General features: G+C 40.4%; 52 protein-coding genes, 2 tRNA genes and 4 rRNA genes (1 of these 58 cut by a window edge). 23 read left to right on the top strand and 35 right to left on the bottom strand.

Annotated features, from left to right (window positions below):
- Positions 1-185: 185 nt before the first annotated feature.
- From frdD to frdA, 4 genes are read right to left on the bottom strand one after another with little or no spacing between them, the layout of a single operon-like run.
- Positions 186-533: a fumarate reductase subunit FrdD gene (frdD, locus tag X781_RS11225; RefSeq protein ID WP_025236929.1), complete on the bottom strand. Its 348-nt coding sequence runs from the start codon at positions 531-533 to the stop codon at positions 186-188.
- Between the two features lie 13 nt (positions 534-546).
- The gene (gene frdC / locus X781_RS11230) at positions 547-939 is read right to left on the bottom strand and encodes a fumarate reductase subunit FrdC (RefSeq protein ID WP_025236930.1); all 393 of its coding nucleotides are present in this window, start codon (positions 937-939) and stop codon (positions 547-549) included.
- A gap of 9 nt (positions 940-948) precedes the next feature.
- Positions 949-1,680: a succinate dehydrogenase/fumarate reductase iron-sulfur subunit gene (locus X781_RS11235; RefSeq protein ID WP_025216380.1), complete on the bottom strand. Its 732-nt coding sequence runs from the start codon at positions 1,678-1,680 to the stop codon at positions 949-951.
- 15 nt (positions 1,681-1,695) lie between these two features.
- Positions 1,696-3,498 carry a fumarate reductase (quinol) flavoprotein subunit gene (gene frdA, locus X781_RS11240; RefSeq protein ID WP_025236931.1) on the bottom strand — a complete coding sequence of 601 codons (1,803 nt, stop codon included), beginning with the start codon at positions 3,496-3,498 and terminating at the stop codon, positions 1,696-1,698.
- Positions 3,499-3,830: 332 nt separating this feature from the next.
- Here frdA and epmA point away from each other — a divergent pair, with 332 nt between their 5' ends.
- Both epmA and rarD read left to right on the top strand, forming a co-directional pair.
- Positions 3,831-4,814: an elongation factor P--(R)-beta-lysine ligase gene (epmA, locus tag X781_RS11245; protein WP_025236932.1), complete on the top strand. Its 984-nt coding sequence runs from the start codon at positions 3,831-3,833 to the stop codon at positions 4,812-4,814.
- Positions 4,815-4,898: 84 nt separating this feature from the next.
- Positions 4,899-5,795, top strand: a complete 897-nt coding sequence (gene rarD, locus X781_RS11250) for an EamA family transporter RarD (protein ID WP_025236933.1) — start codon at positions 4,899-4,901, stop codon at positions 5,793-5,795.
- Positions 5,796-5,801: 6 nt separating this feature from the next.
- Here the strand turns inward: rarD and X781_RS11255 are convergent, their stop codons facing one another.
- Positions 5,802-6,977 carry an MFS transporter gene (locus X781_RS11255; RefSeq protein WP_025236934.1) on the bottom strand — a complete coding sequence of 392 codons (1,176 nt, stop codon included), beginning with the start codon at positions 6,975-6,977 and terminating at the stop codon, positions 5,802-5,804.
- Positions 6,978-7,157: 180 nt separating this feature from the next.
- On the opposite strand from X781_RS11255, the gene X781_RS11260 reads away from it, so the two are divergent.
- On the top strand, positions 7,158-9,173 hold the full coding sequence (locus X781_RS11260) for a BCCT family transporter (RefSeq protein ID WP_025236935.1): 2,016 nt from the start codon (positions 7,158-7,160) through the stop codon (positions 9,171-9,173).
- Positions 9,174-9,249: 76 nt separating this feature from the next.
- Here the strand turns inward: X781_RS11260 and X781_RS11265 are convergent, their stop codons facing one another.
- Positions 9,250-9,711 (bottom strand): methyltransferase family protein, encoded by a 462-nt coding sequence (locus tag X781_RS11265; protein WP_025236936.1) that lies wholly within the window; start codon positions 9,709-9,711, stop codon positions 9,250-9,252.
- Positions 9,712-11,289, bottom strand: coding sequence for a murein biosynthesis integral membrane protein MurJ (gene murJ / locus X781_RS11270; protein WP_025236937.1), 1,578 nt, complete (start codon positions 11,287-11,289; stop codon positions 9,712-9,714).
- A gap of 265 nt (positions 11,290-11,554) precedes the next feature.
- Here murJ and rpsT point away from each other — a divergent pair, with 265 nt between their 5' ends.
- Positions 11,555-11,818, top strand: a complete 264-nt coding sequence (gene rpsT, locus X781_RS11275; protein WP_025236938.1) for a 30S ribosomal protein S20 — start codon at positions 11,555-11,557, stop codon at positions 11,816-11,818.
- A gap of 112 nt (positions 11,819-11,930) precedes the next feature.
- On the opposite strand, the gene mscL is transcribed toward rpsT, so the two are convergent.
- From mscL to X781_RS11295, 4 genes are all read right to left on the bottom strand, one after another.
- Positions 11,931-12,326 carry a large-conductance mechanosensitive channel protein MscL gene (gene mscL, locus X781_RS11280; RefSeq protein WP_006251148.1) on the bottom strand — a complete coding sequence of 132 codons (396 nt, stop codon included), beginning with the start codon at positions 12,324-12,326 and terminating at the stop codon, positions 11,931-11,933.
- 131 nt (positions 12,327-12,457) lie between these two features.
- Positions 12,458-12,985 (bottom strand): menaquinone-dependent protoporphyrinogen IX dehydrogenase, encoded by a 528-nt coding sequence (gene hemG, locus X781_RS11285; RefSeq protein WP_025236939.1) that lies wholly within the window; start codon positions 12,983-12,985, stop codon positions 12,458-12,460.
- Positions 12,985-14,469 carry a TrkH family potassium uptake protein gene (locus X781_RS11290; protein WP_025236940.1) on the bottom strand — a complete coding sequence of 495 codons (1,485 nt, stop codon included), beginning with the start codon at positions 14,467-14,469 and terminating at the stop codon, positions 12,985-12,987. Before X781_RS11290 ends, hemG begins: the two co-directional genes overlap by 1 nt.
- Positions 14,470-14,472: 3 nt before the next feature.
- Positions 14,473-15,084: a YigZ family protein gene (locus tag X781_RS11295; protein ID WP_025236941.1), complete on the bottom strand. Its 612-nt coding sequence runs from the start codon at positions 15,082-15,084 to the stop codon at positions 14,473-14,475.
- A 111-nt stretch (positions 15,085-15,195) separates the two neighbouring features.
- Here X781_RS11295 and fmt point away from each other — a divergent pair, with 111 nt between their 5' ends.
- Together fmt and modF are read left to right on the top strand one after the other, a co-directional pair.
- On the top strand, positions 15,196-16,146 hold the full coding sequence (gene fmt / locus X781_RS11300; protein WP_025236942.1) for a methionyl-tRNA formyltransferase: 951 nt from the start codon (positions 15,196-15,198) through the stop codon (positions 16,144-16,146).
- 18 nt (positions 16,147-16,164) lie between these two features.
- Positions 16,165-17,634: a molybdate ABC transporter ATP-binding protein ModF gene (gene modF, locus X781_RS11305; protein WP_025236943.1), complete on the top strand. Its 1,470-nt coding sequence runs from the start codon at positions 16,165-16,167 to the stop codon at positions 17,632-17,634.
- Between the two features lie 60 nt (positions 17,635-17,694).
- Here modF and X781_RS11310 read toward each other — a convergent pair whose 3' ends face one another.
- The 13 genes from X781_RS11310 to X781_RS11370 all read right to left on the bottom strand — a co-directional run bounded on the left by X781_RS11310 (position 17,695) and on the right by X781_RS11370 (position 30,584).
- Positions 17,695-19,431 carry a P-loop NTPase fold protein gene (locus tag X781_RS11310; RefSeq protein WP_025236944.1) on the bottom strand — a complete coding sequence of 579 codons (1,737 nt, stop codon included), beginning with the start codon at positions 19,429-19,431 and terminating at the stop codon, positions 17,695-17,697.
- Positions 19,432-19,568: 137 nt separating this feature from the next.
- On the bottom strand, positions 19,569-20,564 hold the full coding sequence (gene lipA, locus X781_RS11315) for a lipoyl synthase (protein ID WP_025236945.1): 996 nt from the start codon (positions 20,562-20,564) through the stop codon (positions 19,569-19,571).
- A gap of 14 nt (positions 20,565-20,578) precedes the next feature.
- Positions 20,579-21,232 (bottom strand): lipoyl(octanoyl) transferase LipB, encoded by a 654-nt coding sequence (gene lipB / locus X781_RS11320; protein WP_025236946.1) that lies wholly within the window; start codon positions 21,230-21,232, stop codon positions 20,579-20,581.
- 59 nt (positions 21,233-21,291) lie between these two features.
- Positions 21,292-21,588 (bottom strand): DUF493 family protein YbeD, encoded by a 297-nt coding sequence (ybeD, locus tag X781_RS11325; RefSeq protein ID WP_025236947.1) that lies wholly within the window; start codon positions 21,586-21,588, stop codon positions 21,292-21,294.
- 114 nt (positions 21,589-21,702) lie between these two features.
- Complete coding sequence (locus tag X781_RS11330; RefSeq protein ID WP_025236948.1) at positions 21,703-22,881, bottom strand: serine hydrolase; 1,179 nt, start codon at positions 22,879-22,881, stop codon at positions 21,703-21,705.
- A 24-nt stretch (positions 22,882-22,905) separates the two neighbouring features.
- Positions 22,906-23,484: a septal ring lytic transglycosylase RlpA family protein gene (locus tag X781_RS11335; protein ID WP_025236949.1), complete on the bottom strand. Its 579-nt coding sequence runs from the start codon at positions 23,482-23,484 to the stop codon at positions 22,906-22,908.
- 106 nt (positions 23,485-23,590) lie between these two features.
- Positions 23,591-24,718, bottom strand: a complete 1,128-nt coding sequence (gene rodA, locus X781_RS11340; protein WP_025236950.1) for a rod shape-determining protein RodA — start codon at positions 24,716-24,718, stop codon at positions 23,591-23,593.
- On the bottom strand, positions 24,711-26,660 hold the full coding sequence (mrdA, locus tag X781_RS11345; protein ID WP_025236951.1) for a penicillin-binding protein 2: 1,950 nt from the start codon (positions 26,658-26,660) through the stop codon (positions 24,711-24,713). The genes rodA and mrdA overlap by 8 nt, the downstream gene beginning before the upstream one ends.
- An 11-nt stretch (positions 26,661-26,671) precedes the next feature.
- Complete coding sequence (gene rlmH / locus X781_RS11350; protein WP_025216358.1) at positions 26,672-27,139, bottom strand: 23S rRNA (pseudouridine(1915)-N(3))-methyltransferase RlmH; 468 nt, start codon at positions 27,137-27,139, stop codon at positions 26,672-26,674.
- 90 nt (positions 27,140-27,229) lie between these two features.
- Positions 27,230-27,544: a ribosome silencing factor gene (gene rsfS / locus X781_RS11355; RefSeq protein ID WP_025216357.1), complete on the bottom strand. Its 315-nt coding sequence runs from the start codon at positions 27,542-27,544 to the stop codon at positions 27,230-27,232.
- 131 nt (positions 27,545-27,675) lie between these two features.
- Entirely contained in the window at positions 27,676-28,560 is an 885-nt protein-coding gene (locus X781_RS11360; protein ID WP_025236952.1) for a DMT family transporter, read from the bottom strand.
- Positions 28,561-28,620: 60 nt separating this feature from the next.
- Positions 28,621-29,805: a mannonate dehydratase gene (uxuA, locus tag X781_RS11365; protein WP_025236953.1), complete on the bottom strand. Its 1,185-nt coding sequence runs from the start codon at positions 29,803-29,805 to the stop codon at positions 28,621-28,623.
- A gap of 29 nt (positions 29,806-29,834) precedes the next feature.
- Positions 29,835-30,584 carry an FCD domain-containing protein gene (locus tag X781_RS11370; RefSeq protein WP_025236954.1) on the bottom strand — a complete coding sequence of 250 codons (750 nt, stop codon included), beginning with the start codon at positions 30,582-30,584 and terminating at the stop codon, positions 29,835-29,837.
- 164 nt (positions 30,585-30,748) lie between these two features.
- On the opposite strand from X781_RS11370, the gene X781_RS11375 reads away from it, so the two are divergent.
- From X781_RS11375 to X781_RS11410, 9 genes are all read left to right on the top strand, one after another.
- A complete protein-coding gene (locus X781_RS11375; RefSeq protein ID WP_025236955.1) occupies positions 30,749-31,774 on the top strand; it encodes a zinc-binding dehydrogenase in 1,026 nt (341 codons plus the stop codon).
- A 29-nt stretch (positions 31,775-31,803) separates the two neighbouring features.
- A complete protein-coding gene (locus tag X781_RS11380) occupies positions 31,804-32,787 on the top strand; it encodes a TRAP transporter substrate-binding protein (RefSeq protein ID WP_025236956.1) in 984 nt (327 codons plus the stop codon).
- A 64-nt stretch (positions 32,788-32,851) separates the two neighbouring features.
- A complete protein-coding gene (locus tag X781_RS11385; protein WP_025236957.1) occupies positions 32,852-33,331 on the top strand; it encodes a TRAP transporter small permease in 480 nt (159 codons plus the stop codon).
- A 2-nt stretch (positions 33,332-33,333) separates the two neighbouring features.
- Entirely contained in the window at positions 33,334-34,605 is a 1,272-nt protein-coding gene (locus tag X781_RS11390) for a TRAP transporter large permease (RefSeq protein ID WP_025236958.1), read from the top strand.
- Between the two features lie 11 nt (positions 34,606-34,616).
- The gene (locus tag X781_RS11395; protein WP_025236959.1) at positions 34,617-35,462 is read left to right on the top strand and encodes an SDR family oxidoreductase; all 846 of its coding nucleotides are present in this window, start codon (positions 34,617-34,619) and stop codon (positions 35,460-35,462) included.
- Between the two features lie 26 nt (positions 35,463-35,488).
- Entirely contained in the window at positions 35,489-36,436 is a 948-nt protein-coding gene (locus tag X781_RS11400) for a sugar kinase (protein ID WP_025236960.1), read from the top strand.
- A 73-nt stretch (positions 36,437-36,509) separates the two neighbouring features.
- Positions 36,510-37,148: a bifunctional 4-hydroxy-2-oxoglutarate aldolase/2-dehydro-3-deoxy-phosphogluconate aldolase gene (locus X781_RS11405; RefSeq protein ID WP_025236961.1), complete on the top strand. Its 639-nt coding sequence runs from the start codon at positions 36,510-36,512 to the stop codon at positions 37,146-37,148.
- Between the two features lie 8 nt (positions 37,149-37,156).
- Positions 37,157-37,267 carry a transferrin-binding protein-like solute binding protein gene (locus X781_RS12275; RefSeq protein WP_144084214.1) on the top strand — a complete coding sequence of 37 codons (111 nt, stop codon included), beginning with the start codon at positions 37,157-37,159 and terminating at the stop codon, positions 37,265-37,267.
- Positions 37,268-37,336: 69 nt separating this feature from the next.
- Positions 37,337-38,788 (top strand): porin family protein, encoded by a 1,452-nt coding sequence (locus X781_RS11410; RefSeq protein WP_025236962.1) that lies wholly within the window; start codon positions 37,337-37,339, stop codon positions 38,786-38,788.
- A gap of 35 nt (positions 38,789-38,823) precedes the next feature.
- Here the strand turns inward: X781_RS11410 and mutS are convergent, their stop codons facing one another.
- Positions 38,824-41,433 (bottom strand): DNA mismatch repair protein MutS, encoded by a 2,610-nt coding sequence (gene mutS / locus X781_RS11415; protein ID WP_025236963.1) that lies wholly within the window; start codon positions 41,431-41,433, stop codon positions 38,824-38,826.
- Positions 41,434-41,581: 148 nt separating this feature from the next.
- On the opposite strand from mutS, the gene X781_RS11420 reads away from it, so the two are divergent.
- The 4 genes from X781_RS11420 to X781_RS11435 all read left to right on the top strand — a co-directional run bounded on the left by X781_RS11420 (position 41,582) and on the right by X781_RS11435 (position 44,286).
- Complete coding sequence (locus X781_RS11420) at positions 41,582-42,145, top strand: DUF5358 domain-containing protein (protein ID WP_025236964.1); 564 nt, start codon at positions 41,582-41,584, stop codon at positions 42,143-42,145.
- A gap of 173 nt (positions 42,146-42,318) precedes the next feature.
- Positions 42,319-42,918, top strand: coding sequence for a ComEA family DNA-binding protein (locus X781_RS11425; RefSeq protein WP_025236965.1), 600 nt, complete (start codon positions 42,319-42,321; stop codon positions 42,916-42,918).
- A gap of 145 nt (positions 42,919-43,063) precedes the next feature.
- Complete coding sequence (locus X781_RS11430) at positions 43,064-43,693, top strand: FKBP-type peptidyl-prolyl cis-trans isomerase (RefSeq protein WP_025236966.1); 630 nt, start codon at positions 43,064-43,066, stop codon at positions 43,691-43,693.
- 74 nt (positions 43,694-43,767) lie between these two features.
- Positions 43,768-44,286, top strand: a complete 519-nt coding sequence (locus tag X781_RS11435; protein WP_025236967.1) for a protein disulfide oxidoreductase — start codon at positions 43,768-43,770, stop codon at positions 44,284-44,286.
- A gap of 18 nt (positions 44,287-44,304) precedes the next feature.
- Here the strand turns inward: X781_RS11435 and X781_RS11440 are convergent, their stop codons facing one another.
- The gene (locus X781_RS11440; RefSeq protein WP_025236968.1) at positions 44,305-45,213 is read right to left on the bottom strand and encodes a LysR family transcriptional regulator; all 909 of its coding nucleotides are present in this window, start codon (positions 45,211-45,213) and stop codon (positions 44,305-44,307) included.
- Positions 45,214-45,319: 106 nt separating this feature from the next.
- Here X781_RS11440 and X781_RS11445 point away from each other — a divergent pair, with 106 nt between their 5' ends.
- Together X781_RS11445 and X781_RS11450 are read left to right on the top strand one after the other, a co-directional pair.
- Positions 45,320-45,550, top strand: a complete 231-nt coding sequence (locus X781_RS11445) for a tautomerase family protein (RefSeq protein WP_025236969.1) — start codon at positions 45,320-45,322, stop codon at positions 45,548-45,550.
- A 56-nt stretch (positions 45,551-45,606) separates the two neighbouring features.
- The gene (locus X781_RS11450; protein ID WP_025236970.1) at positions 45,607-46,500 is read left to right on the top strand and encodes an alpha/beta fold hydrolase; all 894 of its coding nucleotides are present in this window, start codon (positions 45,607-45,609) and stop codon (positions 46,498-46,500) included.
- A gap of 72 nt (positions 46,501-46,572) precedes the next feature.
- Here the strand turns inward: X781_RS11450 and X781_RS11455 are convergent, their stop codons facing one another.
- The gene (locus tag X781_RS11455; RefSeq protein WP_025236971.1) at positions 46,573-47,637 is read right to left on the bottom strand and encodes an MFS transporter; all 1,065 of its coding nucleotides are present in this window, start codon (positions 47,635-47,637) and stop codon (positions 46,573-46,575) included.
- A 191-nt stretch (positions 47,638-47,828) separates the two neighbouring features.
- On the opposite strand from X781_RS11455, the gene mnmE reads away from it, so the two are divergent.
- On the top strand, positions 47,829-49,187 hold the full coding sequence (mnmE, locus tag X781_RS11460) for a tRNA uridine-5-carboxymethylaminomethyl(34) synthesis GTPase MnmE (protein WP_025236972.1): 1,359 nt from the start codon (positions 47,829-47,831) through the stop codon (positions 49,185-49,187).
- 1 nt (position 49,188) lies between these two features.
- Positions 49,189-50,451: a tRNA lysidine(34) synthetase TilS gene (tilS, locus tag X781_RS11465; protein ID WP_025236973.1), complete on the top strand. Its 1,263-nt coding sequence runs from the start codon at positions 49,189-49,191 to the stop codon at positions 50,449-50,451.
- Here the strand turns inward: tilS and xerD are convergent.
- From xerD to murI, 8 genes are all read right to left on the bottom strand, one after another.
- Positions 50,448-51,341: a site-specific tyrosine recombinase XerD gene (xerD, locus tag X781_RS11470; RefSeq protein WP_025236974.1), complete on the bottom strand. Its 894-nt coding sequence runs from the start codon at positions 51,339-51,341 to the stop codon at positions 50,448-50,450. The genes tilS and xerD overlap by 4 nt on opposite strands.
- 105 nt (positions 51,342-51,446) lie before the next feature.
- A tRNA-Asp gene (locus tag X781_RS11475) sits at positions 51,447-51,523 on the bottom strand.
- A 12-nt stretch (positions 51,524-51,535) separates the two neighbouring features.
- A 5S ribosomal RNA gene (gene rrf / locus X781_RS11480) occupies positions 51,536-51,651 on the bottom strand.
- Between the two features lie 68 nt (positions 51,652-51,719).
- Positions 51,720-51,835: ribosomal RNA gene (gene rrf, locus X781_RS11485) — 5S ribosomal RNA — on the bottom strand.
- A 145-nt stretch (positions 51,836-51,980) separates the two neighbouring features.
- Positions 51,981-54,881, bottom strand: a 23S ribosomal RNA gene (locus X781_RS11490).
- 272 nt (positions 54,882-55,153) lie between these two features.
- Positions 55,154-55,229 (bottom strand) — tRNA-Glu (locus X781_RS11495).
- A gap of 201 nt (positions 55,230-55,430) precedes the next feature.
- Positions 55,431-56,970 (bottom strand): 16S ribosomal RNA (locus X781_RS11500).
- The 16S, 23S and 5S rRNA genes sit together here with 2 tRNA genes alongside, the layout of an rRNA operon.
- A 332-nt stretch (positions 56,971-57,302) precedes the next feature.
- Positions 57,303-57,671, bottom strand: the final stretch of a protein-coding gene (gene murI, locus X781_RS11505) for a glutamate racemase (protein WP_025236975.1). The gene runs 423 nt beyond the window's last position; the window shows 369 of its 792 coding nt (coding positions 424-792); its start codon lies beyond the right edge, outside the window — the gene reads right to left on this strand; it ends in the stop codon at positions 57,303-57,305.

Here is a 57,671-nt window from a genome sequence, read left to right on the forward strand (position 1 = left end):
GAGAAATCTAAAATGAACGCAAGTGTTTTTTGCAAAAAATTTTAAAAAAGATCTTTTTTGAAGATATTTAATACAAAGCGATCGTTTTATCAGCAGAATTCATAATGTTTGCAAATTTCTTTGTAAATTCGACCGCTTGTAAAAAGATAAAAAAGACCATCTTTATGTAAGATGGTCTTCCAAAATTAGATCTGCACTACAGCGATGATCACTAGGATTGTATATAAGATAGATAATCCATAGAAAATCACATTACCCGCCGGTGTGTGAACTTTCAGATCGTGCAAGCCGTGATGGATACGGTGCATACCCGCCCACATTGGGAAAATAGCTAATGCCATAATAGTCAGTTTTCCGATGCAAGTATGGGCAAAAGCAATAATATTATCAGGCGAAACTAATCCAAACGGTAACAATAAGCCGATAATAAAAATTACTACAGGAAAAAATAATGCACTAATCATACCGCCAGCACTAAAGAGTAACCAGACAGGTGGTTCATTTGAACGTTTTGGGTTTTGATCTAAACTCATTTTCTTCCCCTTCTTAAATATAAACTAAGATTAATGCAATTAAGCTAATTACACCTGTTGCAGCCCAAAGAATGTTTCTTCCGACAGAAACCGGTAGATGTTTACCTTTTACCATAACTGACATCACTTCAGGTGTCATTACATAAAGTGTTGCCGCGTGGTAAAACATTGCTGCAAGCGAGATGATATTTAGTACAACCACAAATGGATTTTGTAAGAAATCTACAAAGTCGGTTGCGAATGTGCCTTTACTTAATGCAACTGCACCATAAAATAGTACGATACAGAACCAAACCGTTGGAAGACAGGTCGCTTCACGCACCATATACATTTTGTAGAAATCAAGTTTTTTCCACCAGCTTGCTTTCATTCCTCGAACATAAGGTCTACGTTTTGTTGCTGACATTTCTTCCTCCTATCTCGGTTTGATCATTGAGATAACATAATCTTTTGCACTTTCTAGCTTGCCTTGGTTCACGGCTGAAGCAGGACCAACGTGTTTCGGACAAACTTCTGAGCAGTAGCCCACAAAAGTACAACTCCACACCCCATTTTTACTGCTGAGCAATTTCATTCGCTCTTCACGTCCGTTATCACGGTTATCCAGGTTATAGCGATGAGCTAATGTAATTGCCGCAGGACCGATGAACTCAGGGTTTAAACCAAATTGAGGGCAAGCTGCATAGCATAAACCACAGTTAATACACATTGAGAATTGACGATACTTCTCTAACTGTGCCGGTGTTTGTTTAGTACGCTGACCTTCCGGTGCTTTGTTATCAATCACATAAGGTTTAATTGCCTCAATGCTATCAATAAAGTGGCTTAAATCCACTACTAAATCACGCTCAATCGGGAAGTTAGCAAGCGGTTCAATTCGCATAAAGCCGCTGTAATCACGTAAGAATGTTTTACACGCCAGTTTTGGTTTACCGTTTACCATCATCCCACAAGATCCGCAGATCGCCATACGGCAAGACCAACGGTATGAAAGCTCAGGCTCAAGCTCGTCTTTAATGTAACCCAGTGCATCTAATAGTGAAGTTTGGCTATCATAAGGCACTTCATATCTATCTAAATGTGGCTCGCTATCTGATTCCGGATTGTAGCGTAGCACTTCGATGGTCATTTTATCTAAATTTGCCATTTTACTGCTCCTTCTCTATTGTTGTGCTTGAGCTTCTGCTGCTTTTTTCGCTTTTTCTTGTGCTTCCGCTTCTGCACCGTACACACGTTTAGCTGGTTGTGATTTAGTAATCTTCACATCGCTATATTTAATGGTTGGTGTACCATCTGCGTTATAGAAAGCCTGTGTATGTTTCAAGTAATTCACATCATCACGTTCAACATAATCTAAACGTTGATGTGCACCACGAGATTCTTTACGTTCCACCGCAGAGCAAGCAATAGACTGAGCAACATCTAAGATAAAACCTAACTCAATTTTATAGAGTAAATCGGTGTTAAACACGCTTGATTTATCTTTCACACTAATATTTTTATAACGCTCTTTTAACTCTTGGATTTTATTCACAGTAGCTTCCATACTTTCTTGTGTACGGTAGATACCACAACCTTCTTCCATTGCATCGCCCATTTGGTTACGAATATCAGACCAAGATTCATTACCTTCTTGATTTGCCAACGTATGTAAACGAGCCACAATATCTTTTGCTTGAGCATCAATTTGTGGTTGATTACGAGAAGTTACTTCCAACGCACGGCGAGCTGCATTTTCACCCGCAACTTTACCAAATACCACTAATTCTGCTAGGGAGTTAGAACCTAAACGGTTTGCCCCGTGTAAGCCTGATGATGCACATTCACCTACTGCAAATAAGCCTTTAATTGACGTTTCTGCATTCATATCCACTTCAATACCACCCATTGTATAGTGAACAACAGGACGAACTGGAATTGGAGCTTTCGCAGGATCAACGCCTTCATAAGCTTTCGCTAATTCGCAAATAAACGGTAAACGTTCAAGTAAATATTTCTCACCTAAATGACGTAAATCTAAGTGAACTACATCAACACCTTTTGCAGTTTTTAAGGTATTGCCTTTACGCCACTCTTGCCAGAACGCTTGAGAAACTTTATCACGCGGACCTAATTCCATATATTTGTTTTCCGGTTTGCCGATTGGCGTTTCAGGTCCTAAACCGTAATCTTGTAAGTAGCGATAGCCATCTTTATTCACTAAGATACCGCCTTCACCACGACAACCTTCCGTCATCAAAATACCGGTATTCGGTAAGCCGGTTGGGTGATATTGAACGAATTCCATATCACGCAAAGCCACACCGTGACGATACGCCATTGATAAACCGTCGCCGGTTACAATACCGCCGTTAGTGTTGAAACGATAAGTACGGCAACCACCACCAGTTGCAATCACAACTGCATTTGCGTTGATTTGCACTAAAGTGCCTTCCATCATATTCATCGCCACACAACCGCGAGCTTCGCCATTGTCGGTTAAAATATCTAGTACGAAATGTTCATCAAAGCGGACAATGTTCGGATATTTAATCGAAGTTTGGAATAAAGTGTGTAAGATGTGGAAGCCGGTTTTATCTGCAGCAAACCAAGTACGCTCAATTTTCATTCCACCGAAACGGCGAACGTTTACTTCACCGTCTTCACGGCGACTCCACGGGCAACCCCAACGCTCCAACTGTGTCATTTCAATCGGTGAATGCTCCACAAAATACTCCACAATATCTTGCTCACATAACCAGTCGCCACCGCCCACTGTATCATTAAAATGATTATCGTAAGAATCGGTATCTTTAATTACAGCTGCTGAGCCACCTTCTGCTGCCACTGTATGGCTACGCATCGGGTAAACTTTTGAAATTAAAGCAATTTTCAGATTTGGATTTGCTTCAGCCGCTGCAATGGCAGCACGCAAGCCACCACCGCCGGCACCGATAATCGCCACATCAAAATTAACACTTTGCATAATGCACTCCGAAAGTTAAATAAACTTATTCATTAAAAGTGGTTCTATTTTGCCACTATTTAATCAATCAGATAAGCCGTTTTTACAATTTATTAACATAAAAAATGCGATTTTGTGATCTACCTCAAAAAAGGTAACTAAGCATAACAAAGGTATTGAGAATGGCTCTTAATTGGAGAGTTATAAAGAGAAAATTTCTAATGTTTAAAATGAGAAAATATAATTTGTTGCAGAAAAGTTAAAAAACTTGCTTTATTTTTTCTTGCTCAGTAACTAGGGCGATACGTTTTTTTAGGCTAAAATAGTGATACATTTTCAAGCGGTCATTTTTTATGAATAATTTACAACTCGATAACATTGATTGGCAACCTACCGCCTCAATCCCTCATCTCATTCAACGTGCTAAAATTATTGCTGAATTGCGTAAGTTCTTTACCGATCGTGGCATTTTAGAAGTAGAAACCCCAATTTTAAGTGAATTTTCGGTTACTGATGTACATCTTTCTACATTCAGCACACAATTTTTATCGCCGTTTAGCAGCGAGGCGAAAACACTCCATTTGATGACAAGCCCTGAATACCATATGAAGCGTTTGCTTGCGGCAGGCAGCGGTCCGATTTTTCAAATTTGCAAAGTGTTCCGTAATGAAGAAGCGGGCAAACGCCATAATCCTGAATTTACAATGTTGGAATGGTATCGTCCGCATTTTGATATGTATCGTTTAATCAATGAAGTGGACGATTTACTACAACAGATTTTAGATTGCGAACCGGCGGAATCTTTTAGCTATCAATTTGTATTCCAAACCCACGTTGGGTTAGATCCGCTCTCTACCCCTAAAGCCCAATTAGTCGAAAAAGCAAGAAAACACGGTTTGCAATGTGAAGATGACGAAAATCGTGAAACCTTACTGCAATTTTTATTCAGTGAAGTAGTAGAGCCAAATATCGGACAAGATCGTCCAACAGCGGTTTACCACTTCCCTTCATCTCAAGCCGCGTTAGCACAGATAAGCTCGGAAGATCACCGTGTTGCCGAGCGTTTTGAGTTTTATTACAAGGGCTTAGAACTCTGTAATGGTTTTCACGAATTAGACGACGCAAACGAACAAATCCATCGCTTTGAGCAAGATAATTTACAACGAGAAAAAATGGGACTTGAACCACAACAGCTAGACGTGCGTTTCCTAGCGGCTCTCAAAGCAGGTTTTCCAAACTGTTCGGGGGTCGCACTGGGAGTAGATAGGCTCTTAATGCTTGCGATGAATGCAAAGAAAATTGAAGAGGTCATTTCTTTCGGTATCGAAAAAGCCTAGTTTTTTTATGGCATTTTGTTATTTGCAATTTGCAAAAAAATCAACAAATATGACCGCTTGTACACTCTGTTTTAGGAAAGCAAAATGAATATTTCAGGCACATTACAAGGTTGGCACTATGCTCTGCTGTGTTATTTGACGTGGGGAATGTTTCCGATCTATTGGTATCCGATTAATCAATCGGGAATGCCTGCCGAGCAAATTTTAGCTCAACGGGTGGTATGGTCTGCCGTGTTTGCCATTATTCTATTGCTGATTTTCCAACAGGGGCGAGCAGTAATCAATGCCTTCAAACAGCCTAAAGTGCTGGGAATCTTCTTCCTTTCTTCTTTTATGATTGGCTTGAACTGGCTGGCTTATTTGTGGGCGATTACTAACGAGCATATTTTAGATGCCAGTCTCGGCTATTTCATTAACCCTATCTTGAATGTATTTGTTGGCTATCTGGTACTAAAAGAACAATTAAATAAGGCTCAATTACTTTCTGTTGGTTTTGCGATTGCAGGCATTTTATGGCTGGCAATTCCTGCGGGACAAGTTCCTTGGGTAGCACTCATTTTAGCTGCCAGTTTCTGTATTTATGGGCTGATCCGTAAACTCGCCCCAATGGAGCCATTATCAGGCTTAGCCCTTGAAACCTTGCTGATGTCGCCTTTTGCAATAACCTACCTTTGCTTTTGTTATAACCAAAACATCTTAGTATTCGGCGAACTCAATAGTTTGCAAATGACGGTACTACTCTGCTCAGGGGCTGCCACCACCATTCCACTACTTTGGTTTGCAATGGGGGCAAGACGCATTTCAATGTCTTTACTCGGTATGTTGCAATATATCTCACCTTCATTACAATTTTTATGTGGCGTGCTGATCTTTAATGAAAAACTCTCTGCCGAACGTTCGGTTGGCTACATTTTGGTTTGGATTGGTGTCATTATTTTCTTACTCAGTATGAAAAAAACCAGAGCAAAAGCCCAACACTAAAAAGCATTAAATATTTCGTTTCGGCAAGCCTAATGCAGCAAAGCCTAGCAACGGCAAATAGGCACAGACTTTAAAAATAGTATCTAAGCCGTATTCGTCAGCAAAAAAGCCTAATACGGCAGCACTTAAGCCGCCAATACCAAACATTAAGCCAAACATTGTACCTGAAATCAGCCCAACTCTACCCGGCACCGCTTCTTGAGCATAAACCACCATTGCCGAAAACGCTGATGACATAATAAAGCCGGCGAAAATCGCACATACAATCGTCCAAAACAAATCGGCGTGAGGCAATAATAACGCAAAAGGTGCCATTCCTAAGAAAGAGAACCAAATTACCGCATTTCGTCCGATCTTATCGCCAATCGGTCCGCCGGCAAAAGTGCCTGCTGCAACAGCACCTAAAAATACAAAAAGATAGAGCTGTGCAGTTGCCATATTCAACTGAAATTTTTCCATTAAATAGAAGGTAAAATAGTTGCTGAGGCTGGCGATATAAATAAACTTCGCTAACATTAATAAGGCAATAATTAATAATGCTCTGGCTAATAACTTGCCGTGCAAACGTTGCTGAATATGGTTTGATGAAACAAATAATGGCTTGGCTTCATATTTCACCCAACGACTCACTTTATATAAAATCCACAATGCTAATAATGCAAATGCCACAATCCAAATCACTGCATTTTGCCCTTTAGGCACAATAAATAACGCAACCAAGAGCGGACCTAACGCCGAGCCACTATTTCCTCCTACTTGGAAAAGCGACTGAGCCGTGCCAAATTTACCGCCTGATGCCATTCTAGCAACCCGAGAGGCTTCAGGGTGAAAAGTGGCTGAGCCAATACCCATTAAAGCCGCCGCGATCAGCAATACTCCAAAGTTGGGAGCGAAGGCAAGTAAAAGCACAGAGAAAAGGGTGATTAACATACCTATCGGCAACAAATTCGGTTTTGGGTATTTATCGGTATAAAGCCCGATACCCGGCTGAATAATAGATGCGGTAATTTGGTAAATTAACGAAATCATACCGATTTGAGCAAAACTCAGTTGATAATTTTGTTTCAGCATCGGGTAAATTGAGACCATTACCGCCTGAATTAAATCATTCAGCAAATGAGAAAGGGAGATCAAAAGTAAAATGGGTAAAACCATTTTGGGAGCACTATGTTGTGTATGCATTGTCTTTTTGTTTTTATAAATAAAAAATATTCTACTCACAAATAATGAATGTGCAAGCGGTTGCTTTTTACGACTTTTTTACAAAAGTTATGCTTATTACAAATTCCACCTAATTTGTCATTTTTATAACTTTTTGCTATATTCGGACTCCTGAATAATAAATGATAGAGGTAAATACCATTGGATTTCATCAAAAAATTACAAACAGGAAGTACCTTTAAAGCACCTATCTTCCTTCCTAGTGTCTTTTTTGTCGGCTTTGTGGCGATATTCTGTATTGTCTTTCCTCAGACTGCACAAGCCTCCCTTGATGCAATTAAAAATATCCTTTTTAAAAATTTTAGTTGGTTCTACATTTTTGCCGGCTCAATCTTTTTTCTGTTTCTGATTTTTCTTTCTGTCAGCCGCTTAGGCGATATTAAATTAGGGGCAGATACTGATGAACCTGAGTTTAGTTTTGGCTCTTGGATTGCGATGCTATTCGCCGCCGGTATGGGTATCGGATTAATGTACTTTGGCGTTGCTGAGCCGATTTTGCATTATCTCAAGCCTGTACACGAAAATTTAACGCAAGCAGAACGAGTAAAAGAAGCGATGGTTACTACTTTCTACCATTGGGGAATTCACGCGTGGGCAATTTATGGCGTAATCGCCCTCGCTCTAGCTTACTTTGGTTTTAGATACAAATTACCACTTACGGTTCGTTCCGGCTTTTACCCACTACTAAAGCACCGTATTTCAGGCTTTTGGGGACATACGATTGATGTTATCGCCCTTTGTAGCACTATTTTTGGTTTAACTACCACGCTCGGCTTCGGGGTTATGCAAGTGAGTGCCGGCTTTAATAACTTAGGGTTAATTGAAAACACTGGTTTTGCGGTGCTTGCCGTAATGGTTATTGTGGCGATGTCATTAGCCGTATTCTCTGCTATTACAGGAGTTGGAAAAGGCGTTAAAATTTTAAGTGAAATCAATCTAACCCTTGCGAGCTTACTACTGATTTTTGTCATTATTACGGGTCCAACGCTATTCCTGTTCTCAAGTTTAACCGAGAATTTAGGCTACTACTTTAGCTCATTACTAGAACTCAGTTTCCGAACATTCGCTTATGAGCCTGAAAGTCAAGGCTGGTTAAGTGGCTGGACAGTTCTCTACTGGGCGTGGTGGGCTTCTTGGGCTCCGTTCGTCGGCTTATTTATCGCTAAAATTTCCAAAGGCAGAACCATTCGTGAATTTATTTTAGGCGTGTTATTCGTACCATCGCTGTTTAACATTTTATGGATGACCAGCTTTGGTAGCTCTGCTATCTGGTTTGATCAACAAACCGCCGGGGCATTAGCCACAGTAAGCGATAACACAGAGCAACTACTCTTTACACTCTTTGAGCAACTACCTTTCGGCACAATTGCTTCTTTCATTGCCGTTGTCGTAATCTCAATTTTCTTCATTACCTCCGCGGACTCAGGTATTTTTGTACTTAACAGTATTGCCTCACAAGGCGAAGAAAAAGCCCCGAAATGGCAGACTATTCTCTGGGGTGTGATATTAGCAGTATTGGCTCTATCATTGCTTTATTCAGGCGGTTTATCATCGCTACAAACAATGACCTTGATTATCGCTCTACCATTTACATTCATTATGCTTATTCTCTGCGTTGGCTTATGGAAAGGCTTAATGGTTGATAACCAATACTTCAATAAAAAACTTTCTCAAGGCAGCCAAAATTGGGCTGGAAAAGATTGGAAACAACGTTTGGAAAAAATTATTAATCCAAGCAAACAACAAGATGTTCGCCATTTCTTTATTAAAGTTGCAAGACCTGCTTTCCTTGAATTAATTGAGGAATTTGAAAGCTACGGCTTAACCGCAAAAATGAACTTTACTAACGAAACCAACCCTAAATTAGAGTTTGAGGTGGTAAAAGAGAATTTACGCAATTTCATCTACGGTATTGAAAGCGTACCACGCCAATTATCTGATTTAGTAGTAGGCGATGATAACTTACCGAATATTGAAGAAAATATGGTTTACGAGCCAATCACCTACTTCCTAGACGGACGAGAGGGCTATGATGTGCAGTATATGACCAAAGAAGAATTAATTGCCGACGTGCTACAACAGTATGAACGCTTTATCAATTTAGCGATGGATAACTCACACAACTTAATGACGGCTGATGTTAATAATTTAGACTAAGTCTTAAACGATTAAACAAGCGGTTAGATTTTCGGAAAATTTTGCAAATTTCCATTAAAATCTAACCGCCTGTATTTTAAAGCCAACGTCTCACCCGACTTGCATAATCTAAATAACGTTGTCCAAATTTTTGGGTGAGAATTTGTTCTTCCGGTTTAATTTGGAAATGGGTAATTAACCCAATGAATAGAGGCAAAACAAACCACGCAAAAATCGATCCAAGCCACAACGCCCACGCAATTAAGCCTAATAGTAATGAAAGATACATCGGATTTCGGCTTTTACGATAAATCCCCCAATCCACAATCTGAAAAGTATTTTGTGGCTGAAAAGGGCTAGATGTTGTTTCTGCTTTTCTCATCGTAACTACCGCCGATATGGCAATCACTAACCCAATTACCGCAATCAATGCTCCCAATATAAATATGATGGGGTGTTGATAATTGGGGAAATGGACCGGTAAAACTCGCCCAATCCACCACATTAACGCAGCACAAAATAGAAACCAAACCGGCGGCGGTACTTTCAATTTCAACATTTATTCCGCAGCTCTAAAGTCTTTTTTACGAATACCTAAACTAATAATGGCTACAAAATAGCTACCTGCGGCTAAAATCATCAGCCAAACCAACCAATAAATTTTCTGCCATAGCGTCATTAACGCCCAAGTTTCAATCGCCGGTGTGAAATAAGCCAATAACGCCCCCATCACACAAGCTGCAATCAGCAGTTTTAATACAAAAATAATGGTGGTACGACTTACTTTATAATAACCACTTTTTGACAAGTGGAAGTAAAGCAAACTCACATTCACTAATGCCGAACAAGCCGATGCCAATGCTAAGCCGATATAGCCCAAAAACGGTGCAAATACCAAGCCGAAAAAGATATTGCTGATGGCGGCAATAATCCCTACTTTCACCGGCATTTTCGTGTTTTGATGAGCATAGAAACCGTTCGCCAACACACTAATCAGCATATAGCTGTTTAGCCCTAAACACATAACATAGAGCGGATAAGAGGTCGCCAGCACATCTTCAAAGCCAAATTTGCCTCGCATAAACATTGTCATAATAATCGGCTGAGCAAGCACCGCCATTCCGATCATTGCCGGAATACCGAGCAATAATACCATTCTCACGCCCCAATCCATTGTGTTTTGAAAGTTTTCGCCACGCTGTAATTCGGTCAGATCTTTATTTTTGGCAATGCGGGAAAGGCTCGGCAGCACTACGGTGGAAATCGCAATGCCGAATAAACCGAGTGGAAACTCAATTAAGCGGTCGGCGTAATACATCCAGCTAATCGAACCTGTAATCAAAAATGACGCAATCACTTGATTGAGCAATAAGTTTAATTGGGTAACTGAAACGCCAAATAAAGCAGGAATCATTAATTTACGAACTTTCGTTACCCCTTCATCTTTCCACGCCCATTTTGGCTTAACCAATAATCCCTCTTTTTTCATAAACGGAATTTGGAACAGGAATTGCAACAATCCGCCTAAAAATACCCCCCACGCAAGAGCAACATCCGGCGAGTCGAAATAATCTCTACCCAGTAACGCCACACCAATAATTGCCACATTCAGCAATACCGGCGAAAACGCCATTACGCCAAACTTTCCGATGGTATTAAGCACTGCTCCGGACAATGCTACGAAGGTGATAAACCACAAATAAGGGAAAGTGATTTTCAGCAAAAAGGAAGCTTGGGTAAATTTCTCCGCATTTGGTCCATCATTCAACCAATCTAAAAACCAACCTGTACCAAACAAAGCGGCAACCACAGGCGAGGCAACCATTGCCACAAGGGTAACAACAGTTACTAAGCCTCCCAATGTACCCGATACTTTGGCAATGAATTCTCTGGTTTTGTTTAGGTCATTATCGGCATTATATTCCGCCAACACGGGAACAAAGGCTTTGGAAAATGCCCCTTCGGCGAACAAACGGCGGAGAAAATTAGGAATGCGGTTGGCGAATAAGAAAATATCGGCACTCACACCTGTACCTAACAGGGTTGCTACCACAATGTCGCGAATTAACCCCAAAATGCGTGAAATTAAGGTCATTCCGCTTACGATCATTCCTGATTTTAAAAGTTTTTTGCTCATAATAAAGAGTGTAATATTGGTAAAATTATTGAAAAATCAGACCGCTTGTAGTGCGATCCTAAAAATCGATCATAATTTTAGCAGTTTGTTATAGGAAAATCAGAAAAAAACTGTTAAAATCTCGCCCTATCGTTTTCTATCAGAAAAACGGTGTTATTTTCAAGCACGTGTCTCGTTGAAAATGAATTAAAAACTATCGATAGGCAATATAAACCGAAAATCGGTTTATATCTAATTTTTACACAGATATTTTAGGAGTTTGACCTTGGCTAATATCAAGTCAGCAAAAAAACGTGCGGTTCAATCTGAAAAACGCCGCCAACACAACGCAAGCCAACGCTCAATGATGCGTACATTCATCAAAAAAGTATACGCAGCAGTAGCAACCGGTGATAAAGCAGTAGCAACAGCCGCTTTCGTTGAAATGCAAAAAGTCGTAGACCGTATGGCGTCTAAAGGCTTAATCCACGCTAACAAAGCCGCTAACCACAAATCTAAATTGAGCGCGCAAATCAAAAAATTAGCGTAATATCGAATAGATATGAAAAACCGACTAGCGATAGTCGGTTTTTTCATTTTCTAAAGCTAAAGTAAAAAGGCTATTTTAGTAAGTTCTAAAATAGCCTTTTTAAATCAGATAATTATTTTTTCAATAAATCGCGGATTTCTGTTAATAATTTCTCTTCTGCTGTTGGCTCAGCCGGTGCTTCTTCTACAACAGGAGCTTTCTTCAGTGAGTTAATCACTTTCACCATACCGAATACGGCAAGTGCGATAATTAAGAAATCAAATACGTTTTGGATAAATGCACCGTATTTAAGCATTACGGCTTCCGCACCTTCTTTAGCCGGTGCAATTTCAATAGCAAGATCTTTGAAATCTACACCACCGATTAACCAACCGATTGGTGGCATAACTACATCGCTCACTAATGACGATACAATTTTACCAAATGCTCCACCGATGATCACACCGACAGCCATATCAACAACATTACCTTTTACGGCAAATTCACGAAACTCTTTTAAAATACTCATTTGGGCTTTCCTTTAGTTTAATTAGGTTAAAATGTGATCCTCATCAGATCAGAGGACGGCTATTATAATCAAAAATTTGAAAATTTATACCTATTACTCAAATTCCCATTTTTTGATCTAAGTCATTAGAATTATAACCGGCTGCTCAATTTTTTGCCAAAATTTTCTACTTGTTGCCAATTGGTATATTCATATTCTTTGCGAGTGTCCGTTTCGCCTTTGGTGATTTTCATAATAAAACGAATCATCATACGATCAAACCAAGTATAGCGTGGATAAAGTAACGCTCCGGCAAACACTTCCACATCAGTCGGATGCCATTTCACCCTCGCTAAAAATTTACGCACGTAGGTGTTAGTTTCCGGTGTACTTCGATTCTCTTTACGAGCGGTCAAATTTACGCCATAAAAAGCTGTTTTCTTCTGATTTAACACCACATAATGCTGTTCCACAAACTGATAAACCAGCGAGTTAAAATGCCCATAGCGAATGGAAGCACCAATCACAATTTGATCGGCATTTGCAATTTTTTCAGCAAAATTGACCGCTTGCTCTTTAAGAGAAATCAGCTCAACTTCGTGTGTGATGGCATCCGCCAATCGTTCTGCAATCTTTTTTGTTTGACCATCGGTCGTAAAATAGAGAATTAGAGTTTTCATTAGTCTTTCCAAAATACAGGGCTTAAAATAACCAGTAAGGTAAATACTTCCAAACGCCCGCATACCATCGCAAAAGTGAGTACCAATTTTGCACTGTCCGGCACTTGGGTGAAATTGCTACTCACACTACCTAATGCAGGACCTAAATTATTGAGCGTGGCAATCACTGCATTTAAAGCATCAAAGGTTTCCATTCCGCAAGCAATTGAGGCAAGCCAGCAAACGACAAACACAAAGAAATAGGCGGAAAAAAACGCCCAAATGCCGTCTACAACACGTTCCGAAAGCACGTGTTTTCCTAATTTGATTGGTTGAATTACATTCGGGTGGATATAGCGGTGGATTTCACGTTTACTTTGCAAATAGAGCAACAATACCCGAATTACTTTCAAACCTCCACCTGTTGAGCCGGCACAACCGCCAATAAATGATGCAAGCACCAGCAAAGTCGGTAAAAAAGAAGACCATTGGCTGAAATCATTGGTAGTAAAACCTGCGGTGGTAGAAATTGAAACCGATTGGAATAACGCTTGGCTAATAGTTACCGAAGCATTATCAAAATAACTGTACGCCATTAGCACTATCGTACAAACCAAAAACAGTCCAAATTGTACCATTAAGAAGAAGCGGAATTCGTAATCGCCCCAGTAAAGACGACTTAAAATATCCCCTCTTTTTCTGGATTGCTTATCACGCAAGCGGTCAATTACTGCGAAATGCAAGGCAAAGTTACAGGCGGAAAGCAGTAAGAAAAAGACAGTAATATAGTTAATCGCCGGGCTATTGAAGTAGCCGATACTGGCATCGTGGGTGGAAAATCCACCAATCGAAACCGTTGAGAAACTATGTGAAATCGCATCAAAGGTACTCATTCCTGCCAGCCAAAAGGCAAAAGCACATAATAAAGTTAAACTGAGATAAATCATCCACAACGCTTTCGCCGTTTCTGCAATACGAGGTCGCATTTTTTGCTCTTTGAGCGGACCGGGCATTTCGGCACGGTAAAGTTGCATTCCACCAATACCAAGTAATGGGATAATTGCTACCGCTAATACGATGATCCCCATTCCACCTAGCCATTGTAAGAATTGGCGGTAGAACAAAATCGCTTTCGGGAGACTATCTAACCCTGTAATTACCGTTGCCCCAGTGGTGGTTAAGCCGGAAAAAGATTCAAAAATCGATTCCGCCACATTGAGATCGGGGTTTTCTAAAATAATAAAAGGCACAGCCCCCAGTAGCCCTAACACTACCCAGAACAGAACTACAATTAAAAAACCTTCTCGGGAGCGTAGCTCATTTTTATTGTGGCGACACAACCACCAAAGCAATGTGCCGACTAAAAAATTCAAGGCAAAGGCTTCTAAAAAGGCTCGCCCACCGCCATCGCCATAAATCAGGGCAACTGTTGCCGGCACAAGCATTGTGAACGAAAAGCACATCACTAAAATGCCGACAATACGAATAATGGAAAAAAATTGCATAAATTAGATATCTTCTTTAATTAAAGTCAGTTTGCCCGAAAAACGCTGGGTAAGCTCATCAGAAAATGGCTCAAAGTCTATCGGGTTAAAAGCGAGCAATAAATCCACTTTCTCCCCAAAATGTTGCTCTATAATATCAATATCTCGTCCGCTGATCAGATGTGAAATGGTATTAAACTGCTCATATTCACACTGCAAGCGGTAGTTTTTTCGCAAAACTTTGCGAACTCGCTCTAGTTGCAATAATGCCTGCTGAACGCCGTTACCATAAGCTTTTACCAACCCACCTGTACCAAGCTGAATGCCTCCGTAATATCGCACTACAACGGCAGTAATTTCGCCCAAGCCTGAGCCCAATAAGTAATTGAGCATAGGCTTACCTGCCGTGCCTGAAGGTTCGCCATCATCAGAAAAGCCGTATTGTTGGGAATCATTCGGCGTGCCGGCAACCGTTGCCCAACACCAATGACGAGCGTGTGGATGCTGCATTTTCAGCTCTTGCCAAAATGCCTTTGCCTGCTCCATTCCTTCTGTATGGCGGAGATAGGTAATAAAACGGCTTTTTTTAATCTCTTCTTCAAAAATTGTATCCGCTTTGGGGATAAAAAATTCCATTGTTTGTATCTCTTAATTTTAACCTTGTAATAATACCACATTAAAGCCACTTTTTATTTGTGCTGTTTAGTGGTTTAATAACCCTTTCACTGATAACTGAACAAATACACTATGTCAAAACTCAATATTATTTTTTCCGGCACGCCTGATTTTGCCGCTCAACATTTACAAGCTTTATTAAATTCCGAACATAACGTGATTGCCGTTTACACCCAACCGGATAAACCGGCTGGACGAGGCAAAAAATTACAAGCAAGCCCGGTAAAACAGCTTGCTGAAGCTCATAACATTCCTGTTTTTCAACCGAAATCGCTCCGTAAAGAAGAAGCTCAAGCAGAACTTAAAGCCTTAAATGCGGATGTAATGGTGGTAGTCGCTTACGGTTTAATATTGCCTGAAGTGGTATTAAATGCCCCTAAATATGGTTGCTTAAATGTTCACGGCTCACTCTTGCCACGTTGGCGTGGAGCAGCTCCAATTCAGCGTGCTATCTGGGCGGGGGATACTGAAACAGGTGTAACCATTATGCAAATGGATATTGGCTTAGACACTGGCGATATGCTACATAAAGTAACAACACCGATTGAGCCTAATGAAACCTCCGCCTCGCTTTACGCCAAACTTGCCGAGCTTGCTCCTCCTGCGTTACTTGAGGTATTAAATGGCTTAGAAAATCAGACATTCAAAGCACAAAAGCAAGACGAAAGCCAATCTAACTATGCGGAGAAACTTTCTAAAGAAGAAGCAAAATTGGATTGGAATTTATCTGCTATACAGCTAGAGCGTAATATCCGAGCCTTCAACCCGTGGCCTATTAGTTTTTTAACGTTAGAGGTGGAAGGAATTGAACAAAGCATTAAAGTTTACCAAGCAACAGTCTTACCTCATCAAAACAAGCCCACTGGCACAATCTTAAGTGTAGATAAAACAGGCATTCAAATTGCAACTCAAGAGGGTGTGTTGAATATCACTCAACTTCAACCCGCAGGCAAAAAACCGATGTTGGTGCAAGATTTCCTCAATGGTAGAGCGGATTGGTTTAAAGTAGGCGAACAACTTTAATTTCAGAGAAAAATAAATATGCACTCACAACATTTAACCATTAAAGATGCTCAATTTTCGCTTGCTGAACATCAAAAGCTAACCATTGATGAACTCACTATTCAACCAAATACCTTTTGGGTAATTGTAGGCGGCAACGGCTCGGGCAAAACAGCTTTTTCTCTTGCCTTACAAGGCAAGCTCTCGCTATATTCAGGACAATATGAAAACCGCTTTCAAAATATTCAGCTACTCTCTTTCGAGCAACAACAAAAAATTATTGAGCAGATTTTCAAAGATCGTAACAACGATACTATCTCCCCCGATGATTTCGGCTTAACAGCACGCCAAGTGATTTTAAACGGTAGCTCTAAAACCGCATTATGTGAGGAATATGCAGCAAAACTACATATTACACATTTGCTGAAACGTCCTTTTATTCATCTCTCCACAGGCGAAAGCCGTAAAGTGCTATTTTGCCAAATGTTAGTCAGTGAGCCTGATTTACTGATTTTAGATGAACCATTTGAAGGCTTAGATCAGCAATCGGTCAAATACTGGATGGAGTTGGTCGGAGAACTGCAACGCAAAATGGCGTTGGTACTGATTGTAAACCGTTTCAATGACATTCCTGATGCCGCTGATCATATTGCCTTGTTAGATAACTTATCACTGATTTTGCAAGGTCATCGAGCAGAAATTGAACAACAAGCGGTCTATTCTCAGCTAAAATTTGCAGAAGAAAATGTAAATGTACCACTGCCGGAAAGTGCTGCTCCACTTACTTCTCTACCTGAAAATATCAATCCGTTTGAGCTGGAAAATGTGAATATCCAATATGGAGAGAAGAAGATTTTAGATAATCTCAGCTGGACAGTTCACCCTAAACAACATTGGTGGATTAAAGGACCAAATGGGGCAGGCAAATCAACTCTGCTTTCGATTATCACCGGCGATCATCCGCAAGCGTATGCCAACAAAGTCCGCCTGTTCGGTCGCCAACGAGGCAGCGGCGAAACTATTTGGGATATTAAGAAAAATATCGGCTATGTCAGCAGCCAATTACATATGGATTATCGGGTAAATTGTGCAGCGATTGATGTGATTATTTCCGGCTTTTTTGACAGTATCGGGGTTTATCAGCAGATCCCAAACAGCTTACAGCTCAAAGCAATGGAGTGGCTGGAATGGCTGAATTTAGCGAACGTGGCGAAAAAACCGTTCCGTTCACTTTCGTGGGGGCAACAACGCTTACTTTTGATTACCCGAGCAATGGTCAAACACCCGCCGATTTTGATTTTGGACGAACCGCTACAAGGCTTGGACGGCATTAACCGCAAACTGGTGAAACAGTTTATCGAACAGCTCGTCAATAACAGCCAAACCCAGCTTTTATTTGTGTCTCACCAAGACAGTGATGCCCCAAACTGCATTACGCATTTGTTTGAGTTTGTGGCGAAAGGGGAAACGAATGAATCGGGGTACGAATATCGGCAATTAAACAGATAAGGGTAGATTTAAAGCCTACCCTACTCCTCAATTTTTAAATTATTAGGAGTATTTTATAGCCTATACTTTAGATTTCTTCTCATTTTTAGAATAAATTTCATCTAAAATTCTTATAGCTTCCCTAAATTTCATCTTTTCGAAATCATCAAATTCAGTAGAATTAAGGTTATTACCTATATAAATCTTTATTCCATTTAAAAAAATACTTTCCTTCTCAAAGAAATCATATTGTTTTTTATCATATCGATATTCTAAATAATTACAAAAATTATATGCATAGAATCCATTTTCTAATATATTTCTATATTTAGATATATCAACCTCACCTAAAAAGGTAGTATTTTCAAACCATTCATAAAGCCCAGCTAGACTTCTCCAATCTCCAATTTTAATATTCTCTAATGCCTGATCAAAATAGTTTTCTGCTTTCACGATTTTTTGATGTTGTTTTATTTTATCAATCCCATCATATATCTGATCTACTATTTCTTTTACATCAGGATCATTTTCATTAACATATCCCAAACCAGTTCCATTAAATCTAACCATCATACTATCAGCCCAAGCTGGATTATCCATATTTTTGGCTATATACTCACCAACAATTTGCTTAATTTCATCGATATCTATAATATTACAAAGTTTTTGGTCAATAAAAAGAACAATTAGATTAATAACGTGAACTAAAACACCTATATCATTATACTCATAATTCTTGAATCGCTTTAGCATATCTTCCATATTTTCTTGGAACTCATTATTAGTTAATGCCAGATAACGCCATAAATTTTTCCAAGAAGCATTCTCCTCTATCTTGAATATAGGAAAAGTTGAAATTTTTTCATTTAGCCTTTCATAATTTTGATAGAATCCAGTAATAATATCCTCCCACTCTTTATTATCAAACATTGCATGCTTATAATAATTTCTTTTTTCCATATATGTTATAACATCATCAAAATTATTTAATTGTCTAAACTTCAATGACAAAGAGAAAAAATCCTTTATTAGCCAGTTATCAAATGAACTATTTTCTAGAAAATTAGAAGAAATCCCTCTTATAAAATCAAGATAATCTTCTGTTGTTTTTTCTAAAATCCTGAAATTCCCATCTCCAAATTTTTTAAAAACCTCCTTAACAACATCCAATCTATCATCATTTATTTTATCATGATATTTATTTTTATATTTTATCCAAAAATCCCTTTCATTATTTTCTACAACTAGAGTCTTACCAACTAACTTTTCTTTAAACTTATTATAAATTTTATCTTCACTAATTTCTTTTTCATTTGAAACTACAATTACTTTTGAATTTGATTGTTCGCATAATAAATTAATAAACCCAAGTATCTCAGTAAGAGGGATTCCAGTTCTTTCTAGATCGTCAAAAACAAATACCAACTCTTTATAATCTCTATTTTCTAATGGATTTATTTTACTAAAATCAAAATTTATTGTACTTTCTTTATCTTTTTCATCTCCAAATATATCAACTCTAAACCCAACCTTAACTGCATGTTGTAAAACCCCACCTAAAAACTTTACAGGCTTACTACCAAGAATAGGATGTAAACTTTCAAATATAGCGGAATTTACACTTGAAATAGATTTAAGTCCAAACAAACTTATATAAATAAATTTATATATATCTTTATCTTTTCTCTCTTTTTGATTTATATAATCCTTAATAAAATAAGTCTTACCACACCCCCAATTACCAATTAGTAATGTCGCATATTGAGTATTTTCCCTCTGAAGATATAAATCTAAATACTCAGTTATATGTGTATTCATAATCTATTTTCCTTTAGTGATTTTTGTTAATTTGAATAATATACTCTTAAAAAATGATATTATCTCTATATTATTCAAAAGATTATTTTCTAAAACTTTACAAAAATAAAGGGCGAATAATTATTCGCCCCTACAATTTACTTCACCACTTCACCTTTCGCCTGTAAATCGGCGTGGTAGGAAGAGCGGACAAATGGCCCGCACGCTGCGTGTTCAAAGCCCATTTTTTCGGCTTCCTCACGGAACATATCAAACTCTGCCGGCGGAACGTAACGTTCCACTTTGAGGTGGTGGCGGCTCGGTTGTAGATATTGACCGATGGTCAGCATTGTTACACCGTGGTCGCGTAAATCTTGCATTACTTCTAAAATTTCTTCGTTGGTTTCGCCAAGTCCCACCATTAAACCTGATTTGGTTGGGATATCAGGAAACTCTTGTTTGAAGATTTTCAGCAACTCTAACGACCATTTATAATCTGCTCCTGGACGAACTTCGCGGTATAAGCGTGGTACATTTTCCAAGTTGTGGTTGAACACATCCGGCGGATTTTGCTTCAGAATTTCGACCGCTTGTTCTACACGTCCACGGAAGTCTGGTACTAAAATTTCCACTTTGCAGTTTGGATTTAACGCTTTGATTTCACGTACCGTTGCCGAGAAATGAGCCGCACCACGATCCGGCAAATCATCACGATCCACCGAGGTAATCACCACATATTTGAGTTTCATATCCTGCACAGTTTCTGCCACTTTGCGTGGTTCATCAGGATCAAGTGGGAGTGGCTTTCCGTGTGCCACATCACAGAATGGGCAGCGACGGGTACAAATTGCCCCCATAATCATAAAGGTTGCCGTCCCGTGATTAAAACATTCGTGTAAGTTTGGACAAGAAGCCTCTTCACACACCGAGTGCAATCCGTGCCTACGCATACCGTTTTTGATGCTATCAATTTTTGCCGAGTTTGCCGGCAGTTTGATTTTCATCCACTCCGGTTTTTTGAGTAATTCTTGGTCTGGATCAATATTTCTGACTTGAATAACGGAGGTTTTAGCGGCATCACGATATTTCACCCCTTTTTCCATTTTAAAAGGGCTCATTTTTTTTGCCGTAACTTGAGCTGTAGCCGTAACCATTAAAATTTTATATCCTAGTTGTTAATAAATTGTATGTCATTATAGCCCAAAATCGCACTAAAGTGGGCGACTAATTTGGGAGAAACCTCTTCACAAGTTAAATCCTTGTGGTTGATTAGCTCACTCAATTGGCACATTTCAAGCCCTGCGTAACCGCAAGGATTAATGTTTCTAAAAGGCGTTAAATCCATATTAATATTGAGAGCCAAGCCGTGAAAAGAGCAACCTTTACGAATGCGTAAACCAAGCGAGCAGATTTTTTTCTCATTCACATAAACACCCGGTGCGTCAGCTTTTGGATAGCTCTCAATGCCATAATCAGCAAGCGTTTTCACGACCGTTTGCTCCAGTGCTGTAACTAAATCTCGAACCGATACCTCTCTACCTTGAGATTTCAGTCGCTTGATATCAATCAGCACATACATAATCTGCTGCCCTTCGCCGTGATAAGTAATTTGCCCTCCACGATCACTTTGCACCACAGGAATATTAGTTGAATTCAGCAGATGTTCAGGTTTACCTGCCGAACCTTGTGTAAACACGGCAGGGTGCTGAACCAGCCAGACTTCATCAAGCGTGTTCTCATTACGCCCATCTGTGAAGGCTTGCATTTGATGCCAAACGCCTTCGTAAGGTTGAATGCCAAGTCGGCGAATAATCAATTTCATTTTCTATTTTCCAACGTAACGTTATTGAAAAATTGAGGGCGAATACAATTCGCCCTTACTTATAACACCATTCTTACGCCGTTAATTTTAGCGAGTTCCGTATAGAGCGTTTCTACCTGTTCGATATTTTCCGCAATGATATCAATAGAAACAGAGTTATATGTTCCTTTAGAGCTTTTTTGTTCACGAGGGTTGTAATCGCCTTTGGCATATTTTTGAGTAACCACCACTACATCATCAACTAAATCTGCACGGTTTGCTCCCACTACTTTAAAAGTGAAATTGCACGGAAACTCTAATAAATCTTTTAATTTTGCTTGTGGTAAGTCTTGTAAATTCACGGCTTTTGATTGCATTTTTTTATCCTTATTTTGTAAACGGTAAGCGGTGAAATTTTGCAAATTTTTTGCAAAATCACACCGCTTGATTTTGTGCCACACTAAATGGGGATGAAATTTTTAATTACAAGATTAATCAAATAAGCTCTTCACAGTTAAAGCGATCCAATCCCACGCTTTGCCAAAAATACCGGCTTCCGGAACATCTTGTAGTGCTTGTAAGTTAGTGCTTGCCACATCTTTACCATCTAATTGGTAAATCATTTTACCGACTACTTGCCCTTTTACTAAAGGAGCTTCAAGGTTTTTCTTCTCTAACTCATAACGAGCTTTTAAGTCTGCCGCTCTGCCCTTTGGAATGGTTACAAAACTATCTTGTACCGAACCTAACTGCACTTTGTTTACTTCACCATAATAAACACTTTGCTCTGCAACAGATTGTGCCGCTGGAAGTGATTTGATAGTCTCAAAATTGGCAAAACCCCATTGGAGTAATTTTTTACTTTCAACTTCACGCCCTTTATAAGTTGGCACGCCCATTACAACAGAAATCAAGCGAGTATTTGGATTAACCGCTGAAGCTACTAAGTTATAACCGGCTTTATCAGTATGACCTGTTTTCAAACCATCAACTTGAATTGTTTTATCCCACAATAAGCCGTTGCGGTTTGGTTGTGGTTTTTTGATGTTATATTGAAACTCTTTTTCTGCGTGAATTTTGTATTCTTCAGGGTGGTCGCGAATAATATGAGCTCCGATAATTGCCATATCACGAGCTGAAGAATATTGCTCCGGGTGATCTAAGCCGTGCACAGTGGTAAAATGTGTATTTTTCAACCCGAATTGCTGTACATATTTGTTCATTTCATTAATGAATGCGGCTTCAGAGCCGGAAACGTGTTCCGCAAGAGCTACAGATGCATCATTACCTGACACGATAATCAAGCCTTTCATTAAATCTGCAACAGAAACTTTAGTGTTCAAATCTAAGAACATTAATGAAGAACCCGGAAACTTTTGTGCCCAAGAGTTTTCCGTAACTGTAACCATATCGCTATTGCTGATTTTCCCTTCTTTTAATGCTTCGCCTACCACATAGCTAGTCATCATTTTCGTTAATGATGCCGGATATTGACGTTGGTCAGGGTTTAAGCTCACTAATACTTCTCCGGAGTTGTAATCCATCAAAATATAAGTTTGTGCATTAATTTGTGGAGCTTGTAGGTTAAAGTTGGTATTTAAATCAGCGTAAGCAATGCTTGATACCGCAAGACTAACAACACTGAAGGCTTTCACTAATGTTTTTTTCATAAATTCGTCTAAATTCCTCTTAAATTAATACAGAGCATAAAGGTCTTTTGTCACATTTGCATTTTTATTTACTACTGCAATTTTTACCTTAGCTGTACCTGAATGATGCATACCAATATGCTTAGCCGCCGCTGATGATAAATCAAGCACTCTTGCGTGAGCATAAGGTCCTCTATCATTTACTCTCACAACCACCGAACGCCCATTGCGTAAATTAGTTACTTCAATCAAAGTACCAAAAGGCAAAGTTCTGTGGGCTGCTGTCAATTTTGCATTACTAAAGGTTTCACCATTTGCCGTGCGGCGACCATTAAATTTATTGGCGTAATAACTTGCCACACCTGTTTGAAAATGTTTGCTGATAACCTGTTTATGAAGATTCTTTGGCGATTGTTTGTTAATCGTTGCTATCTCTTTTTTCACAGCTTTAGCCGTTACTTTTTGGGCAATTTTTGCCGTCTTTTTTGTTGCTTTAGAAGCTGTTTGCTTCTTTGTTGAGATACTCGACTTAGCTTTTGAATCCTTTGTCGCAGCAAAAGAATTTAATGAGCTAAAAGTCAGAAATCCAGCTAACAACAGGGTTACAATTTTACCTAATCTCATATAAGTTTTTTCCTCTATGTGGATGTCGCTATTGTTTGTAACGATGATAGTTTCACTGCTTTTTGATACCGCAAAAAAGCAAAAGTTCAGGGCGTTGATACCCTATTTATTTCAGCTTGTCGTAAGGGTTGTTACTACCTGTACGTTTACGATGCACATAAGTGGACATCATCAAGCCAAATGCAGCCATAAGAGTAACATAAGATGTTCCTCCATAGCTAAAGAGTGGTAATGGTACACCGACTACGGGCAAAATACCACTTACCATTCCAATATTTACAAAAACGTAAACAAAGAATAACAGGGCTGTACCGCCCGATAATATACGCCCAAAGGCAGAACCTGATTTTGTGCCAATCATTAAGCCTCTGGCAATAATAAATAAATAGATAGCCAGCAAAATCAAGATGCCTATCATACCATGTTCTTCACTCAAAACGGCAAAAATAAAATCGGTGTGCGGTTCAGGCAAAAATTCCAATTGCGATTGCGTGCCTTCCATCCAGCCTTTACCATTAATACCACCGGAGCCTATCGCAATTTTAGATTGGATAATATGGTAGCCTGCACCCAGAGGGTCTTTATCCGGATCGATTAAGGTCATTACCCGTGTTTTTTGGTAATCGTGCATCAAGAAAAACCACATTATCGGAATAAAGCCCGCCAAAAACACCACGCCTGCACCAATCAATTTCCAGCTTAGCCCGGCTAAAAACAGTACAAAAAGCCCTGCCGAACAAACTAAAATAGATGTCCCTAAATCGGGCTGAATCGCAACCAATAACGTTGGTACAATAATAATTGCCAGAGCGATAAAAGTATCTTTAAAACTTGGTGGAAGTGGTCGCTTACTTAAATAAGTAGCAACCATCAACGGCACGGCGAGTTTGGCAATTTCAGAAGGTTGAAAGCGAACAAAACCTAAATTTAACCAACGCTGAGCTCCTTTACTGGTTTCCCCCACCAAATCCACTAAAATCAGTAATATTAAACAAAAAACATACAAATAAGGCGATACTTTTTGATAAAAACGTGGCGGAAACATTGCCATTACTAGCATCAAACCTAAGCCGAGCGAAACTTGTATCACTCGGTTTGTAAACATTCTCTCACTTCCGCCACTAGCACTGTAAAGCACTAATAAGCCGTAGCCGGTAATCGCTAACAAACCGATTAACAAAAGGAGATCAAGCGAAAATAGCTTCCAAAAAAGTTTTTTAAATCCACTATTCATTATTGCCCTCTGTTACAAGCGGTTGATTTTTCTCAGAATTTTGCAAATTAGGTTGTTCACTAACGCCTTTTCTTAACACATAATCCATAATTTGACGAGCAACAGGAGCTGCCGCACTTCCGCCGCCACCGGCATTTTCTAAAATTAATGCCACCACCATTGTCGGATTTTCATAAGGAGCATAACCGATATACCACGCGTGGTCGTGCAGCTCTTTTTTAATTGCATTCTTATCGTAATTTTTACCGTTCAAGTTAAACACCTGAGCTGTTCCCGTTTTACCCGCTGAATGATAAAACGCACTCGCGAATACTTTACGAGCGGTGCCGTTTGACGCGTGGTTTACGTTATACATTCCAAGTTTTGCTAAATTCCAATAAGAATCCGGCACGCCTTTAATATCTTCATAAAGTAGCGGATCTTGATATGGCGTAACTGAATTACTACTTTGTACTTCAAGCATTAAATGCGGTGTATTCACTCGCCCATTATTGATTAAAATCGCCGTTGCTTTCGCTAACTGAAGCGGTGTTGAAATCCAATAACCTTGCCCGATACCAACAGGAATAGTATCACCCTGAACCCATTGCTTTTTATAACGTTTTTGCTTCCATTCACGGGTTGGCATTACGCCTGCCGATTCCTCAAAAATATCGATCCCTGTTTTTACCCCAAAGCCGAATTTATTCATCCATTCCGACATTTTATCAATTCCCATTTTGTAGGCTAACTGATAGAAGAAGGTATCGGATGACTCGGTAATCGCTTTATTCACATTGGTTGCACCGTGCCCACTACGCTTCCAGTCTCGATAACGTTGCGTTGTGCCGGGTAAAATCCAATAACCGGGATCAGAAATAGTCGTTGTCGGCGTAATAAGTCCTTCTTCCAAACCGGCTACCGCCATAAATGCTTTAATAGTCGATGCCGGCGGATAAGTCCCTTGAGTTACACGGCTATAAAGCGGTCTATTTGGATCATCAAGCAACGCTTTATAATCCTTACCTGAAATACCGCCCACAAATAAATTATTGTCATAGCTTGGATTAGAGACCATCGCCAAAATGCTACTATCACGCGGATCTAGCACCACAACCGCCCCTTTTTGCTCAGAAATCAGCGACATCACATATTGCTGCAATTCCACATCAATACTTAAACGAATGCTACTGCCGGCAACCCCGGGTTGATCACGCAGCTTACGGATAACCTTGCCACGATTATTAATTTCTACTTCCTCAAAACCTGTTACACCGTGTAATTGATCTTCGTAGAATTTCTCGATACCCAGTTTTCCCATATCGTGCGAACCTGCATAATTACCGAATTTCCCTTCTTCTTGCAGCTTTTTCTTGTCATTTTCGTTAATTTTCGCTACATAACCGATAATATGGGTCAATAATTCTCCATAAGGATAATTACGCTTGTAGTACGCCTGCACATCTAAACTAGGAAAGCGGTACTGATTGACAGCAAAACGTGCCATCTGCGTTTCATTCAAATTGCCTTTCAGCATAATCGGCGTATAACGAGAGGTGCGTTTTTTCTCTTTATTGTAGTTCTCGATATCTTCGTCTGTCAGCCCAACTACTTCTTTGAGCTCTTCTAAGGTCTGCTCGATATTCTCCGTTTTTTCCGGCACAATAAACAGTCCGAAATAGGTCAAGTTTTCCGCTAATACTTTTCCATTACGGTCATAAATTAGCCCACGGGCAGGTGGCACTGGCAATAATTTAATACGGTTACCATTTGAACGTGTTTGGTAGTCATCATAATTAACCACTTGTAAATGGTACAGATTAGCTAACAACACGCCAGTTAAGGCAAGTACTCCCACAAACGCAACTAAGGCACGGCGAGCATACAGATTACTTTCTGCCTGCCCGTCTCGTACCTTTTCTCGCTGATTTGATGAAGTGAATTTTGCTAATTTACCAAACATATATCTAACAACTATTCTCGATGATAAGGGTGATTAATGGTTACCGACCACGCCCGATACAAACTTTCTGCCACCACCACACGCACTAATGGATGCGGCAAAGTCAAAGGCGATAACGACCAACTCTGCTCAGCCGCTGCTTTACATTCAGGAGATAATCCTTCTGGACCACCAATTAACAAAGCAACATCTCGCCCATCATTTTTCCAGCCTTCTAGTTGAGTGGCTAACTGCTCGGTTGTCCAGGGCTTACCCGGAATATCTAACGTAACAATTTTTGCCTTTCCTGCTGCTGCCAACATCGCCTTGCCTTCAAGCTCTAAAATGCGTTTGGTATCGGCATTCTTGCCCCTTTTCCCTGCAGGAATTTCAATTAGCTCGAACGGCATATCTTTCGGGAAGCGGCGTTGATACTCTTCAAACCCCGTTGTTACCCAGGCTGGCATTTTTGTGCCAACTGCAATTAATTGAATTTTCATTTTTCTGATACTCACAAGCGGTCAAAATTAATGATTAATTTGCAAAAAATCAAATAAAAACAACCGCTTGTAATGCTAATCAAAACAGGCTTACGCCCAAAGTTTCTCTAATTGATACATCTCACGGCTCTCTTCTTGCAACAGATGAACAATCGCTTGCCCGAAATCCACCACAATCCAATCTGCTACCGCTTTGCCTTCATCGCCAAACACTTCAACGCCTGCTTGTTTCGCTTCACTAATCAAACGATCCGCCGTTGAAGCAACGTGGCGACTTGACGTTCCTGTGGCTAAAATCATTGTATCGGTAATACTTGATTTACCTTTTACATCAATGGCTAAAATATCTTTCGCCTTTAAATCATCTAAGGTTTTTGTTAAAAACTCGACTAAATTTTGTTCCACTTTATTTCTCTCTCATACCATAAAAACAGAGAATTTTAACATAGATTGGGGAGATATAAGACAACAAGCGGTTATTTTTGCAAGATTTTTTGCAAAAACAACCGCTTGTATATTTTATTAAAGAGAGAGGTTCATCTAGTAAACGATTTTCTTCGTGTCCAAATAGCAGGTAAACGATAAATAATCAACGCCCCTAAAATTAAGCTACAACCTAGCCATTTTATCGCACTCAGTTGTTCACCTAAAATCACAATACTGAGTAACAATGTCCATACAGGCTCAAGTAACATAATGAGCGATGAGGTAGCAATCTGGCAATGTTTTTGCCCGATGGTTTGTAATAAAAAACGCAAATTGGTTGAAATAAGCACACTGGCAAAAAACCATATCCAGACACTATTTGGAATAGGGAAAGTCCAAGTTTCCATTATCAAAGAATAAATGCTGCAAATAATACCTACCATTGCCAGTTGAATAGTCGTTAAAGGTAATAATCTAACTTGTTTAGCATATTGGTTATTCAAAACAAAATATAACGCACCTGATAATGAAGAAAGTAGAAAGATAGAACTACCTAATGAAAAGTGAAATATGCCTTTATCCATAGAAAGGCAAAAAAGTCCGACTAAGGCAATGGGTAAAGCAATCCAAAATATTTTGGCTGGAGTGTGTTTAAAGATAATCCAAGACAATAAAGGAGCAATAAGCATTGCAAGACTGACTAAAAATGCCCCTTCACCAAAAACAGTACTAAATACTAATCCTAAAACCCAAAAAATAGTATAAATACCATAAGTCCCACCAGTAATAACCGAATATTTAAATTGTGTCTTATCGATTGTTTTTATCTGTTTATAAGAAAATGGAAGCATAATCAATGCCGCCGAAAGGAAACGAACTCCCATAAATCCAATAGGTGGAAAGCCAGATAACGCATTTTTAGAAAAGAACCAGCCTGAGGCGGCTATGAAGGTTACAAGGAAAAGGATTATTTCTCCGAAATGCCTTTTAAACATATTTGTATGCGAGTAAAAAACGGTTCTCTTATTATAAGAGAACCGTTAGGTTAAAACAATTTAGTCGTTAAAATACACTCTTTTCAACGCTAATTCCAACCCACGAAATTCCGCTAAACCTCTTAAACGACCAATCGCAGAATAACCTGGGTTGGTTTTTTTCTTGAGATCATCCAACATTTGATGACCGTGGTCAGGACGCATTGGAATTAAACGATGATCGCCATTCGCTTTGCGACGGTATTCCTCAGTTAATAGTGCTTTCACCACCGCAAACATATCCACATCACCAGTTAGGTGATCAGCTTCGTGGAAACTTTGAGGATTATCTTCCCGTTGAGTCGCACGCAAGTGAGCGAAGTAAATGCGATCTGCAAAGGTTTCTGCCATTTTTACCAAATCGTTTTCTGCTAATACGCCATAAGATCCGGTACAGAATGTAAACCCGTTTGCTGCAAGCGGTTGTATTTCCACGAACCATTGCATATCTTCTATGGTTGATACAATACGTGGCAAACCTAAAATCGGACGCGGTGGATCATCCGGGTGAATTGCCATACGAATACCTACTTCTTGTGCGACTGGTACAATTTCATTTAAGAAATAAGCTAAGTGAGTACGGAATTTATCAGCAGAAATACCTTTATAGCGATCTAACTGAGCTTGGAATTCTTCAAGGGTATAACCTTCCTCAGAACCCGGTAAACCAGCAATAATATTTTTAGTCAATTTTGCAATATCAGCTTCGCTCATCTTATCAAAATAGGCTTTCGCTTCTGCTCTCTCTGCTTCTGAATAGGTATCTTCTGCCCCCGGGCGTTTTAAAATATAGAGTTCAAATGCTGCAAAGGCAACTTGGTCGAAACGCAATGCTTTAGAACCATCCGGCATTTCATAGTCAAGATCAGTACGAGTCCAATCCAGCACAGGCATAAAGTTGTAACATACTGTGTCAATGCCACATTCCGCGAGGTTACGTAACGTTTGTTTGTAGTTATCAATCCATTGTTGGAAATTGCCAGTTTGAGTTTTAATTTCTTCGTGAACCGGCACACTCTCAACAACAGACCAAACCAGACCTTTTTCAGCTAATTGTGCTTTACGTTTATTGATTTCTTCTATCGACCAAACCTGCCCGTTCGGAATATGGTGCAACGCAGTTACGATCCCGGTTGCACCTGCTTGTCTTACATCATCTAAAGATACTGGATCATTTGGTCCATACCAACGCCATGCTTGTTCCATAGTAAACTCCTATAATTGTAGTTTAGGTTCTAGATACCTACTACAACGGGATTGGCATTGAATAGATATCCATCAAATTTAGGGTCTTCAACATCAGATAATTCAAACAGTTTTGTTTTGACATTCTCTAAATGTTGCCACATAGCTCTACGAGCTAATGCAGGATTTTTTCTTTGTATCGCATTTAAAATATTCTCATGATCCTGAACCCACAAATGATGGTGATCATGTTGTAATATCCTAGTATGTAATTGAGTCCACATTGCACTATTAAAACGATATTTCCATAGTTGTTCCTGCAGTTGGACTAATACATCGTTCCCAGTAATCGTGGCAAGTGCAAGATGAAATTCTTTATCTGCACTATAATCATCCATTTTTTCTAGTAGTAGTTTCTTTTCACGCTCCAAAATATTCCTTAATACTTGAATATCTTGTTTTGTCGCTTGCTGAGCAGCAAACTCCGCAATACTACTCTCCAATAATTGACGAGCTTGTAATAATTCGAATGGCCCAACATCACGTAGTTCAACAGATGACTCATCCTGATTTAGCTCAGGTACCTTTATGACATAAACACCAGAGCCTTTTTTAACCTCAATTAACTTTTCAACCTCAAGCATTACCATTGCTTCCCTTACAATGGTTCTACTCACATCAAACCGTTCGGAAATTTCTCTCTCTGTAGGTAATTTATCTCCTACTCTATATTTTCCTTGAGATATCTCTTCTTTGAGAATTTTTCCTATTTTGGTATACGTTCTAGAAGTATTTTGCATAAATCCCCACAAAATTGGAATACCAAAATATCATTTTTGTGACAAACTTCACAAAAATACAAATCTGGAATACCAATATTATTTTTTTGTATTAATATGTGTACATAAAATATCATCGACCTTACTAAATGTCGACTTACTTTATCTAAAAAAGGAAGAAAATTATGAATACACCTATTAAATCTATCTGTCTAGTAGAGCCACATAAAGTTGGTATACATTCTGTTTCCTACCCTATAAAACAGGATAGTGATGTATTAATTAAAGTCGATGGAATGGGGATTTGCGGTTCTGATATAGGGGCATTCCGAGGTACAAATCCTTTAGTTACCTACCCAAGAGTATTAGGGCATGAAATCGTTGGAACTGTCATTGAAGCAGGATTTGGAATGCCAGACAATGTCAAAGTTGGCGATAAAGTTATCTTAGAACCCTATATTTACTGTGGAGATTGTTATCCTTGTTCCATTGGTAGAACAAATTGTTGCGAAACTTTAAAAGTATTAGGTGTACATATTGATGGAGCAATGCAAGAAGTTGTCAGACATCCAGCCAATATGATTATAAAAGCACCAGATATGCCAATTCACGAATTATCTCTAGCAGAGCCTCTCACCATTTCTTTACATGCTATCCATAGAACCAAAGTAAAAGCAGGTGAACATGTTGCTATTATTGGTGCAGGAACAATAGGTTTAATGGCTGCATTAGTCGCAAAGGTTTATGGTGCTACACCAATTCTGATCGATATTTTGGATAAACGATTGGAATATGCGAAATCAATTGGCATTCCTCACACCATCAACCCAACAAAAGAAAACGATCTTGAAGCACTCAAATCCATTACTAACGGTAGAATGGCTGAAGTTGTTATTGAGGCATCGGGGGCGAATATCGCCGTTCAAAACACTCTGAAATATACCTCTTTTGCAGGCAGAATTGCTTTAACCGGCTGGCCAAAAACCGAAACACCTCTACCAACAAATTTAATCACATTTAAAGAGCTTAATATTTATGGTGCAAGAACAAGTAAGGGGGAATTTGAAGAAGCATTAGAGCTTCTCGCATCGAGAAAAATTGAACCAAAAGATATTATTAGTAAGGTAATCAAATTTGATGAGATTCCTTACTATATACAAGAGCTTTCAGATAACCCTGATGATTATCTCAAAATCATAGCGGTATTTTAAATCTTAATTAACCAAATGAGGTACTAATTATGAAACTCAAAACATTAACCAAAGCTTTATTAATTTCTAGTCTTATGCTTGCCGGTTCTGCATTTGCAAAAACCATCATTAAAATTGGTCATTACAACTCTGATGTTCATCCTTCAAACGTTGCCTTACAAGAGTACTTTAAAAAAACTATTGAAGATAAAACGGAAGGGCGTTATGAAATTAGAATCTTCCCAAATAACCAATTAGGTGGTGAAGACCAAATCGTCAATGGATTACGTAATGGGACTATTGAAGGCGGTATTACAGGATTACTATTACAAAACGTAGACCCTATTTTTGGTGTTTGGGAATGGCCGTATCTTTTCAAAGATAATGCTGAAGCCAAAAAAGTATTGGCGTCACCTATTGCTCAAGAAATTGGTGAAAAAATGGAACAATATGGAATCAAACTACTCGCTTATGGTATGAACGGTTTCCGTGTTATTTCTTCCAATAAAAAAGTAGAAAAATTTGATGACTTTAAAGGGCTACGTCTAAGAGTACCATTAAATTCATTATTCGTTGATTGGGCAAAAGCAATGAATATTAATCCTCAAAGTATGCCATTAAGTGAAGTATTTACTGCATTAGAACAAAAAGTAATTGATGGTCAAGAAAATCCATATATGTTAATTAAAGATTCTGGTTTGTATGAGGTACAAAAATACATTATTGAATCTAACCATATTTTCTCACCGGGCTTATTACAACTTAGTTTAAAAACTTGGAACAAGATCTCTAAAGAAGACCAAGCTATTTTCCTGGAAGCTGCAAAACTATACCAAGAAAAAGAATGGGAATTGGCAATGAAAATGGAGCAAGATGTCAAAGACTTCTTCCATAAAAACGGTAAAGAAGTAATCATCCCAAGTGACGCATTCAAAGCCGACATGCTAAAAGCATCAGAAACACTTTATCAAAATTTCTATCAGAAATATGATTGGGCCAAAGATGTAATTTCAAAAATCCAAGCTGCAAAATAGTTGCTCTATTTGGCTACCTTACATACATAAGGTAGCCATTATAAAAACATAAAAGGGGAAATTTATGAAAATTTCTACAGCTTTAGATAGAACCTTGAAAACACTCGCAATTCTAGCTCTATCTACTATGATTATTCTTGTCTTCTTTAATGCCGTTTTACGGTATTTCTTTGATTCAGGTATTGCTTGGTCAGAAGAGTTTGCTCGTATTTGCTTTGTTTATATGATCTTCCTGGGAATTATTTTAGTTGCGAAGGAAAGAGGTCATTTAACTGTAGATATTGTTGTTTCAGCTTTACCTGCAAAAGCACAAATGTATTTTCTTTTCTTTGCTGACATTTTGGTATTAGTTGCTCTCTCTTTTATCACTTACGGTGCATATCAATTAATGTTATTAACATACACTCAAAAAATGCCCGCAACCGAGATTTCATCAGCATTCCTATATTTAGCAGCGGTAGTTTCAGCAGTTTCTTACTTTTTAATTGTATTTACAAATCTGTGGAAACAGATTCGATTAGCTTTTTCTAAAGAGGAGAAATAAATATGTTGTGGTTATTTTTAGGAAGTTTATTTTTCTTTCTCTTTCTAGGTGTCCCTGTTGCACTATCAATGCTATTAAGTGCTAGCTTTATGTTATGGCAAATGGATATGTTTGATGCCCAATTAATCACAGAAAACTTTGTAATGGGTACAAATAATTTCCCTTTAATGGCCATACCTTTTTTCATGCTAACTGGCGAAATAATGAAACATGGTGGTATATCTGAACGAATCATCAATTTTGCAATGAGTATGGTTGGGCATATAAAAGGTGGTCTTGGATACGTTGTTATCATTTCAGGATTAATTTTTGCAGGGTTATCCGGTTCTGCCGTGGCAGATACTGCCGCCCTTGGAGCGATTTTAATTCCAATGATGGTAGCAAGAAAATATGATGTTGCACGTTCTACAGGGTTAATTTGTGCAGCAGGTATTATTTCTGTCGTTATCCCACCAAGCATTCCGATGATTGTTTACGGGATTACCGCAGGTGCATCAATTACCAAATTATTTATGGGAGGTATGGTTCCTGGTTTCTTAATGGTTATAGGTTTATGGTTGGTGTGGAAATATTTATATCGCAATGAAGAACAAACTGTTGAACCAAAACAAACTGCTCAGGAACGCTGGGCTGCATTTAAAGCCGCATTTTTACCGCTATTACTTCCAGTCATCATTATTATAGGATTAAGAGGTGGCATTTTTACCCCGACTGAAGCAGGTGTTGTTGCCGCCATTTATGCTGCAGTTATTAGTGTGATATTAAAAGGTCTAACCTTAGATAAAATACAAGATGTATTCTTAGGCACAATAAAAACAACCGCAATGGTGATGTTTGTTGCAGCTGCAGCTATGATTTCTGCATTTGCCGTAACCGTCGCACAAATTCCAATGGAATTAGTCGAGTTCATCAAAGGCATTACCGATAGTCCAACGATATTAATGTTTGTCATTATGCTTTTCTTATTACTCGTTGGCTGTGTAATGGATTTAATCCCCGCTGTGCTTATCTTTGTACCTGTTTTGTTACCGTTACTCAGAGCCTACAATATTGATATTGCCTACTTCGGTATTATGATGGTCATTAACCTATCTATCGGTTTAATTACACCTCCAGTCGGAACGGTCCTATATGTCGGCTCTGGTATTGCAAAAATTGGTATAGCTCGTTTAACAAAAGGTATTTATCCATTCCTATTAGTTTATGCTGTTATCTTACTCTTACTAACACTATTCCCTGGAATCATTATTGTACCAATGAATTGGCTATCTTAGGAGATTGAATTATGTCTATTGCTATAAACCATCATTTTGAGAATAAAGTAGTTATTATAACCGGTGCAGGTGGTGTTCTATGTGCCTATTTTGCCAAAGAAATTGCCAAAACAGGAGCAAAAGTCGCCTTGTTAGATATTAACTTTGCATCTGCACAAAAATTTGCCAAAGAAATTTGTGCAGAAGGCTATATAGCAAAAGCCTATCAAACCAATATCTTAGATTTAGAAAGTATTAAAAGCACTCGTGATGCCATTGCCGATGACTTTGGAACCTGTGATATTTTAATCAATGGGGCAGGTGGAAATAATCCGGAAGCGACCACCGATAATGAATTTCACGAAGTAAATTTACCTGAAAATACAAAATCATTCTTTGAATTGGACAAAAACGGTATTGAGTTTGTTTTTAACTTAAATTACTTAGGCACACTACTCCCTACCCAAGTATTTGCAAAAGATATGATTGATAAAGAAGGAGCAAACATTATTAACATTTCCAGTATGAATGCCTATACGCCACTGACCAAAATTCCTGCTTATTCCGGTGCAAAAGCGGCTATCAGTAACTTTACTCAATGGCTTGCAGTTTACTTCTCTAAAGTGGGTATTCGTTGCAATGCGATTGCACCGGGATTCTTAATCAGTAATCAAAATCGAGGATTACTCTTTGATAGTGAGGGTAACCCAACTGCTCGAGCCAATAAAATTTTAACCAATACTCCAATGGGACGTTTTGGAGAAGCCGATGAGTTAGTTGGGGCAATTTTATTTTTAATGGATCATCATTATTCAAGCTTCATCAGTGGTATTGTATTACCTGTTGATGGTGGATTTTCTGCTTATAGTGGAGTGTAATTCTCTTCACAAAAAAGGAGATAACAATGAACAAACTCGCCATCATCGGTGAATGTATGATTGAGCTCAACGGCGAACCCTTTGGCAATATGCGTCAAACTTACGGCGGTGATTCACTCAACACCGCTACCTATCTGGCTCGGGTGAGTTCGCCCGAACAGATTGAGGTGCGTTATATTTCCGCTTTAGGTACGGATAAACTCAGTCAAGGGATGTTGGAAGCTTGGCAGACAGATAATATCAATACCGATTTTGTTCTGCTTGATGAACACCGCCAGCCGGGGCTTTATCTGATTCAGTTGGATAAATTCGGCGAGCGGACTTTCCTTTATTGGCGTAATCAATCTGCAGCTCGCTACTTGCTCCAACACTCAGACTATCCTAACATTCTTCGGGCAATGGCTGAAGTAGATATGATTTATCTCAGCGGCATCAGTCTCGCAATCTTGCCTGAAAACGACCGCTCTTTGCTGATTGAGCAGCTTCGTGAGTTGAAAAAACAAGGCATTAAAATCGCCTTTGACAGCAACTACCGTCCGAAACTGTGGGAAAGCGTGGCGTCTGCCCAGCAAAACTATGCAAAACTACTGGAATTAGTGGATTTAGCCCTCGTTACTTTTGATGATGAACATCTGCTTTGGGGCGATGAGAACGAACAAGCCACTCTTACCCGTCTTGCTCAGTATGGCATTGAAACTATTGTGGTAAAACAAGGCTCGCTGGGAGCAACCGTGCAACATAACGGCAAACAGATTTTTGTTCCAACCGTTCCAGTTGAGAATGTGGTTGATACCACCTCCGCAGGTGATTCCTTTAATGCGGGTTTCCTCAACGGTTACTTACTTGGCAAAGATTTAACTACCTGTTGCCAACAAGGCAACCAAGTTGCAGGGATTGTGATTCAACACAAAGGAGCGATTATTGATAAAGCCGCTACCGCTCATTTGAAATCGCAGTTTGAACAAGCAATGTAAATAACAGGCAAGCGGTTAAATTTGCAAAATTTTTTACAAAAATGACCGCTTGTACCCCAAAAGAGGTTAAAAAATGCGTTATACCACTGAACAAATCGTAGAGAAATTAAGAGAACTCAAAGTTGTCCCCGTCATCGCTCTCGACAATGCTGAGGATATTCTACCCCTAGCGAAAACCTTATCCGAAAACGGTTTACCTGTGGTAGAAATCACCTTCCGCTCCGCTGCGGCTGAACAGGCGATTAAATTAGTCAAAGCCCATTATCCTGAAGTATTAATTGCCGCCGGCACTGTGCTAACCAAAGAACAGGTGCTTACCGCTAAAAATGCCGGAGCAGACTGCATTGTTACGCCGGGCTTTAACCCGAATATCGTGAAATATTGCCAAGAGCTAGGTTTACCCATCACTCCGGGGGTGAACAACCCGATGGCAATTGAAGCCGCCCTCGAACTCGGCATACAAGCGGTCAAATTTTTCCCTGCCGAAGCAAGTGGCGGCGTGAAGATGATTAAGGCGTTGTTAGGTCCTTACGGCAACTTACAGATTATGCCGACAGGCGGCATTTCCCCAACTAATATCAAAGAGTACCTCGCTATTCCAAATGTAGTTGCCTGTGGTGGCTCTTGGTTTGTGGAGAAGTCATTGATTAAAGAGAAAAAATGGCAAGAGATTGGGGAGATGGTGAGAGAGGTTGTTGAATTGGTAACGTAGCCCTCGTTATGAACTCAGCCGAGCTAGAAGGTCATTTCTATGGTTCAAATGCAAGCGAAATCGGTGGTGCTTATAGCTCATCAGACTTCTCCGGTACATTTGGCGGTAAAAAACAATAATTTTTTTATTGATTTTTTTGAAAGGCTATTGAAAAATAGCCTTTTCTATTTCTTTTATAATACTTTACTATGAAAAAAATTATTCCTATTGCTTTCAGTTTAGCTGCACATTTTGCATTAGCTGATACCGCCCCAGCTCCAATTCAAGAGAAAATGGATAATCAGCGGATGCAACAAAATCAATCGTTTGAGACACCGGAACATAAAGTTGCTCAAGCTCAGCCCAAAGTGCAAAATAGCAATCAGACTATTTCAATTTCAAGCCAAGAACTCATTCAGCAGCCTGAGTTATTAAATTCAGCAATGCTGACGGCATTGGTAACAGGCAATACCGAAAACGTCCTCTTTTTATTGCCGATATACCAAAAACTCCCTACATCTAAGCAAAATCGTGAAATGATTACGTGGGCAAAGGCAACAGAGGCAAAATCAAATCAAGATTATACTCAATCTATTAAGCTCTACCGAGAGTTGCTGGCAAGTTATCCGGAAAATCAGCCGATCCGAATGCAGCTTGCGGTGGCACTTTTTGAAAACCGTGAAAATGAAGCCGCAGAAGCACAATTTCATAAATTACAAGCGGATAAATTACCTATAAAAATTACAAATATCATCAATCATTATTTAGAAGCCATCAGTAAACAAGACAAATGGGTATTTCAAGGCGGCTTAACTTATTTAAATGATCCAAATATTAATAATGCTCCAGCTTCAGGCACAACTTACGGCAGATGGTCAGCTCCGAAAAAAGAGTCTGCTCAAGGGATTGGGCTAAGTTTTGACGCTGCGAAAAAATGGTCTTGGGGAAATGGTTTCTTCCACGAGTTTCGCCTAAACGGTAATGGCAAATATTATTGGAATAATAAAAAATATAATGAATATTCGCTTAGAGAAAGTTTCGGATTAGGCTATCAAAGTGCGAAACAAAAAATCACAGTTTTACCTTTCTTAGAGCAAACTTGGTATGCGGGCGGTTCTACTCAAAGTCAAAGCACTAAGCGTTATTCAAATGCAGGTGGTGTTAATACTCGTTGGCAATACTGGATTACGCCACAATGGCAATCCTCAATAACGTATGAATATGCCGAGCAACGTTATACCCGTCGCCAGCACTTAGATGGAAATTATCATTTTGTTTCTCCGAGTATTTACTACCATCCAAGCAGCCAGCAATATTGGTTTGTTGGAGCGAACTTTAACCGCAATAGCACCCGAGATTTAGATGACAGCTTTATTCGTCGAGGTGTTTCACTAGGTTGGGGGCAAGAGTGGAAGAATGGGCTTTCAAGCCAATTAAGCGTGAGCTATGGTCGCAAGCAATATAGAGCACCAATGCCTATTTTCCAAATTACCCAGCGTAATAAAGAATACGGCGTACAAGCGAGTATCTGGCACAGAGCCGTGCATTTTAAAGGCATTACTCCTCGTTTAACCTGGCAATATAACAAAGTAAAAAGTAATCACACTTTTTATAGTTATGATAAAAACCGTGTGTATATTGAGTTTTCACATACGTTCTAAGCAAAATCGCCCTGTTCAAGGGCGATTTTTTTGACTTAACAATTTAACAACTTCTTCAACCGATAAAGTTCTTCTAACGCTTGTCTTGGCGTGAGTTCATCAGGTTGGATTGCTTTGAGTGCTTTTTCTAGCTCGCTTTCTTCTGCAACAAGCGGTCGAATTGCTTCGTTTTTTTGCAAATCATCGGAAAAGTCTGCTGCAAAAAGCAAATCCGCCTGTGGGTGTTCATTGGCTTGTTTGGTTTGGTGGGAAATTTCTTCTAAATGAGCTAAACGTTGTTTTGCCAATTGAATCACTTGCTTTGGCACACCGGCAAGAGCCGCCACCGCCAAGCCATAACTTTTGCTTGCTGCCCCTTCTTGTACCGAGTGCATAAAGGCAATGGTGTCGTTATGTTCTCTCGCATCTAAATGTACGTTTGCCACGCCTTTAAGCTGATTTGGTAGCCCTGTTAGCTCGAAATAATGGGTAGCGAATAGGGTTAAAGATTGCGTTTTCTTCGCCAACCATTCCGCACACGCCCACGCCAGCGATAAACCATCATAGGTGGAAGTACCACGCCCGATTTCATCAATCAGCACCAGACTATTTTCGGTAGCTTGGTGCAAAATATTCGCCATTTCGGTCATTTCCACCATAAAGGTTGAACGCCCGGAAGCCAAATCATCACTTGCTCCAATACGAGTGAAAATACGATCAATCGGACCAATTTCCGCACTTTCTGCCGGCACAAAACTGCCGATATACGCCATCAAGGTAATCAGGGCAATTTGTCGCATATAAGTGCTTTTACCCCCCATATTCGGACCTGTTACAATCAACAAATGGCGTTGAGCATTCAGAAATACCGGGTTGGCAATAAACGGATCGGTTAACACCTGCTCAACCACAGGGTGTCTGCCACCTTTGATATTTACCGTTCTAGTTGGGCTAAAAGTCGGGCAAACGTAGTTTAAACTGTCTGCTCGTTCAGCAAGGTTAGTCAGTACATCAAGAGTTGAAAGTACCATTGCGGCAAGTTGTAACTCGCCTAATCGTGGCATCAAAATATCGAACAACTCATCATAAAGTTGCTTTTCAAGTGCGAGCGATGCCCCCTTCGCTTTTAATACCTTGTCTTCATAGGTTTTGAGTTCAGGAATAATATAGCGTTCGGCATTTTTAAGCGTTTGGCGACGGACATAGTGAATCGGGGCTTTATGAGCTTGCCCTTGACTGATTTGAATATAGTAGCCGTGTACCGCATTAAAGCCTATTTTCAGTGTATCAATGCCGGTGGTTTCACGCTCACGAATTTCCAAATTTTCTAAATATTGGGTTGCTCCATCTGAAAGCTCTCGCCATTCGTCCAACTCCGCATTGTAGCCTTCAGCAATCACACCTCCATCACGAATAAGTTGTGGCGGATTTTCAATAATCGCACGCTCAAGCAAATCAAGTAGCTCGCTGAAATCTGCTAATTGAGATAGCAATTTATCTAAACTAGCGGTCAAATTTTGGGAATTTTTTGCAATTTCGGGCAGTTGTGCCAATGCGGTGCGTAAGCGTGTGAGATCACGAGGGCGAGCGGAACGTAACGCAACACGAGCTAAAATCCGCTCCATATCACCAACTTGTTGAAGTAACGGTTGGAGATCGCCTACTCTATCGTGCTGAATAATAGCTGCAATGGTCTGTTGTCTTTCTTGCAGTTTGGCATAATCTCGAATGGGCTGATGAATCCAGCGTTTGAGTAAACGGCTTCCCATTGGGGTAACGCATTTATCTAATACAGCAGCCAGCGTGTTTTCCGTGCCACCTGCGAGATTTTGCGTAAGCTCTAAATTACGGCGGGTTGCAGCATCTAATAACACAGTATCGCTATGTTGAGCTAACTTAATAGAATTAATATGAGGCAATGCGGTACGCTGGGTTTCTTGTGCATAATGCAACACACAACCTGCAGCACAAAGAGCAACGATAGCCTTCTCTACTCCAAACCCCGCAAGACTTTGTGTGCCGAACTGGCGGTTTAATAATTGAATGGAAGTTACCAGCTCAAACTCCCACACAGGACGGCGACGTAAGCCTTTATAATTATTTAAAATGCCCGCAGCCGAGAAATCTTCCGCATACAGAATTTCCGCCGGTTGTAAACGTTGTAATTCTGCCGCCAACGCCTCTTTGTTCGGCAACTCGCTGATTAAAAACCGCCCAGAAGTCATATCCAATGAGGCTATCGCAAAAATACCTTTTTCCTCATAGACTGCTGCCACTAAATTATCTTGGCGTTCAGGTAACAATGCCTCATCGCTAACCGTTCCCGGTGTTACAATTCTCACTACTTTACGCTCAACAGGTCCTTTTGAGGTGGCTGGATCGCCCACCTGTTCGCAAATTGCCACACTCTCGCCCAATGCCACCAGCTTTGCTAAATACCCTTCTACTGCGTGATACGGCACCCCCGCCATTGGAATAGGCTCACCTGCCGATTGCCCACGTTTGGTCAGCGAGATATCCAACAACGCCGCCGCTCGTTTTGCATCATCATAAAATAGCTCATAGAAATCCCCCATTCGGTAAAATAGTAAAATATCCGGATTTTGAGCTTTGAGTTGCAAATATTGCACCATCATCGGCGTGTGAGTAGAAAGATCTTTCGTCATCAATTGTTTAAGTAGTTAGAAATCATTGCCGTTAGTTTAACAGATTAGGGGATCGGAAAAAACAAGCGGTGGTTTTTCGATAAAATTTTGCAATGGTAAGTCGTTATTTTTTTGCTAGAATACGCAAAATTTTTAATGGAAACGCATTATGTTTAAAAAAATAATATTACTTTCAACAGGCTTTTTGGCTGTTGCTTGCACATCAAATGAAACCATAAAAGAAGAAGCTTTTCCGGGTGAATTTGCGAATGCTGATTACGTATTGTCTGAAGCGGACGCTCAAAAATGGGTAGTCTTGAGTAATCAAGCGAAGCAGTGTATTTACCCGAACTTAACCCGTATTCAGCAGGAACATTTTTCTAAGGAAGATTCATATATTTTCTCACAATATGTGTTCTTCTATCCGCTTGAAGAGATTATTGGTGAGCAGTATGTCAAAATCATTCAAAACGATGAAAAATCAATGGGTTACACTCAGCATTTGTTCAAGAAATTTAAAAATAACGAAGCGGTAGAAGAATTACCGAAAAAGCAGTGTGCCACCTTGCGTGCCAATGCGAAAAACGAGCTGTCAGTAGTGAAAGGACAATATCAAAGCGGAATGGCAGAAGAGGCAAAAACAGAAACCAATAAAAATGGAGATAAAGTTGCCACTAACGACAACAAATTCTTCTTCGATATTATCAAATGGGGCAGTGCACTATTGCTCTAATGCTATTAATAAAGCAAGTGGTTATTTTTTAGTTTCAGTAAAAATAACCACTTGCTTTTTTGTCTTGCCGTTAATTACAAATTCAATGAACTTTATTAAATTAGTAAAGTCTTAAAATATAGTTTTTTTCAATAATTCACCCTCTTTTTTATTTAAGTATTTAAGGATTTTAAATGAAACCATTAAAAACATTATTAGCATTAGGCGTTGCTATGGCAGTTTCAGTAACATCATTTGCTGAAACTAATACACAAACAGTGAACGCAAAAGCTGTAGCAACTGAACAAATCAATGCAATTAAAACCTCTACTGCACAAAAAGCAGCTGAAGTTAAAGAAAGTACCAAAGTAAAAGCGAAAGAAGTAAAAGAAAGTGTTGCAGAGAAAACGGAAGCAGTCAAAGCTAAAGCAAGTGCGGCAACAGAAAATGCAAAAGTGAAAGCAGAAGCGGCAAAAATGGCAACAACTGAAAAAGCGGCAACGGCACGTGAAACACTAAATTCAGCTAAAACCGCCACAACAGAAAAAGTTGCAGCAGTAAAAGCAACCGCAGCTGAAAAAACGGCTACGGTGAAAAAATCACAAAAAGTAAATATTAACAAAGCAAGCGAAGAAGAATTACAATCTTTAGCAGGCATTGGCGAATCGAAAGCAAAAGCGATTGTAGAATATCGCAAAAAAGCGGGCAAAATTAAAAGTGCAGCGGAATTATCCAACATTCCGGGTATTGGCGAGGCAACCGTTGAGAAAGTTGCTCCATACTTAACCTTCTAATTCTTTACAAGCGGTAGTTTTGTTGCAAAATTTTGCAAAAAATTAACCGCTTGTTTCTTTCTTACCTTGTATTTTCAATTTTTATCCCCATTTATCTACCCGTATTTATTCGATACATTATTCAATTAATTAAAAGGAACAACAAATGGCATTAGATTTCAATTCAGTTGCATTAGACTCAGTAGAAGCAAAAGGCGGTTACGGTATCGGTTTACAAATCGGTCAGCAACTTTTAGGTAGCGGTATGGATGTAAACGCAGAAGCGGTTGCTCGTGGTATTAACGATGTATTAAGCAACAACCAGCCAGCTATCGACTTAAATGAAGTAACAGCAGCGTTACAAGAATTAGGTCAGCGTGCGGAAGCCGCTCAAGCGGAAGCGTTCAAAGCGATTGATGCAGAAAACAAAGCCTTCCTAGAAGAGAACAAAAAAGCGAAAGGCGTTGTTGTAACCGAAAGCGGCTTACAATATGAAATCTTAACCGAAGGCACAGGTGAAAAACCAACAGCAAGCTCAACAGTGCGTGTTCACTACACCGGCTCATTAATTGACGGCACGGTGTTCGACAGCTCAGTAAAACGTGGTCAGCCGGCAGAATTCCCGGTAGGTGGCGTGATCCGTGGTTGGACAGAAGCATTACAATTAATGCCGGTTGGCTCAAAATGGCGTTTAACCATTCCTCAAGAACTTGCTTACGGTGAGCGTGGTGCTGGTGCGTCAATTCCACCATTCGCAACTCTTATTTTTGAAGTGGAATTATTAGATATTCTATAATTTCCAAAATCACAAAGCCCTGTGAATTTCACTCACGGGGCTTTTTACCATTTTTATCTTGAAAAATATAACCGATGACTCAGAAAAAATCCCTTATCCGCCGATTTATCAAAAATATTTTCTTATACGGCGGCTTGTTTATCCTCATCAGCTTTGTGATGGATTGGTATCGTGCTCCCACCGCTCCGGTAGAATTTGAACAGAAAGTACAATATGATATTCAAAACCAACCGAAAATCATCGCCCAATTAAGTAGCGGTAAGCCTATGTTGCTCTACTTTTGGGGAAGTTGGTGTCATTATTGCGAATTTGTTTCCCCCAATATTCAAGAACTGTCCGAGAACGGCACCGAAGTGTTAGGAGTCGCCTTAAAATCAGGCAATGATACTGAGGTACAAAGCTATCTCAATGAAAACGGCTACACCTTTGCCACTATTAATGACCCGACTGGCGAGTTTTCTCAAGGTTGGGATATTCAAGCTACGCCAACCATTTTAATGATCAAAGATGGCAAAATTATCCATCACACCACCGGCTATACCAGCCACCTTGGATTGAAATTAAGGCTTTGGTTAGCTGGGTTATTCTCTTAATAAATAAGATGTGGATATTTAGGGATTTTTCACTTCTTCTGCAACATCTGCCATAATCTGCCTAAACCATTGCTGAATAGGATCGTGGTTCGCTCTAGCGTGCCACGCCATTGCTTTTTGATATCCTTCAATCACAAAAGGCGGTTCAAGTAAGACTAAATCATTCCGACTTCGCAAAAAATGACTTGGTGCGACAGTAGCATAATCTGTCTGTTTCAATAAATCAGGCAATAATGAAAAATGCCCTACCGATATTTTTACCTTTCGTTTTTTACCTAATCTTTCTAAGGCAGTATCTGTCGCACCAGCAAAATGCCCCCCATTATAAGCAACCAACACAAACTCTAGCTGACAAAAAGTTTCTACCGTCCATTCTTGTTTTAACACAGGATGATTATGCCTTACAGCACAGGTGTAAGTTTCAGAGAAAAGGCGTTGATAATATAAATTTTCTGTTAATTCTTGCTCACCTAAAATAGCCAAATCCCATTCACCGGTTAATAACCGCTCTTCAAGTGGTTGCCCTTGAATCGGAAAAAAGGCGACTTTAACATCAGAAGCCAATTTAGCTATTTTCAACGCAAAAGGGACACCTAGCGTACGAATTCCATTTTCTGTTCCCGCTAGTTTAAACGTATATTTCAACTCTTCAGGTTTAAATTCTATTGGTTTCACTAAGGCAGAAATATTTTCCAAGATCAGTTTAACAGGTGCTTGTAAAGCTAATGCTCTATTTGTTGGCAGCATTCCGTGTGAGGAACGAATAAAAAGCGGATCATTAAACCGATGGCGAAGACGATTTAACATCGCACTGACCGCAGGCTGGGTTAAAGCTAAACGTTCTGCCGCACGGCTAACGTTTCGTTCTTCCAATAATGCGTTAAGTGCTTTTAAAAGGTTGAGATCAAGATGATTGAGTTCTTTCATAGATATAAATAAAAATAATAAAATTTATATTAATAAGTGATTATATTTATATCATATAAATATCTATACTGCATTCATCAATTACCTCTCTTCATAAGGAAAAACTATGCCACATATTAATATTAAATGTTATCCCAAAGGATTATCTGAGCAAGAATTACAAGCGTTTGCCAATGATTTAACCGCATTTGCAAGTGAACGTTTAAATACACCTGCCGAATATATCACAATTGCCTATACTGAAATTCCTGCCGAACAATGGAAAGAAACCGTGTATGACAGTGAAATTAAACCGAATCAAGATACTCTATTGCGTAAAGCACAATATAAAATGTAATCACTACAAGCGGTTATATTTTAATGAAAATTTACTCTTTTTATAATGGAGGAAAAATGAAACGAATCAAAACGATCATCCTAACTTTAGGGCTAGGTTTCACCATAAATAGTTTGGCTCAAGACAATACCGTTCGCTATTTTGGTCAATCAGAAGCAAGTTATCAACCCACTCAGCCTTATGGTATGAATGAAAAAGCGGGTAAATATGCCGACGTAGGCGATACAAAAATTTGGTATGAAATTTATGGAAAAGGTGATCCTGTGGTTGTGCTACACGGCGGTCTAGTAGGCTCACCGGCAGAAATGGGAGAATTTATTGACAACCTCGTAAAAAGTCAATACCAAGTCATTTCAATCACGACTCGAGGACATGCTAAATCCTATATAGGTACAGCTAAACCGACTTACCCACAGAAAGCTGATGATTTAAAGAAAGTCTTGGAAAACACGAACATCAAAGAGAAAGTATCATTAATTGGATTTAGTGATGGCGGCTACACCGCATTACATTTTGCCAAACAATATCCGGAGCAGACAAAACAAGTGGTTGCAATTGGTGCCGGAGAGTGGGCTAAAGGTTATATTCAAGGCTCTCGCAAAGCTGATATGAAATTTGCGGACATCGCTCAATTCGATCCACAATATTGGCAACAGCAAGCCGCTATTCGCCCCGAACCGAATAAAACGGAAGAATGGTTCGAACAAGCTAATACGACTTATAACGAAACAACAGTCAGCAAAGAGATTTTCAGTCATATTCAAGCACCGACCCTGTTAGTAGTGGGAGAAAAAGATCAGAATGCCACTTTAGATAGTGTGCTTAATGCTTATAAAATGCTACCGAAAGGCAGTTTATCCGTTATCCCAAACGCTAACCACCCTGTATTTATCGAAAACTTCTCTGCGGTTTGGAATGCTGTTCAACCATTCCTAGCACAACAGAAATAACAAATAAAATAAGCGTATCACTTTCAAGTAATACGCTTATTTTGCAAAAAATCCCTCAAAAACAACCGCTTGTTAAATCAAAAAAATCACCGGCACTAAATTCATTGTGATCATTGTGGTAATCGACAAAATCAGGCGGGACGAGCCGAAAATAAAGCCTCGGTTTTTGCCGTTATCAAATTTCACCAATAAATTCGCCATTGCGGTTAAAGCAAAGACTTCCACCACCGTGAAAATCACAGTGTAAATATAAGCGGCGGTTAAGGTAGCGGCTTGAACGGCAATAAACCAAGGTAGAATAATTGCAACAGCAAGCAGAGGCGAAACCCAAATCAACTGCTTTTTCGTTAAATTAATCTTACGGGAAAACGAGGATTGCAGGCTTACGGTTAAAATCCCGTTGATAAATAAAGCTATCGGCGAATGTTCAGGGGCGTTCAGCACTTTATCAAATAAATACGGGAAAATAATGAAATAGGACGATGCGACACTCAACGGCACAAACAGCATTAAGTGGGCGAACAAAAACTCTTTGTTAATGATTTCTTTGATTTGTGAGAGACGGAATTTCACGCCGCCGCTAATGCCCTCCACCGCTGAAAATGGTTTAACCATAAACGCAAATAGTACCGCCTCCAGCAAAAAGCAGATCCAAATCAGTGTTTCAATCATCTCAAACTTGATGAAAGGAATAATGATAAGCGGAGCTAACATTGAAGACATACTGGTTACTTTAAGATATTTGCCTTGTAAACGAGTTTTTGAGGCATATTCATTGCCTGCAAGAGCCAGCAAACAAGCTCTCGCATTTGTGCCGAACAAGCAACTGCCTAAGCCGAAACAGGTTGTCGCCATCAGCAATACAATATAATTATCCGCTACTAAAAATAGCATATACGCCACAACATCTAAGAAGCAGCCAAGTAACATCATTTTAGCTAAGCCGTAGCGATCGCCCCAAATTCCTGCCAAAATGGCTAATGCTTGGTTGCAAAATAGTAATAACGAAAGCGAAAAAGCAATTTGGGTGTTATCTAATCCTTTCCCTTTCAGATAGAAGAAAAAGACGCTCTGCATTGAAAAAAATGCGGTGGTGGAAATAAAACGGCGAGTGAGTAAGAGTTTTTCTAAAGACATTAAATGCGTATTGCGTTGTTTAAATAAAGAGCGGCTATTCTACTCCTTCGCCCGAATACGAGCAATCGCACACCGCCTTTTATTTTACCTTTGGGCTTGGTTTCGGTATTATAGCAATCATTACAAGCGGTCAGTTTTTAGTAAAAATTTACCAAAATCCAACCGCTTGCAACCCAATTTGAGGATAAAAAATGAAAGATACCATTGTTGCTCAAGCCACCCCGATTGGTCGTGGAGGCGTTGGGATTTTGCGGGTTTCCGGTCCTTTGGCGGAGACTGTTGCTGAAGCCGTGTTAGGCAAAAAATTATCGCCCCGTGTGGCAAATTATTTGCCGTTTAAAGATGAAGACGGTACGGTGTTAGATCAAGGCATCGCCTTGTTCTTTAAAGCCCCGAACTCCTTTACCGGAGAAGATGTGCTTGAATTGCAAGGACACGGCGGTCAGGTTATTTTAGACCTATTGTTAAAACGCATTCTGCAAGTCAAAGGGCTACGCATTGCCCGTGCAGGTGAATTTTCCGAGCAGGCATTTTTAAACGATAAGCTCGACCTCGCCCAAGCCGAAGCGATTGCCGATTTAATTGATGCCACCAGCGAGCAAGCCGCTCGTTCGGCATTAAAATCTCTACAAGGCGAATTTTCTAACAAAATCAATGCATTAGTAGATAATGTAATTTACTTACGAACCTATGTGGAAGCAGCTATCGACTTCCCCGATGAAGAAATCGACTTTTTAGCCGATGGCAAAATTGAAGCGAAATTAAACGAAATCATCGCCCAATTAGACGGCGTTCGCCGTGAGGCAAAACAAGGCTCAATTCTGCGTGAGGGAATGAAAGTGGTGATTGCCGGTCGCCCTAATGCAGGCAAATCAAGCCTACTCAATGCCTTAGCCGGGCGGGAAGCAGCAATCGTAACCAACATTGCCGGCACAACCCGTGATGTGCTACGTGAACACATTCACATTGATGGAATGCCTCTGCATATTATCGACACCGCTGGCTTGCGTGATGCAAGCGATGAGGTCGAACGCATTGGTATTGCTCGTGCGTGGGACGAAATCGCTCAAGCCGACCACGTTTTATTGATGATTGACAGCACCGAGCAACAAGCCGATCAGTTCCGCAATGAATGGGCGAATTTCTTAGAAAAACTACCAGCAAATATGCCCGTTACCGTCATTCGTAACAAAGTGGATTTATCGGGAGAGTCTGAAGGTTTGATCCAAGTGGATGATTTCACTGTAATCCGCCTATCCGCCCAAACCAAAGTGGGCGTGGATTTACTGCGTGAACATTTGAAAAAATCAATGGGCTATCAAAGCTCAACAGAAGGTGGCTTCTTAGCACGCCGTCGCCATTTACAAGCATTAGAAACCGCCGCTGAACATTTAGAACGTGGGCATATTCAACTTACCCAGTTCTTAGCGGGCGAACTCTTAGCGGAAGAGTTGCGATTAGTCCAAAATGCGTTGAGTGAAATCACCGGGCAATTTACCTCTGACGATCTTCTTGGCAACATCTTCAGCTCGTTTTGTATCGGCAAATAAAATGACACTTTTTAACCGCTTCCAAGCCGAGTGCAGAAAACATCTTCCCCACCAAACGAACTTTTTGATTGGCTTAAGTGGTGGAGTAGATTCGGTGGTATTGCTACACCTTTTTGCTCATACAAACTTTAACATTAGGGCAATTTATATCCATCACGGATTAAGCCCTAATGCAGACAGCTGGGCAGAATTTTGCGAACAATATTGCAAGCGGTTAAATATTCCTTTTATTTTGCAAAAAGTAACGGTTGATTCAACCAACGGTGTAGAAAACGGAGCGAGAGAAGCTCGCTATCAGGCAATTCAGCAACATTTAAAATCGAACGAAATCTTAGCAACTGCTCACCATTTAGACGACCAAGCGGAAACCTTTCTCCTCGCCTTAAAACGTGGCAGCGGAATTAAGGGATTATCCGCAATGCAAGCGGTTACTTTCTTGCAAAATTTTACCGCTTTTAGACCGCTATTAACCTTCAGTAAAGCGGAATTATTGGCTTATGCGAAGGCTCATCAGCTTCAATGGATTGAAGACGAAAGCAATACAAACAACCGATATGATCGCAATTTCCTACGCAATAAAATCTTGCCTTTATTAAACCAACGCTGGCAACAGTTTAGTGAAATGGTTGCTCGTTCCGCTCAACATTGTGCGGAACAACAAGAGCTAATTCAAGAGCTTCTCAATGATGAACTAACGAAAAGTATTGGGGAAAAAAATCAACTTTCTATTGCTCATTTTGAACATTTTTCATTACTCAAACAGCAACAATTAATTCGCTTATGGCTGGAAAAATATGGTGTGATGATGCCAAGCCAAGTGCAATTACAAGCGGTCATTTCTGAGTTAATTTTTGCAAATGCAGATAAAAATCCGCACATTAAAATCGGGGAAAAAGTGATTAGACGTTACCAACAGGCAATCTATATCACTGATGAACTCCCAGAAATCCCTGCTTTTGAAATTAAATTAGGAGCTGAAACCGAACTCGATCTTCCCCATCAATTAGGAAAAATGATACGTCATCAACAAGAAATCATTTGCAAAAAACAAGGTAAAACAGACCGCTTATTATTACCAGAAGCGTTAGCTCAAGAGCAAATTTCGCTTAGAATCAGGCAACAAGGCAAAGTGAAATGTTATGGAAAACCGCATCGGGAAGAAATGAAAAAAATCTGGCAACAGCACAATGTGCCGGTATGGGAAAGAAACCACACATTGCTCGTTTTTTGGCAAGATGAATTTGTGGCTTGTATCAAGAATTAGCCTCTTGGGTGGAATTTTTGATGCAGCGATTTCAAGCGAGCTTTTGCCACTTGAGTGTAAATTTGCGTGGTGGACAAATCACTATGCCCGAGCAACATTTGCACCACTCGTAAATCCGCACCGTGGTTCACCAAATGCGTAGCAAATGCGTGGCGAAGAACGTGTGGCGAGAGTTTATCCGCATCAATGCCTGCAAGTACCGCATAATGCTTTATCCGATGCCAAAAGGTCTGCCTTGTCATCTGCTGCCCTCGTCTGCTTGGAAATACCACATCAGATTGCTGATTATTCAACAAAATCGGACGACCATATTGGAAAAACTCCTGTATCCAATAATTCGCCTCTTCACCTAATGGCACAAGACGCTCTTTATCTCCTTTACCGATAATTCTCACCACGCCTTGCTTTAGGCTGATATTATCTGTGGAAAGCGAGACCAACTCTGTTACACGCAAACCCGTTGCATAAAGTAGCTCTAACATTGCTTTATCACGTAATTCGATTGGATCTAGCGTATTCGGCACATCAAGCAAATCCATTACCTGCTCTTCACTTAGCGATTTGGGTAAATGAGCCCCACGTTTTGGCGAAGTGAGCGTAAGCGTTGGGTCATCTTTGCGATAATTCTCAAGACTTAAAAAACGAAAAAACTTACGTAAACAACTTAACATTCGGGCTGAACTGGTTGCTTTATAGCCTTGCTCTAAACGCTCGCCTAAAAAGCCTTGTAAGTCGATATGGTTAATAGATAGGAAAACCTTTGGCTCAGAAAAATAATCAGAAAAACGCTCTAGATCAGAACGGTAAGAAGCTATAGTGTTTTCAGACAAACCGTGTTCTTGCCATAACGTATCAAGAAATTGTTCAATAATGGGGTCAAGTTCAGCCATACAAGCGGTTATTTTTATTAGAAGTTTTACAAATTCTAGCAGAATTCACAGAGTATAAAAACGAAAAAACCGATTAGTTATACACTAATCGGTTATTAAATAAATTGGCGGAACGGACGGGACTCGAACCCGCGACCCCCTGCGTGACAGGCAGGTATTCTAACCAGCTGAACTACCGCTCCGCTAAATTCTTAGATTGATAATGCCCTACTCTCACATGGCGAATCACCACACTACCATCGGCGTTACTGCGTTTTACTTCTGAGTTCGGAATGGAGTCAGGTAGAGCCACAGCACTCTGGTTATCAATCAAATTCTTTCTATTTAGTCAGTCTACTACTATCTCATTCTATCTACTAATAAACTCACTAAATAAAAACCCGACGATGCTCTACTCTCACATGGCGAATCACCACACTACCATCGACGTTACTGCGTTTTACTTCTGAGTTCGGAATGGAATCAGGTAGAACCACAGCACTATTGTCGTCGGGAAAATCCGTTAAAATCTAAAAACAAGCTGTTACTTTGAGTATGCTTTCTCTGTTCGTCTTTTCTTTGTTTGTCTTCTGTTTAGTCTTTACTCTACTTCGCTTCTCGTCTTTCTCGCTTTCGCTTCCAAAAACACTTGAGCGTTGTATAGTTAAGCCTCTCGGGCAATTAGTACGTGTTAGCTCAACGTATCACTACGCTTACACACCACGCCTATCTACGTCGTAGTCTCCAACAACCCTTACAGACTTATAGTCTGGGAGAACTCATCTCTTGGCAAGTTTCGTGCTTAGATGCTTTCAGCACTTATCTCTTCCGCACATAGCTACTCGGCAATGCGTCTGGCGACACAACCGAAACACCAGCGGTGCGTCCACTCCGGTCCTCTCGTACTAGGAGCAGCCCCAACCAATTCTCCAACGCCCACGGCAGATAGGGACCGAACTGTCTCACGACGTTCTAAACCCAGCTCGCGTACCACTTTAAATGGCGAACAGCCATACCCTTGGGACCTACTTCAGCCCCAGGATGTGATGAGCCGACATCGAGGTGCCAAACACCGCCGTCGATATGAACTCTTGGGCGGTATCAGCCTGTTATCCCCGGAGTACCTTTTATCCGTTGAGCGATGGCCCTTCCATTCAGAACCACCGGATCACTATGACCTGCTTTCGCACCTGCTCGACTTGTCTGTCTCGCAGTTAAGCTTGCTTATACCATTGCACTAACCTCACGATGTCCGACCGTGATTAGCAAACCTTCGTGCTCCTCCGTTACTCTTTGGGAGGAGACCGCCCCAGTCAAACTACCCACCAGACACTGTCCGAGTACTCGTTCCGAGCACTTCGTTAGAACATCAAACGTTAAAGGGTGGTATTTCAAGGACGCCTCCAACAACACTGGCGTGTCATCTTCAAAGGCTCCCACCTATCCTACACATCAAAATTCAATGTTCAGTGTCAAGCTATAGTAAAGGTTCACGGGGTCTTTCCGTCTAGCCGCGGGTACACCGCATCTTCACGGCGATTTCAATTTCACTGAGTCTCGGGTGGAGACAGCCTGGCCATCATTATGCCATTCGTGCAGGTCGGAACTTACCCGACAAGGAATTTCGCTACCTTAGGACCGTTATAGTTACGGCCGCCGTTTACTGGGGCTTCGATCAGGAGCTTCTCTTTCGATAACACCATCAATTAACCTTCCAGCACCGGGCAGGCATCACACCCTATACGTCCACTTTCGTGTTTGCAGAGTGCTGTGTTTTTAATAAACAGTTGCAGCCAGCTGGTATCTTCGACCGGTTCAACCTTCACCCGCGAGGGGCTACAATCTACGCCGGCGCACCTTCTCCCGAAGTTACGGTGCTATTTTGCCTAGTTCCTTCACCCGAGTTCTCTCAAGCGCCTGAGTATTCTCTACCTGACCACCTGTGTCGGTTTATAGTACGGTTCAGTGTAATCTGACGCTTAGTGGCTTTTCCTGGAAGCGTGGTATCGGTTACTTCAGCACCGTAGTGCCTCGTCATCATCTCTCAGTGTTAATGGAAGACCGGATTTGCCTAATCTTCCCACCTACCAACTTAAACAGGGATATCCAACACCCTGATAACCTAACCTTCTCCGTCCCCACATCGCAATTACACCAAGTACGGGAATATTAACCCGTTTCCCATCGACTACGCTTTTCAGCCTCGCCTTAGGGGCCGACTCACCCTGCCCCGATTAACGTTGGACAGGAACCCTTGGTCTTCCGGCGAACGAGTTTTTCACTCGTTTTGTCGTTACTTATGTCAGCATTCGCACTTCTGATACGTCCACCAAACTTCTCAATTCAGCTTCTTCCGCTTACAGAACGCTCCCCTACCCAACAATGTATCCATTGATGCCGCAGCTTCGGTGACTAGTTTTAGCCCCGTTACATCTTCCGCGCAGGCCGACTCGACTAGTGAGCTATTACGCTTTCTTTAAATGATGGCTGCTTCTAAGCCAACATCCTAGCTGTCTAAGCCTTCCCACTTCGTTTCCCACTTAACTAGTACTTTGGGACCTTAGCTGGCGGTCTGGGTTGTTTCCCTCTCCACGATGGACGTTAGCACCCACCGTGTGTCTCCTATGCATTACTCTTCGGTATTCGCAGTTTGCATCGGGTTGGTAATCCGGGATGGACCCCTAGCCGAAACAGTGCTCTACCCCCGAAGGTATTCACATAAGGCTCTACCTAAATAGATTTCGGGGAGAACCAGCTATCTCCCGGTTTGATTGGCCTTTCACCCCCAGCCACAAGTCATCCGCTAATTTTTCAACATTAGTCGGTTCGGTCCTCCAATTAGTGTTACCCAATCTTCAACCTGCCCATGGCTAGATCACCGGGTTTCGGGTCTATACCTTGCAACTACACGCCCAGTTAAGACTCGGTTTCCCTTCGGCTCCCTTATTCAGTTAACCTTGCTACAAAATATAAGTCGCTGACCCATTATACAAAAGGTACGCAGTCACAGAATAAATCTGCTCCCACTGCTTGTACGCACAAGGTTTCAGGTTCTATTTCACTCCCCTCGCCGGGGTTCTTTTCGCCTTTCCTTCACAGTACTGGTTCACTATCGGTCAATCAGGAGTATTTAGCCTTGGAGGATGGTCCCCCCATCTTCAAACAGGATATCACGTGTCCCGCCCTACTTGTTGTTAGCCTAGTACCACAAGAATGTTTTCGGATACGGGATTATCACCTTCTACGATTGAGCTTCCCAGCTCATTCTCCTAACAAACTTGCTATCACTAACTGGCTCTTTCGCGTTCGCTCGCCGCTACTAACGAAATCTCGGTTGATTTCTTTTCCTCGGGGTACTTAGATGTTTCAGTTCTCCCGGTTTGCCTCATTATCCTATGTATTCAGATAATGATAGTAGATTCTTCATCTACTGGGTTTCCCCATTCGGATATCTTGGATTAAACGCCTCTTATCGACTCATCCAAGCTTTTCGCAGATTAGCACGTCCTTCTTCGCCTCTGATTGCCAAGGCATCCACCTTGTGCGCTTAGTCACTTAACTATACAACCTCAAATGTTTTCATTTAAATTTTCATTTAAATCAATCAAACGATTTTATTTGAAGCGATATTATTCAACTAAACACTTGAGTGCTTTTGTTCACTCAAGATTTTTTATACTCAGACTTTCAATTTATTCACTATTGCTTTTTGCTTTTTGCTTTTTGCTTTTTGCTTTTTGCTTTTTGCTTTAGTGAACTTGAAAAATCTCTCAGTTTTTCAGCTTGTTTCTAAATTTTTAAAGAACATTAAGACAATAAAAATCATCTTTAAATGGCGTCCCCACGGGGATTCGAACCCCGGTTACCGCCGTGAAAGGGCGATGTCCTAGGCCTCTAGACGATGGGGACATCATTTAAAGATGCTTTCCGCTTTGCCAGTTTAGGTCAAGTATTCTAGCAATTTTTGCAAAATTTTTCAAGATTCTAACCGCTTGAATGCCTAAATCTCATTCATCTTTTTTTTGTCCTACTGCTTTATCAAACAATCTGTGTGAACACTTGCTGTCGTTCTGGCTTTACGCCATCAAGCTCTCGCTTCTTGATTCTTGGTAAGGAGGTGATCCAACCGCAGGTTCCCCTACGGTTACCTTGTTACGACTTCACCCCAGTCATGAATCATACCGTGGTAAACGCCCCCCTTGCGGTTAAGCTATCTACTTCTGGTACAACCCACTCCCATGGTGTGACGGGCGGTGTGTACAAGGCCCGGGAACGTATTCACCGCAACATTCTGATTTGCGATTACTAGCGATTCCGACTTCATGGAGTCGAGTTGCAGACTCCAATCCGGACTTAGACGTACTTTGTGAGATTCGCTCCCCATCGCTGGCTCGCTGCCCTCTGTATACGCCATTGTAGCACGTGTGTAGCCCTACTCGTAAGGGCCATGATGACTTGACGTCATCCCCACCTTCCTCCGGTTTATCACCGGCAGTCTCCTTTGAGTTCCCGACCGAATCGCTGGCAACAAAGGATAAGGGTTGCGCTCGTTGCGGGACTTAACCCAACATTTCACAACACGAGCTGACGACAGCCATGCAGCACCTGTCTCAGAGCTCCCGAAGGCACACTCGTATCTCTACAAGCTTCTCTGGATGTCAAGAGTAGGTAAGGTTCTTCGCGTTGCATCGAATTAAACCACATGCTCCACCGCTTGTGCGGGCCCCCGTCAATTCATTTGAGTTTTAACCTTGCGGCCGTACTCCCCAGGCGGTCGATTTATCACGTTAGCTACGGGCACCAGACTCAAGGTCCAATCCCCAAATCGACAGCGTTTACGGCGTGGACTACCAGGGTATCTAATCCTGTTTGCTCCCCACGCTTTCGCACATGAGCGTCAGTACATTCCCAAGGGGCTGCCTTCGCCTTCGGTATTCCTCCACATCTCTACGCATTTCACCGCTACACGTGGAATTCTACCCCTCCCTAAAGTACTCTAGACTCCCAGTCTGAAATGCAATTCCCAGGTTAAGCCCGGGGCTTTCACATCCCACTTAAAAGTCCGCCTGCGTGCCCTTTACGCCCAGTTATTCCGATTAACGCTCGCACCCCCCGTATTACCGCGGCTGCTGGCACGGAGTTAGCCGGTGCTTCTTCTGTAGTTAACGTCAATTGATTGCTCTATTAAAACAATCACCTTCCTCGCTACCGAAAGAACTTTACAACCCGAAGGCCTTCTTCATTCACGCGGCATGGCTGCATCAGGGTTCCCCCCATTGTGCAATATTCCCCACTGCTGCCTCCCGTAGGAGTCTGGACCGTGTCTCAGTTCCAGTGTGGCTGGTCATCCTCTCAGACCAGCTAGAGATCGACGGCTTGGTGAGCCATTACCTCACCAACTACCTAATCTCACTTGGGCTCATCTTATGGCAGGTGGCCCGAAAGTCCCACCCTTTAGTCCGTAGACATTACGCGGTATTAGCTACCGTTTCCAGTAGTTATCCCCCTCCATAAGCCAGATTCCCAAGCATTACTCACCCGTCCGCCACTCGTCAGCAAAGAAGCAAGCTTCTCCCTGTTACCGTTCGACTTGCATGTGTTAAGCCTGCCGCCAGCGTTCAATCTGAGCCATGATCAAACTCTTCAATTAAAAGTTTAATCGCTCAATACTGCTGACATAAAATAATCACACTAATTTAAGTAAACTTAAAAAAGTTAAAATGAATTTCTAGTTAGCACCTATTAAGACTTCAAAATTAAAAAATATTTTCAAAATCAAGTCAATCAACAAGTGCCCACACAGATTGTCTGATAAATTGTTAAAGAGCAAAATAAAACGACGCACCGGAATCAAACTTAATCTCTTCACAACAGTGCGTCGTTGTGTGGGGTGCATTATAGAGATTTTTAAAACTGTTGCAAGCCCTTTTTTTAAAGTTTTTTATCAACTGGATTATTTTTCATCAAAAACCTTAACATCGCTTAAACATCAATCACAGATAGTTGATTAAACCCCCAATCCTGCATAATTTGTCGTTTAATCTCGAATGAGGAAGTTTCTGAGGTACAAAATGCTTCATTAACTAAATCATTCTTTTGATTAAATTTCCCTTCTTCTAATAAGCTTAAAACCCGTTTAGCAATCCCTATTCCCGGATCAACAAAGTATTTCACTTTTGGTAATACTTGCTGCAATTCATTTTTTATCAAGGGAAAATGGGTGCAACCAAGAATAACCGTATCTAATGTGGAATGATCTTGCCAATCCTCAACAACTTTTTGTAAACGAGCCATATCCACTCTGCCCGTTCTCTGTTTTTCTTCTACAATTTCAACTAAATCCGTTGTACC

Origin of the sequence: Mannheimia sp. USDA-ARS-USMARC-1261, from assembly GCF_000521605.1 — a bacterium.
Lineage (GTDB): Bacteria > Pseudomonadota > Gammaproteobacteria > Enterobacterales > Pasteurellaceae > Mannheimia > Mannheimia indoligenes.

Coding starts and splice junctions, on each gene's coding strand:
- frdD (WP_025236929.1), bottom strand. CDS start 533: ATGAGTTTAGATCAAAACCCAAAACGTTCAAATGAACCACCTGTCTGG.
- frdC (WP_025236930.1), bottom strand. CDS start 939: ATGTCAGCAACAAAACGTAGACCTTATGTTCGAGGAATGAAAGCAAGC.
- X781_RS11235 (WP_025216380.1), bottom strand. CDS start 1,680: ATGGCAAATTTAGATAAAATGACCATCGAAGTGCTACGCTACAATCCG.
- frdA (WP_025236931.1), bottom strand. CDS start 3,498: ATGCAAAGTGTTAATTTTGATGTGGCGATTATCGGTGCCGGCGGTGGT.
- epmA (WP_025236932.1), top strand. CDS start 3,831: ATGAATAATTTACAACTCGATAACATTGATTGGCAACCTACCGCCTCA.
- rarD (WP_025236933.1), top strand. CDS start 4,899: ATGAATATTTCAGGCACATTACAAGGTTGGCACTATGCTCTGCTGTGT.
- X781_RS11255 (WP_025236934.1), bottom strand. CDS start 6,977: ATGCATACACAACATAGTGCTCCCAAAATGGTTTTACCCATTTTACTT.
- X781_RS11265 (WP_025236936.1), bottom strand. CDS start 9,711: ATGTTGAAATTGAAAGTACCGCCGCCGGTTTGGTTTCTATTTTGTGCT.
- murJ (WP_025236937.1), bottom strand. CDS start 11,289: ATGAGCAAAAAACTTTTAAAATCAGGAATGATCGTAAGCGGAATGACC.
- mscL (WP_006251148.1), bottom strand. CDS start 12,326: ATGAGTATTTTAAAAGAGTTTCGTGAATTTGCCGTAAAAGGTAATGTT.
- hemG (WP_025236939.1), bottom strand. CDS start 12,985: ATGAAAACTCTAATTCTCTATTTTACGACCGATGGTCAAACAAAAAAG.
- X781_RS11290 (WP_025236940.1), bottom strand. CDS start 14,469: ATGCAATTTTTTTCCATTATTCGTATTGTCGGCATTTTAGTGATGTGC.
- X781_RS11295 (WP_025236941.1), bottom strand. CDS start 15,084: ATGGAATTTTTTATCCCCAAAGCGGATACAATTTTTGAAGAAGAGATT.
- fmt (WP_025236942.1), top strand. CDS start 15,196: ATGTCAAAACTCAATATTATTTTTTCCGGCACGCCTGATTTTGCCGCT.
- modF (WP_025236943.1), top strand. CDS start 16,165: ATGCACTCACAACATTTAACCATTAAAGATGCTCAATTTTCGCTTGCT.
- X781_RS11310 (WP_025236944.1), bottom strand. CDS start 19,431: ATGAATACACATATAACTGAGTATTTAGATTTATATCTTCAGAGGGAA.
- lipA (WP_025236945.1), bottom strand. CDS start 20,564: ATGGTTACGGCTACAGCTCAAGTTACGGCAAAAAAAATGAGCCCTTTT.
- lipB (WP_025236946.1), bottom strand. CDS start 21,232: ATGAAATTGATTATTCGCCGACTTGGCATTCAACCTTACGAAGGCGTT.
- ybeD (WP_025236947.1), bottom strand. CDS start 21,588: ATGCAATCAAAAGCCGTGAATTTACAAGACTTACCACAAGCAAAATTA.
- X781_RS11330 (WP_025236948.1), bottom strand. CDS start 22,881: ATGAAAAAAACATTAGTGAAAGCCTTCAGTGTTGTTAGTCTTGCGGTA.
- X781_RS11335 (WP_025236949.1), bottom strand. CDS start 23,484: ATGAGATTAGGTAAAATTGTAACCCTGTTGTTAGCTGGATTTCTGACT.
- rodA (WP_025236950.1), bottom strand. CDS start 24,718: ATGAATAGTGGATTTAAAAAACTTTTTTGGAAGCTATTTTCGCTTGAT.
- mrdA (WP_025236951.1), bottom strand. CDS start 26,660: ATGTTTGGTAAATTAGCAAAATTCACTTCATCAAATCAGCGAGAAAAG.
- rlmH (WP_025216358.1), bottom strand. CDS start 27,139: ATGAAAATTCAATTAATTGCAGTTGGCACAAAAATGCCAGCCTGGGTA.
- X781_RS11360 (WP_025236952.1), bottom strand. CDS start 28,560: ATGTTTAAAAGGCATTTCGGAGAAATAATCCTTTTCCTTGTAACCTTC.
- uxuA (WP_025236953.1), bottom strand. CDS start 29,805: ATGGAACAAGCATGGCGTTGGTATGGACCAAATGATCCAGTATCTTTA.
- X781_RS11370 (WP_025236954.1), bottom strand. CDS start 30,584: ATGCAAAATACTTCTAGAACGTATACCAAAATAGGAAAAATTCTCAAA.
- X781_RS11375 (WP_025236955.1), top strand. CDS start 30,749: ATGAATACACCTATTAAATCTATCTGTCTAGTAGAGCCACATAAAGTT.
- X781_RS11380 (WP_025236956.1), top strand. CDS start 31,804: ATGAAACTCAAAACATTAACCAAAGCTTTATTAATTTCTAGTCTTATG.
- X781_RS11385 (WP_025236957.1), top strand. CDS start 32,852: ATGAAAATTTCTACAGCTTTAGATAGAACCTTGAAAACACTCGCAATT.
- X781_RS11390 (WP_025236958.1), top strand. CDS start 33,334: ATGTTGTGGTTATTTTTAGGAAGTTTATTTTTCTTTCTCTTTCTAGGT.
- X781_RS11395 (WP_025236959.1), top strand. CDS start 34,617: ATGTCTATTGCTATAAACCATCATTTTGAGAATAAAGTAGTTATTATA.
- X781_RS11400 (WP_025236960.1), top strand. CDS start 35,489: ATGAACAAACTCGCCATCATCGGTGAATGTATGATTGAGCTCAACGGC.
- X781_RS11405 (WP_025236961.1), top strand. CDS start 36,510: ATGCGTTATACCACTGAACAAATCGTAGAGAAATTAAGAGAACTCAAA.
- X781_RS12275 (WP_144084214.1), top strand. CDS start 37,157: ATGAACTCAGCCGAGCTAGAAGGTCATTTCTATGGTTCAAATGCAAGC.
- X781_RS11410 (WP_025236962.1), top strand. CDS start 37,337: ATGAAAAAAATTATTCCTATTGCTTTCAGTTTAGCTGCACATTTTGCA.
- mutS (WP_025236963.1), bottom strand. CDS start 41,433: ATGACGAAAGATCTTTCTACTCACACGCCGATGATGGTGCAATATTTG.
- X781_RS11420 (WP_025236964.1), top strand. CDS start 41,582: ATGTTTAAAAAAATAATATTACTTTCAACAGGCTTTTTGGCTGTTGCT.
- X781_RS11425 (WP_025236965.1), top strand. CDS start 42,319: ATGAAACCATTAAAAACATTATTAGCATTAGGCGTTGCTATGGCAGTT.
- X781_RS11430 (WP_025236966.1), top strand. CDS start 43,064: ATGGCATTAGATTTCAATTCAGTTGCATTAGACTCAGTAGAAGCAAAA.
- X781_RS11435 (WP_025236967.1), top strand. CDS start 43,768: ATGACTCAGAAAAAATCCCTTATCCGCCGATTTATCAAAAATATTTTC.
- X781_RS11440 (WP_025236968.1), bottom strand. CDS start 45,213: ATGAAAGAACTCAATCATCTTGATCTCAACCTTTTAAAAGCACTTAAC.
- X781_RS11445 (WP_025236969.1), top strand. CDS start 45,320: ATGCCACATATTAATATTAAATGTTATCCCAAAGGATTATCTGAGCAA.
- X781_RS11450 (WP_025236970.1), top strand. CDS start 45,607: ATGAAACGAATCAAAACGATCATCCTAACTTTAGGGCTAGGTTTCACC.
- X781_RS11455 (WP_025236971.1), bottom strand. CDS start 47,637: ATGTCTTTAGAAAAACTCTTACTCACTCGCCGTTTTATTTCCACCACC.
- mnmE (WP_025236972.1), top strand. CDS start 47,829: ATGAAAGATACCATTGTTGCTCAAGCCACCCCGATTGGTCGTGGAGGC.
- tilS (WP_025236973.1), top strand. CDS start 49,189: ATGACACTTTTTAACCGCTTCCAAGCCGAGTGCAGAAAACATCTTCCC.
- xerD (WP_025236974.1), bottom strand. CDS start 51,341: ATGGCTGAACTTGACCCCATTATTGAACAATTTCTTGATACGTTATGG.